This is a genomic window from Amycolatopsis sp. NPDC104587, from assembly GCF_055583645.1.
Genome location: NZ_JBVJNO010000025.1, coordinates 1 through 56,168 on the forward strand (window position 1 = coordinate 1; position 56,168 = coordinate 56,168).

Genomic DNA, 56,168 nt, shown 5'->3' on the forward strand with positions numbered 1-56,168 from the left:
TCCCCGCTCCCCCCCCCCCCCCCCCCCCCCCCTCCCCCCCCCCCCCCCCCCCCCCCCCCCCCCCCCCCCCCCCCCCGCGGCGGCAGTGGGTCAGTCCCGCGGCTCGTCCTCGATCGTGCCGACCTGGTCCGGGTCCTCCGGCGCGGGCATGTGGCGGATGCTGTCGCTGCCCTTGTGGTCGTGGGCGCGGGAGTACCGGGAATCCAGCAGCCGCCCCAGTTTCTGCGCCGCGCCGGCGTACGCGTCGTCCACAGTGGTCGCGTGGTGGGTGACCGCGACCGGCTGCTTGCCGCCCGGTCGCGCCTCGATCACGCACTTCTTGTCGTCCGGCTTGCCGCCGCCGTCCTCGCTGAGGTGCACCTCCACCCGGGTCAACCAGCCACCGAACCGGGACAGACTGCCTTCCAGGTCGGTCGTCACGTAGGTGGCCAGCCGTTCGCCACCGTGGATGTTGTGGTCGGTGTTGACCTGGATCTGCACGAGCACCCTCCGAAGCTGGACAACGGTGAACTCCGTCAGTACCCACGAGGGCGCCCGGCTCAAACCCGGTGCGCACTTGACTTCGAGTCCGGTTGAACTTTTAGCCTTCGGACATGCGTGCGGTCATGGCCGGCCGGTTCGGCGGCCCCGAGGTTCTCGAGCTCGTCCACCTGCCTGCCCCGGCGCCGGGGCGCGGTGAGGTGGTCGTCGACGTCGCGGCGATCGGGGTGGGGTGGCTCGACGCCCGGATCCGGTCCGGCCACGGCCCCGCGGTGTTCGACGTCCGGCCGCCGTACGTGCCGGGCGGAGCGGTCGCGGGCACGGTCACCGCGGTCGGCGCCGAAGTGGACGACACGTGGCTCGGCACGCGGGTCGTCACCCGGTCCACCGCGAGCTACGGCGGCGGGTACGCCGACACGGTGCTCGCCCACGCCGACGCCGCCTTCCCGCTGCCCGACGGCGTCGATCCGCGCACCGCGGCGGCGCTGCTCGACGACGGGGCGACCGCACTCGCGCTGCTGGAGAAGACCCCTGTCGGGACCAGGGACCGGGTCCTCGTCGCACCGGGGCTGGGCGGCCTGGGCAGTCTCGCGATCCAGCTCGCCCGTGCGGCCGGCGCGCGGGCCATCGCCGGCGTGCGGGGCGAAGAAAAGCTTGCCCTCGCGGCAAAAATGGCCGACGACGTGGTCGACTACTCCACAAAGGACTGGCCGGAGCAGGTGCGCGCGATCACCGGCGGGCACGGGCTCGACGTGGTGTTCGACGGGATCGGCGGTCCGGTCGGCACGGCCGCCGCGGCGCTGCTCGCGCCCGGCGGCCGGTTCTCCGGGTACGGCATGTCCAGCGGCTCGGAGGCGGTGGTCGACCACGCGGAGCAGCTGACGGTGGTGGACATGGCCCAGCTCCCGGAGTTCTGGCCGGACAACGCGCGCCGGGTGGTCCACGTGCTGAACGAGGCCGCCGCGGGCCGGCTGACGCCGGTCATCGGCCGGACCTACCCGCTGGCCGACGCCGCGGCGGCGCACGCCGACATCGAGGCACGCCGGTTCACCGGCAAGCTCCTGCTGCTTCCCTGACCGGGCACGCGCGTCAGCCGATGCCGAGGGAACGGGCGAGGCAGGTGGACCACCAGCGCAGCTGGGGGTCCGGCGTGCCGGCCGCCCGGCCCGCGATCCCGGCACTGCGGCGGAAAGCCGGGCCGTACAAGGGTTCGGTGACCAGCGCCTGGTGAAGCGCCGCGACGGCGAGCCGGGTGTCCTCGACCGAGGCGGTGGCGGCGTCGGGGCGCAACGCGTGCAGCGTGTCGACGACCGGATCGAGCATCCCCGAGCCGTCGTCCCGCCACCCGGCCGCGTGGAGAGCCACGGCCAGCGCGCCGTAACCCTGGCGGTAGAAGGCGGCCATCGTCTCGACCAGCCGGCCGAGATCGGGGCCGCGGTCGAGCCAGGAGCGCAGCACGTCGTCCATCCCGGCCCGGATCTTCCGGCCGCCGTGGCGCAGCAGGGCTGCCAAGAGGCGGTCACGGGTGCCGAAGTGGTGGCTGACCCCGGCGTCGGTCATGCCGACACGGGCGGCGACGGCCCGGATCTGGACGGCGGCCACCCCTCCCTCGGTCAGCAGCCGTTCGGCGGCCTCCAGGATCAGGCGCCGGGCCTCGTCGGGCGGACGGCGCACGCGCTGAGGTGTCACGGCGGCGATCGTACCTTGACGCTTCAAGGTACGAGTCGTTACCTTGAAGCACCAAGGTAGGGGGTCGTCATGGTCGTCTTGCGGCACCGGAGCATCACTCGCCCTGACGCGGTTCTGCGCGGAGAGGAAGCCGGCGACGGGCCGACCGCGCTACTGCTCCACGCCGGTGGAGAGCGTCGCTCGGTCTGGACGCCGGTCGTCGACCTCCTCGTCGACGCCGGGTTCCGGTGCGTGGCTTACGACCAGCGCGGCCACGGCGACAGCGACGGCTCGCCGCGCACCCTCACGTCCTGCGGCGAGGACGTCGCCGCCATGGTGCACGCCGAGCCGCCGGGATGCGTCGTCGTCGGCGCCTCGCTGGGCGGGCTCGCTGCCGTCGCCGCCCTGGATGATCCGGCGGTGCGGACGAGGGTGGCGGGCCTGGTGCTGGTGGACGTCGTCCCCGGGCTCGAGCCGCGGCGGGCCCGCCGCTTCCTCGCCACCCTCCCCTTGCCCGGCGCGCACACCGAACTCGTCGAGGACATCTTCGCCCGCGTTCCCCGGCTGCGGGAGATCACCGCGGGGCTCGACCGGCCCGTCCTGCTCGTCCGCGGCAGCCACCACTCCCCCGTCACCGACGACGACGTCGACGGATTGCGGCACCTCGCTCCGCAGACGACGGTGGTCCGCATCCCCGGCGCCGGGCACCTCGTCGCCCGGGACCAGCCGCGAGCGCTGGCCGAGACGATCGCCGCCGGCACCGCCGACTGGCCGGCGCTGGCGCTCCTGCGCGAGCTCGGCGCGGCCGGAACCGACCACCCCGGCGGCGACCTCCTCACCCACCTGCGGCGGGTAGCGGACCTCGTGCAAAGCTGGGGCGGGAGCCCGCGCGTGCGTCTTGCCGCGCTCTGCCACGCCGTGTACGGCACCGACGGCTTCCCGCACCCGCTGCTGCCACCGGACCGGCGAGCCCGCCTGCGGGCGGCCATCGGCGACGAGGCCGAAGCCCTCGTTTACCTCTACGGAGCCTGCGACCGGAGCCGGACCTACGCCCGCATCGGCACGACACCGCTCCCGCTGACCGACCGCTTCACCGGCGAGACCATCCCCCTCGCGGGCGCCGACCTCACCGACTTCGCGGTGCTCACCATCGCCAACGAACTCGACGTCGCCCGCACCGCTCGCCTCGACGACTCGGCCCGCCGGGACATCAGGGAGCTCGTCGCGGCTTTGGCGGTCTACGTTCCCGACGTCTCCGCCCGAGCCCTCGGCGACCACCGGGGCCCGAAATAACCCCGTGTCCATTTCGGACGGCTTTCAAGATCATTTTGACGAGGAATTGTCACCTGTCCGATACCTGGCGCACCACACCCGGTGCCACTACCTTGATCGGCAGTCATCACCCCCGAAGATCATTTCCGGGAAGGAACAAGTCGATCATGGCCAACCGGGCCAGTGTGCTCGTCGTGGGCGCGGGGCCGGCCGGACTGGTGTTGGGAAATCTGCTGCGGGCCCGGGGAATCGACGTGCTCATCCTCGAGCGCGGCAGCCGTGAGCACGTCCAGACCCGCGCCCGAGCCGGATTCCTCAACGCGCACAGCGCCAGGGTGCTGACCGAGCACGGCCTCGCGGCCGGCATGCTCCGCGATGGCCGCGAGCACGGCACCTGCGCGTTCCGCTACGCCGAAAGCCAGTTCGAGCTGGACTACGCGACGCTCGGCCGAGGCGAGACGCACACGGTTTACCCGCAGCAGAACCTCGTCACCGACCTGGTCGGCGAATTCCTCGGCCGCGGCGGTGAACTGCGGTTCGGCTGCACCGTCACGAGCGTCGACCCCGAGACCGCCACCGTCGCCTTCCGCGACGAAAACGGCGCCGGCGAGGCGAGCGGGCGTTTTGTGGTCGGCTGCGACGGCAGCAACGGCGTGGCCCGGGCGGCCATGCCCGCGGCCCGGACCGCGCGGCACACCCGCGACCACGGCATCACCTGGCTGGCGCTGCTCGCCCAGGCCCCGCAGAGCATGCCGGCGGTCACGTATGCCATGCACGACAACGGGTTCGCCGGCCACATGGCCCGCAGCCCGCGGACGACCCGCTACTACCTCCAGGTTTCGCGCGAGGACACCCCCGAAGCGTGGCCCGACGACCGCGTCTGGGCCGAGCTGAACCTGCGGATGCGGGCCGACCGCTTCGGCCCGCTGCGCCAAGGGCCCATCGTCGAACGCCGTCCGGTGCGGCTGCGCTCGGACGTCGTCCACCCGATGCAGCACGCCCGGCTGTTCCTCGCGGGTGACGCCGCAAGCTTGATCAGCCCGTCGGCCGCCAAGGGCGCCAACCTGGCCATCCTGCAGGCGGAGGTCCTCGCCACCGCGCTTTCCGACGCGCTCGCGCGGGACGACGAAGCCGCTCTCGCCGCGTATTCGCGGACCTGCCTGCCCCGGATCTGGCGCGCGCAGGAGTTTTCGCACTGGATGATCGGCCTGCTCCACGCGCCGTCCGGCACCGATCCGGACGCCGGCTTCCAGCGGGTGCTGCGCGACACCCGGTTGGACCTCCTGCGCGACTCGCGGGCCCAGCAGGACCTCTTCGCCGAGAACTACGTCGGCATCTGACCACCTGGAGTTTGCCATGACCGCGACGATCGCCCCTGCGCTCGCGCCCGAAGACCTCACCCGCCTGACCGCCGCGACGGAGTTCGTTCGCGCCCACACCACCGATTCGGTCCTCGCCACGGCCATGCCGTCGCTGGACGAGACCGACCGGGTGGCGCTGGCCCGGCACGCGTCCCTCGCCCACGCCGCGGTGCTGTTGTTCCCGAGCACGCTCGACGGACTGGCCGCGGAGCTGGCCCGCCACGGCGTCACGACGGGCCCGATGACCCCGAGCACCGTGGTGCGCGACCGGCTGAGCCGCCGGTACGGGCTTCCCATCGGGGAGCTGGAGCTCGGCATCCTGCGCGCACCGGTGCGTGACCGGGAGGGCCGGCTGTGCGAGGTCGAGATCTTCGCACTCGCCACCCCGCCGGAGCTCGCCTTCATCGCGGCCGACGAACGCCGGCACGGCCGGGAGTGCCACGTCGCGCTGAGCGTTCCGGACGGCGACCCGTTCAGCCTCGCCGGGCTGAGGTCCGCGATCGCCGCCCGGATGAGCCCGGACGGCGGTGGGTACAACGACTACGAGAACACCACCGTCCTGTACTTCCGCAACGGCGACCACCCGGTTCCCGACGTCCGCCGCCTGGAGCTCAACTGCGCGGGGCGTTACGACCGGCTGCTCACCACCCACCGGCACGAGTCCGCGGCCGGCACGCGGCTACTGCGCCTGATGACCGGGGCGTGGGCCACTCAGGCGATCACCGCGGCCGCCGAACTGCGGATCGCGGACCACCTCGCCGCCGGCCTCGCCGACCTGCCCGGTCTGGCCGCCGCCACCGGCGCCGACCCGGACAGCCTGGGCCGGCTCCTCCGCTACCTGGCGACCCTCGGCCTCGTCCGCGTCTCGCCCGCCGGTTACGCGCTCACCGAGTCCGGATCCCTGCTGCAGTCGGACATCAGCGGGTCCCTCCGGCCGCTGGCGCTGATGTACGGCGGCCCGTTCTACCGGTCGTTCGCCGCGCTGACCGACGCCGTCCGCACCGGCGAGGAGTCCTACGCGAAGGTCTTCGGCGCTCACCACTTCGACCACATGGCCGCCGATCCCGCGCTGGCCGGGCTGTTCCACCAGTCCATGGCCGCGAGCAACGCGGTGTTCGCCGAACTGGTCCTGGTGGTCGACTTCTCCGCCGTGGGCACCGTCGTCGACATCGCCGGCGGCAACGGCGAGCTGCTCGCCCGGGTCCTGACGGCCAACCCGCAGCTGCACGGTGTCCTCGTGGAACGCCCGCACGCCTTGGCGTCGGCGGAATCCACGCTCGCGCCCCTCGCCGGCCGCTGCACCCTGGTCCCCGGCGACTTCACCGAGTCCGTGCCCGCCACGGGCGACGTCTACCTCCTGTCGCGGGTCCTGCACGACTGGAGTGACGACCGCTGCCGGACCATCCTCGCGACGTGTGCCGCGGCGATGCCCGACCACGCCGAGCTCCTGGTCATCGAGCGGCTGCTGCCTGAAGGCGGCGAAGTCGACTCCTTGGCGGTGCCATGGGACGTCCACATGCTCTGCAACGTCGGCGGCCGCGAACGCACGGAGTCCCACTACCGCGCCTTGTTCGCCGACGCCGGGTTTCAGCTCACCGCGTCCATCCAGCTTCCGCTGGACACGTACGTCTTGCGTGCCCGCAAGATCCCGAGCGTCACGAGCTAGGCCGGGCGAGGGCGCGTTCGACGTGCCGGGCGAGGAAGGTGTACACCCGCCGGACCAGGTCGGGGTCGCCGTCCATGAGGTCGTAACCGTGGTCCACGCCGCGGAGGTCGTAGTGCTCCACCAGGGCACCGGCCTCGGCGAGCTTGCCCGCGTAGGCGACCGCCTCGGCGCGTAGCCGGTCGTGCTCGCAGGTGATCACGAGTGCGGGGGCGATTCCGGTCAAGTCGTCGGCGTTGGCGCCCCACGCCGGGGACGCCAACGGGTCGGCGCGGCGGGCGAGGTCGGGGAGGTAGGCGGTGTTGAAGACTTCGCCCATCCACGGCCGGATCACCACCCGGTTGTCCCGCGCGGGTTTGTCCGCGGCCGGGGTGACCAGGTCCAGGGGCGGGTAGTGCAGCACCTGCAACCTGATCTCGGGGCCGCCGTCGCGCCAGGCGAGCCGGGAGGCCGCGGCCGCGAGCGAGCCGCCCGCGCTCTGGCCGCCGACGCACAGCCGGGCGCCCGCCCATTCGCGTTCGGGTGCGGCCGCCCACGTCAGCGCGTCGTGGATCTGCTCGCAGGGAGCGGGAAACCGCTGGTGTGGAGCGAGGACGTAGTCGACGTTGACCACGAACACCCCGGCGTGCTCGGCGAGGTAGCGGCACAGCGGATCGTCGGCGATCGGGCCGCCCAGCACAAAACCGCCGCCGTGAGCATTGACGTAGACGCCGGTTGCCTTGCCCGGTGGGCGGTAGAGCGTCGCGGGCATCGGCCCGTGGCGCGTGGGGATCGTGATTGTGGTGGTGCGGCCGGGAATCTCGGGGAACAGCGGACGCGCCCTCATCACGCGAGCGGCGGCGGCCGCCATCAGGCGAGCCACTCTGTCGGCGACGAACGGCTTCGACAGGATCGACACGGGTGACCTCACTCCCCGCCGGTGGTGATGGACGAGTGTCGGGCAAAGGCAAGTGTCCGGGCAACCCCGCACCCGGGTTGTCCGTCCGGAAAGCACCGATCGAGGAGGAACTCCCATGCGGAGGCTGTCGGCGCTACGGCTGCCAGTTCGTCGAAGGACTCGGTTCCCGCCGGTTCACCGCGAAGCCCCTCTAGGATGCTCTGGCCGCGGCCGGTCGCCGGGGGAAGAAGAACGCGACCCGCCGCTGGTAGTCGCGGTAGCCCGGGCGCTCCTGCATGCGCCGTTCGGTGCGCTTGGCGCCGGTCGCGAACATCAGCAGGTAGCTCATCACCGCCGGCGCCGGCAGCGTCCAGGCCGCGGCGGGTGAGGCGGCCGCGGCGAGCCACGCGCCGTCCCACACCAGGGAGTCGCCGAAGTAGTTCGGGTGCCGGGACCAGCCCCACAGGCCGGTGTCGAGCACGTCCGGACGCTCGTCCCGGTCCCGTTTCGCATACTCCGACTTCTGGTGGTCGGCCAGCGCCTCGAGCACCGCTCCACCGATCATCACGGCCAGCCCGGCGGGCGCGAGCAGGCGGCGGGCGCCGCGAGGCACGGCGCTCGCGGCGGCGAGCTGCACCGGGGCGGACACCAGCAGCTGGCTCAGCCCCTGCGTGACGAAGACCTTGCCCACCACCGCCGCGGTCGAGTCGCCGTCGAGGAACTCGGTGTAGCGCGGGTCCTCGCGGTCACTGCCGCGCAAGCGAGCCAGCATCTGCCGTTCCAGCCGCGCCGCCCACACGGTGGTGACCGCCGCGAGCGCCCAGCGACGGCGGGCGTCACCGCGCCCGGCCAGTGCGCTGCTCACGGCGACGGCCGCCAAGCCGGGCCCCCAGACGGCGTCGGCGTAGTCACGACGGCCCTTGCGCACGGCGACGACCGCGGTCGCGGCCTGCACCGCCGTCACGACCACGGCCGACAGCCCGGCCACCCGGCGCAGGTTGGCGATGTCCACCACCGGTCAGCGGCCCAAGCCGTTGAGGACCTCGGTGAGCTGCCGCTCGGTGTCGTTCCCGAGCTTCTCGAACACCACCTTGCCCAGCGGCGCCGCGAGCTTCGCGGCCCCCTTGAACTCCAGGTCGTTGGTGTAGGTGATGGCCGAACCGGTCCCGTGGATGGTGATCTCGATGGTCTCGGTGGACGTCGCGGTCTTGTTGCGCCCGACGAACACGATGCGGTCCCCGGTGAGCTCCTCCAGCGTGTAGGTCAGCTCGGTGCCGATCCCCGCGATCTTGGACGTGTTGTGCCACGACGAGCCGACCTGGACCGGTCCGGTGTCGTTCCGGGTGCAGCTTTCGGTGCCGGGGTCCCACTGCTCGGCGTGGCCGAAGTCGGCCAGGTAGGGAACGACGACCGCCGGCGCGGGGTCGACGGTGAAGGTGCGCGAAACGGTGGTCACCGGTGGGTCCTCTCCTCGGGTGCGCGATCTCCGACCGGTTACCCGGAATCGGCCGATCCACGCCCGGCCCGGCGGCGGCCGCCGAAAGATGCCCCGCGGGGGTGAACGGCCACGGCTCCTGTGGATCGGCTTAAGAAAGCGGCAGCGGCCTCGCGCCCCACCCGGCGCGCGCCGCACGATCGAGGGCATGGTGGTGCTCTCCGAACGAGCGGCCGTCCGGCGGCTGCACGACCGCGTCGGCTTCGGGCCGCGGCCCGGTGACCTGGACCGCGGGTTCGCCGAAACCCGCGACCGGTTGCTGGGTGGCGGGCCCGACGCCGGGGCGGCCGCGACCCCGATGCCCGATCCCGGACCGCCCCCGGACAAGCCGGCCAAGGACGCCGACAAGGCCGCGAAGCAGCAGGCCCGCCGGCAGGCGCAGGCCCAGGCCGCGCAGGCGGTGGGGTGGTGGCTGGACCGGATGGCCGCCGCCGACGTCGCCTCCGTCGAACGGCTCACCTGGTTCTGGCACGGCCACTTCGCCACCAGCGAGCAGAAGGTGCGCAGCCCGCGGCTCATGCTCGCGCAGAACCGGACCCAGCGTGAGCACGCCCTCGGCAGCTTCACCGACCTCGCCCGGGCGATGGTCGTCGACCCGGCGATGCTGCTGTGGCTGGACGGCAACAGCAACAAGGCCGGGAAGCCGAACGAAAACCTCTCCCGCGAGTTCATGGAGCTGTTCACCCTCGGGGTCGGCCACTACGGCGAGGACGACGTCCGCGAGGCGGCTCGGGCGCTGACCGGCTGGACCGCCAAGCGGGAGGCCACCGGCGCGCAGCTGGTCGCCAAGCGGCACGACAACGGGGTGAAGCGCATCCTCGGCGCCAGCGGCAACTTCGACGCACAGTCCTTTGTGGACCTCGTGCTGGGGCGCCCCGAGTCGGCGCCGTTCGTCGCCGGGCGGGTCTGGGCGCGGCTCGTGTCCGCGACCCCGCCGCCGCCCGACACGCTCAACCGGCTCGTCGCCGCCTACGGAAGCCGCCGCGACATCCGGGCGCTCCTGCTGGCCATCACGGCCGAACCGGCTTTCCGCGACCCCGCGACATCGCTGGTGAAGCAACCGGTCGAATGGCTCGCCGGCCTGCTGCGCGCGCTCGGCGTCCGCCCGGGAAAGCTCGACGAGAAGCCCCGGACGCAGCTGCTGGCGGCGTTGCGCGGGATGGGCCAGGTGCCGTTCCAGCCGCCCAGCGTCGGCGGCTGGGCGGCCGGCGGAGCCTGGCTGACGACTTCGGCGGGCCTGGCCCGGCTGCACGCGGCGCAGCAGGTCGTCGCGCACGCCGACCTCGGCGCCGTGGCGAAGGCGCGGGACAAGGTCGCCGCGGTCGGCGACCTGCTCGGGGTCGACGCCTGGTCCGACCGCACCCGCGCCGCGCTCGCCGCGGTCGCCGGTGACGCGCGTCAGCTGTCCACAGTGGCCGCTTGTGCCCCCGAATACGTAGTGAGCGGGTGACGATCGTGCAGCAGGTGAACCGTCGCAGGTTCCTCACCGCGACCGGGGTGACGGCCGCCGCGGCCCTCGCCGCCGGCGCCACCCAGGTCGACTGGAACCGGCTGATGTCGGCCGCGGAGCAGGACCCCCTCGACCCGGACGCGGGTGTGCTCGTCGTCGTCACCCTCTACGGCGGCAACGACGGGCTCAACACCGTCGTCCCCGCGGGCGACCCGGCCTACCAGGACGCCCGGTCCGAGCTGGCCTACCGCCCGGAGGAAGTGCTCGACCTCGGCGAAGGGCTGGGGCTGAACCCGGGCATGAAGGGGTTCAAGGGCCTGTGGGACACCCGGCAGCTGGCCGTCCTGCGCGGGGTCGGGTACCCGAAGCCCGACCACAGCCACTTCCGGTCGATGGCGATCTGGCAGACGGCCTCCCCCGAGACGTCGGTGCCGACCGGCTGGCTCGGCCGCTGGCTGGACGCCTCCGGCGACGACCCGCTGCGCGCGGTGTCGGTCGACCCGGTGCTCCCGCCGCTGCTGGCCGGAGAGCGCACCGCCGCCGCGACCCTGCCGGTCGGCGGGCTGAAGCTGCCGCAGGGCGCGCTGGGCACGGCGTTCCAGGGCCTCGGCGCCACGCAGGCCGGTGAAGGGTTCTGGCAGGCGCGCGCGGCGCGGTCGGTGACCGACCTGCACCGCGCCGCCCAGACCCTGGGCGCGGCCACGAAGGACGGCGAGAAGGCCGAGGGGGAACTGGCAGCCCAGCTCGACGTGGTCGCCGGCCTGGTCGAGGCGGGGGTGCCGACGCGGGCGTACTCGGTGTCGCTCGGCGGGTTCGACACGCACGCCGACGAGCGCGGCACCCAGCAGCGGCTGCTGACCGAGCTCGACGGCGCGCTGACCCCGTTCGTCCAGCGGCTGGCGAAGTCCGACCGCGGCAAGCAGGTCACGGTGCTCGTGTACTCGGAGTTCGGCAGGCGGGTGGCGGCGAACGCGAGCCAGGGCACCGACCACGGCACGGCGGGCCCGGTGTTCGTCCTCGGCCCCCGCGTCCGGGGCGGCTTCCACGGCGCCGAGCCGAGCCTGACCGACCTCGACGACGGCGACCTCAAGCTCAGCACCGACTTCCGCGATGTCTACGCGACGCTGGTGGAGGACGTGCTCGGCGCCGACGCCGGCCAGGTGCTGCCGGGGCACGCCGGCCGGGTCACCGGCTTGTTCGCCTGAGCCGGACCGGCTCGGGCCGGCTCACCCGGCGGACCCGGGCAGCCCGGCCAGCCGGAACCGGGCTCCCCCGCCCGGAGCGGCCTCGCACCACAGGTCACCGCCGTGTGCCCGGGCGAACCCGCGGGCGATCGGCAGGCCCAGCCCGGACCCGCCCTGGCCGCGGGCCGCGTCGAGCCGCACGAGCCGGTCGAAGATCCGCTCCCGCTCCGGCCCCGGGACCCCCGGCCCGGTGTCGGTCACCGTGACGCCGTCGCCGGTGACCTCCAGGGTCAGCGTCCCCCGGCCGTCCATCGCTCGGACCGCGTTGCCGCTCAGGTTGGCCACGATCTGCGTCAGCCGGTCCCGGTCGCCGAGCACGACCACGTCCGGGCCGGTGACCTCGACCCTGATCTCCGGCGCGGTCAGCCGGACCTGCTCGGCCTGCGCCGAAACCAGCTCCCGCAGCGGCACCGGCGCCCGGTCGAGCTCGGCGCCGGCGTCCAGCCGAGCCAGGTCCAGCAAGTCGGCGACGAGCTTCCCCGCCCGCTGCGACTCGCGGACCACCAGTAGCTGCAGCTGCTCCCGCTGCTCCCGCGGCGCGTCCGCCGGCTGCTGCACCAGCGCCTCGGCCGCCGCCCGCACCCCGGCGAGCGGGGTCCGCAGCTCGTGGGCCGCGTCGGCGACGAACCGCCGGGTCCGCTCCTCGGACGCCCGTGCCGCCCGCTCGGCGCCTTCGAGCGCGTCCAGGGCGGCGTCGAACGCGGCCGCGGCGCGGCCCAGCTCGGTCCCGGTCCGCTCCGGGGCGAGCCGCCCACCACGCCCGCCGGAGACGATCGACCGGGCCAGCCGGGTCATCGCGTCCAGGGGCGCGAGCGCGAACCGGACGGCCAGCAGCAACGCGACCGCGGCGACGACGAGCGCGGCCACCCCGGTGCCGGCCAGCACCCACCGCAGGCTCTGCTCGGCGGCCGCGACCAGGGACTCGTCCGCGGTGAGGGTCAGCTTCGCGCCGTTGATCCGCGGCGGCCCGGACAGCGTCGCCCGCACCTGGCGGATCCGCGCGTCCGCCGGCAGGTCGTTCACGCCGAGAAAGGCGCCGTCCGGCAGGGAAAGCGAGGCCTGCACGCCGCGGGTCTCCAGCCGCCGCAGCAGGTTCTGCGGCGCGACGTTCTGTTTCGCCAGCTGCTGGGCCAGCTGGACGCGGGCGGTGAGCACGGCGTTGACGTCCCGCTCGGCCTGCGCGCGGAAGACCGTGTCCACCACGAGCCCGACGGCGACCAGCACCACGGCCAGCACCACCAGCACGGTGACGGTGACCCGGCGGCGCAGCGAAGCCGTGCGCAGCCCCGTCACGGCTCGCCGCGCAGGACGTACCCCTGCCCACGCACCGTGTGCAGCAGCCGCGGCCCGTGCGCCTCGAGCTTGCGGCGCAACGTGCTGACGTTCACCTCGACCAGGTTCGGCGCGTAATCGCCGTACCCCCAGACGGCCGTCAGGACCTGCGTCTTGGAGACCACCCGGTCCCGGTGCCGGGCGAAGTAGACCAGCACCTTCCACTCGGTGGAGGTCAGCTCGACGTCGGCGTCGCCGTAGCGGACCCGGCCCCCTTCGACGTCGACGACCAGGTCGCCGACCTCCACCGCCGGCGGCGTGCGCCCGGTCCGCCGCAGCACCGCGGTCACCCGCGCGACCAGCTCGTCGAGCACGAACGGCTTCACGACGTAGTCGTCGGCGCCCGCGCCGAGCCCCCGCAGCCGGTCCTCGACGCCGTCCCGCGCGGTCAGCATCACGACGCCGGCCGCCGACACCCGGCGGATCACCCGCAACAGCTCGAACCCGTCCCGCCCCGGCAGCATGACGTCCAGCACGACCAGGTCGGGCCGGGCGCGGGCGAGCTCGGTCTCCAGGTCCCCGCCGTCGGGACGGGCCCGGACCGAGAACCCCGCGGCGGCGAGCGCGGCCTCGACCGGGACCCGGATCGCTTCGGCGTCCTCGATCACCAGGATGCGCGGGACGCCGGGCGCGGCCGGCCGCCGTGCTGCGGTCACGTCGTCCATCGGCCCCAGCGTAAGGGAGCCGTCCCGGTTTCAGCCGGTGCCGGCCTGCCAGTAGTTCACCGCGCCCTGCAGCACCGTGCGGAACAGGTGGAAGTTCACCGGCTTGTAGACGTAGCTGTCCGCGCCGAGGGCGTAGCAGCGCTCGATGTCGGCCGACGTCGTCGATGAGGTGAAGACGATGATCTTCAGCGTCGCCAGGTCCGGGTTCGCCCGCAGTGCGGCCAGGACCTGGTAGCCGTCCCGGCCCGGGAGGTTGAGGTCCAGCAGCAGGAGCGCGGGGCGCTCGAGGCCGGCGTCGGCGAGGCGGGCGATCGCCGCGTCGCCGTCCGTGGCGAACTCCAGCTCCAGCTCCGGGTGGGAGCGGGCCAGCGCGCGCCGGATGGCCTCGCGGTCTTCGGCGCTGTCCTCGACCACCAGGACGAGCCGTTCACAGACGCTCACGCGGCGGCTCCCGTGTGGCGAATGGCCAGGACCGCGGCGTCGTCGCCGACCCGGTACCGCCCGCCGCCGGTGACGAGGGCTTCGAGCAGGTCGGGCAGCGGCAGGCCGGGCAGCCGGGCCAGGGTCGGCGCGAGGTCGGTTTCGAAGAACCGGCCCGCTTGGTCGCGGGCCTCGGTGAGCCCGTCGGTGTACAGCACCAGCGTGTCCCCCGGCCCGAGCCGTTCGGTCGCCGCACGCAGCCGCAGCTCCGGCAGGACGCCGACCAGCCGGCCCGAGCACGGTGGCTCCCGCACGGTCCCGTCGCGCCGCAGGACCAGGGGAGGTGGGTGCCCGGCCGTGAGCAGGGTCAGCCCGACCCCGGCCGGGCCGGCGGGTTCGAAGGTCGCCGTCGCGAGGGTGAGGAACCGGGAGACGTCGTTGCGCAGCAGCTTCGCATTGAGCCCCACCATGGCGTGCTCGGCCGAGCTGCCCTCCTCCAGCGCCGTCTCCAGGGTGTGCCGGGCCAGGCCGGTCAGCGCGGCCGCCGGCGCCCCGCGGCCGCAGACGTCCCCGATCAGCGCCGTGACGTGGCCGTCGGGCTGCGGGACCAGGCCGTAGAAGTCACCGCCCACCTCCAGGCTGTGGTCGGCGACGGTGTAGGTGGCGGCGGTCTCCAGGCCGGGCACGTCCGGCAGCACCGCGGGCAGCAGGTGCTGCTGCAGGGAAAGGACGTCCCGGCGCCGCCGCTCGTAGAGCGTCGCGTTGTCGATCGCCAGTGCCGCCCGCCCGGCCAGGTTGCGCAGGAACGACCGGTCCGGGCGGCGCTGCGAACCCGCGCGGTGGAAGAAGGTCAGCAGCCCGACGTCGCGGCCTCGGGCCCGCAGCACGCTGATCGTCATCTGCGGCAGCCGGGCCTCCTCGGGCAGCCCGGACGGCCGCGGGAGCTCGTCCCAGGCCGCCGGGTCGGCGCCGCGGACGACCTGCTCGCCGGCCCAGTGCCCGGCCCGCAGGGCCGCGGTCAGCGTGCGCTCGCGGTGGGCGTCGACGTGGGCGACCGCGATCGGCACCATCCGGCCGTCCCGGCGCACGTGGATCGCGGCGCCGTCGGCCAGGCCGGGCACCGCCATCCGGACGACGGCGCGCAGCGTGTCGTCGATGTCGAGCGAGGCGCCCATCTGCAGCGACGCCTCGGCGAGGATCGCGTCCTGGGCCTGCCGCTCGTCCAGTTCGCGCAGCTGGCTGGCGTGCTGGTCGGTGGCCACGATCACCTCGGCGACCTGGTGCAGCGCGGTGACCACGGACGGCGCGGCGGGCAGCCCGGCCGCGGTGCCCAGCACCAGCAGGGCCCGCTCCCCCTCCGCGACCGCGAACTCCAGGACCAGGAGCTCGCTCGCCCCGGCCGCGGTCAGCCGGGCGGCCAGCCCGGGCGCCACGGCCGCCACCTCGACCAGCGGTAGCTCCCCGACCTCCCCCGCCGGCCGCTCGGCCGTCCAGGCTTCGACGTCGGCCGCCAGCCCGGCCGGCTGCGTGCGCAGCCCGTCGTGGTCGGCCCACCGCGTCACCGACGCGGTGCCGTCGGCGGTCAGCCGGGCCCCGAGCACCACGCGCGCGGCCGGGAGGCAGAGCAGGCCCGAGTAGAGCTCGTCCGACAGGCCCTTGGTGTTCACCGCGTCGAACGCCGCCCGCCACAGCGCGTGCAGCCGCGCCGTCCAGGGGTCTTGGGAGGGGATGGCCACAACGCTCCGCTCGTCCGGGATGCCGCGTTCGCGGCGACGACCACTGTAAGGTTCGCCTTCCGTCGCGGCCGGACGGCACGACCGGGCAGAACGAGGAGTGGCATGAGCGACACCGGCGCCGGGGCGGCGTTCGAGCCGGGGGAACGCGACCGCACGGCGGAAGCCGTGGCCGGTCCGGCGTTCGACTTCTCGGTCTGCGTGACCGAGCCGATCCACCGGCTCGGCGGCATCCAGTCGTACGGCGCCCTGGTGGCGGTGGCCGACAACGGGCGCGTCGAAGTCGCCAGCTCGACCACCGAGCGGCTGCTCGGCCGCACTCCCGAGGAGCTGATCGGCACCCCGGTGGAGACCCTGCTCGGCGCCGACGGGGTAGCCGCGGTCCGGCAGACCCTCGAAGCGCCGACGGGCGACCGCGGCCTGCTCGCCCTGCGAGTGCCCGCGGACGGGCCGGAGTTCGACGTCACCGTCTACCACGCCGACGGCCGGCTCGTCTTGGAGCTGGAGCCCGCGACCGCGCAGCGCCCGTTCCGCTTCTCGCAGTTCTACCCCTCGGTGCGCGCCGCGCTGACCCGGCTGCAGCACGGGCGCACGGTCGTCGACGTGTGCGCGGCCGCGGTGGCCGAGATCCGGGCGCTCACCGGCTACGACCGGGTCGTCGCCTACCGCTTCGAAGGCCGCTCCGGCCCGGGCGAGGTGATCGCCGAGGCACTCGCGGACGGCCTGGAGCCGTGGGTGGGGCTGTGGTTCCCGGCCACCGACATCCCGCCCCAGGCACGCCGGCTCTACGAGCGCAACTGGATCCGCGTGATCAACGACGTCGACGACGCCACGTCGGCCCTGCACCCGGCGGCGCTGCCCGGCGGCACCGAGCCGCTGGACCTGTCCGACTCGACCCTGCGCACGGTCTCGTCGTTCCACCTGGAGTACCTGCGCAACATCGGCGTGGCGTCGTCGATGTCGGTGTCGCTGCTGCACGACGGCGCGCTGTGGGGCCTGATCGCCTGTCACGGACTGGCTCCCCGCCGGCTCGACCCGGAAGTCCGCGCGGCGTGCGAGTTCTTCGGCGTCACGCTCTCCCTGCAGCTGGCCGCGCTCCAGGAGGCCGAGACGGCCCGGGCCCGCCAGGAGGCCCGGACCGCGCTGTCCCGGCTCGTCGCGACCCTCGAGACGGAACCCGCGCGGTCGTTGCCGGACAACGGGGAGCTGCTCGCCGGGCTCGTCCGCTCCGACGCCGTCGTCCTCCGCCTCGGCGGCACGGTTTCCCCCGCCTACGGCGACACCGACGTGGCGCCGCTGTGGCCGGTGGTGCCCGACCTCGCCGCGGGTGAGGTCTGGGCGAGCGACTGCCTGACCGAGCACGCTCCCGGGCTCGCCTCGCACGCCGACGCGCTGAGCGGGGCGCTGGTGCTCGGGCTCGGCGACGGCGATCTGGTCGCCTGGACCCGGCGGGAACGCCGCGCCGACCGGACCTGGGCCGCCGACCCGGCCCAGCCGGTCCGGCTCGGCCCGCACGGCGAACGGCTCACGCCGCGCGGCTCGTCGGCCGTCTACCAGGCCGTGGTGCGTGGGCACAGCCTGCCGTGGACGGCCGCCGACGAAGCGGTCGCGGCGGACCTCGGCCGGGCCGTGTCCGCGATCTCGCTGCGCCAGGCGGCCCACCTGGCCGGGCTCAACACCGAGCTGCGCCGGGCGAACCAGGACCTGGACACCTTCGCCCACGCGGCCGCGCACGAGATGAAGGAGCCGTTGCGCGGCATCGCCACCACCGTCGCCTTCATCGGCGAGGACGCCGGCGAGACGCTCGACGCGACCACGCTGCGCCGGCTGGAGACCGTGGAAGGGCTCGCCAACCGCATGGACGAGCTCGTCAACTCCCTGCTGCACTTCGCCCAGCTCGGCCAGTCCGACCTGCGCCGGGAAGCGGTCGGCCTGCGGGCCGCGGCCGGCCGCGCGCTGGACATCGCCGGTCCCCGGCTGACCGAGAACGACGTCCGGGCCACGCTGCCCGGTGAGGACGTCACGGTTTCGGCCGATCCCGCCCGGCTGGAGGAGGTGCTCGTCAACCTCCTGGTGAACGCGGCGAAGTACGCGCGAACCGAGCGGCCGCGCACGGTCGAGGTCGGGCTGCGCCCGGCCGGGCCGGACCGGGCGGCCGCGGTGTTCGTGCGGGACAACGGGATCGGCATTCCCGAAGTGCACCAGCAAGACGTCCTCCGGCTGTTCCGCCGGCTGCACGCCCGCGACGCGTACGGCGGCGGGCACGGCGCGGGGCTCGCGATCGTGGACCGGATCGTCCAGCGCCACGGCGGCCACCTGTGGCTCGAGTCGGCCCCCGAGACCGGGACCACGGCGTGGTTCACCCTGGAGCCCGATCCCGAGCCGTGACCGCCACGCCGGGCGGTCAGGGCCAGGCGGGGCGAGGGGGATTTCCGCGGGTTTCCCGTAACAGAACCACGGTGGCCCCGACTTCGACTCCGTGGCAACCGCCACCGCACGGGCCGGCGGCGGGCTTTCCCCGAGACCGCCGCCGGCCCCCGACCTCTTCGTCACCCCTCAGGCTGCACCGAACCAGCGGGCCAGCGCCGGTTCCAGCGCACCCGGGTCACCGGCCCAGCAGACGTAGCCGTCCGGGCGGACGAGCATCGGCTCGGCGGTCGTTTCGCCCACCGCGCGGTCCACCCGGGCCGACCACGGGTCGGCGACCTTGCCGAACGCGTCGTCGGGGTCGAGCAGGACACCGCGACCGGACCGCAGCAGCTCGTGCAGCCGGGTGTCGGCCACCCGCGGGTCCGGGGCGGGACGGCCGGTCAGCGGGTGGTCGCCGGCGTCGGGCGTCGGGTAGCGGATCGCCATCCCGGACAGCAGGTCACCGAGGTGGCGCTGGACCTCCGGCAGCTGCGCCAGCGCGGCGAAGACCTCCCGGGTCGCCGCGACGTCCGGGTCACGCGTGCCCGCCCAGTCCATCAGCAGGCTTTGCGCCTGGACGTTGCGCAGCACCGCGGCGCCGACCGGGTGCCGCTCGGCGTGGTAGGAGTCCAGCAGGTCCGCCGGCGCCCAGCCGTGGACCGCGGCGCCGAGCTTCCAGCCGAGGTTCAGCGCGTCCTGCATGCCGGTGTTCATGCCCTGCGCGCCGAGCGGCAGGTGGACGTGCGCGGCGTCGCCGGCCAGGAAGACCCGGCCGTGGCGGTAGCGCTCGGCCTGCCGGGCCGCGTTGGTGATGCGGCGGGCGTACCGGAGCTCGAGCAGCCCGACGCCGTCGCCGAAGACGAGCCGCAGGCCTTCGCGGAGCTCGTCCTCGGTGACCGGGACGTCCCGCGGCCGTGAGCGGCCCGGACCGCCCAGGACGAGCCGGCGCATCGGCCGCCCCTGCCCGTCCGTGCCGAGCGGGTACAGCGCCGCCCAATGGCCGTCGTCGCTCCGCGCGTGCGTCATCGCGTCCCCGGCGCCGCTCAGCCGGACGTCGGCGGCGACGACCGTCGAGGTGCCCGGGCGTCCCGGGAACCCGGCCCCCAGCAGGGACCGCATCGTGCTGTGGGCGCCGTCGGCGGCCACCGCGTACCCGGCGCGGACGACCGCGCCGTGGGCGAACGTCGCGGTCACGCCGCCGCCGTCCTGGTCGAGGCCGGTCAGCTCGTGGTCACGCCGGACGTGGACGCCGTGCTCGGCGAGGTGCTTTTCGAAGAACCCTTCGAGCACGACCTGCGGCACGGACCGCCACGGCAGCCGGTGCGCGGTGCTTTCCGGCGCGAACTCGATCCCCGCGAAATGGCCCGCGCTGACCGGGTGGTTCCCGGTCGCCAGCAACGGTTCCAGCAGCCCGCGCTGGTCGAGCGCCGTCAAGGTGCGCGACTGCACACCACCCGCTCGCGAGAGTTCGCTGGGCCGCGGCAGCTTGTCGACGAGCAGGAACGGCACCTCCGCCAGCCGCAGCTCGTTGGCCAGTGTCAGGCCGGTCGGGCCCGCGCCGACGATGAGCACTCCGGTGTCCATGAGCTCTCCCCTGGTTGTGTCTGCAAGGACAAGAGCCACGGTGCGTCGCCCGGGGCGGACAAGCCAGAAACGCCGGTGATCGAGACCGAATCCGTCACCGGTTAGAGTCAGCGCGGTGGAATCCGACTACGACGAGCTGGACCGCCGGCTCGCGCACGCGCTGCAGGTCGACGGCCGGGCCCCGTTCAGCGCCATCGCCGAGGTGCTCGGCGTGTCGGATCGCACCATCGCCCGCCGGTACGCCCGGTTGCGGGCGACGGGAGCCGTGCGGGTGGTCGGCGGGGTCGACCCGACCGCGCTGGGCGCCGTGCTGTGGTTCCTGCGGGTGCGGTGCGCGCCGACCGCGTCGGTCCCGGTCGCCGAGGCGCTGGCCAAGCGGGCCGACACGTCGTGGGTGAGCCTCACCTCCGGCGGCACCGAGATCACCTGCACGGTGCGCACGGAGACCGCGGCCGACAGCGAAACCCTGCTGCTGGCGAAACTCCCTCGCACGCCGAGGGTCGAAGGGGTCACCGCGCATTCGGTGCTGCACACCTTCTACGGCGGCCCGGACAGCCTGATCGCGAAGCTCGGCTGGCTGGACGAAGACACGACCGCCCGGCTGCGCCCGCCGCCGGTGTCACGGCGGCCGGGCGCGGTGCGTCTCGACGACGGCGACCGGCGGCTGCTCGCCGCGCTGGCCGTCGACGGCCGGACCGGGATCACCCGGCTGGCCGCGCTCACCGGCTGGTCGCCGACCACGGTCCGGCGCCGGATGACCGACCTGCGCGAGCACGGCGTGCTGTACCTGGACATCGACGTCGACAGCCGGCTTTTCGGCACCGGTCCCCGGACTCTGCTTTGGCTTTCGGTTGTCCCCGCCCGGCTGGAAGAGGCGGGCGAAGAGCTGGCCACGCACCCGGAGATCGCCTTCGCCGCGGCCACGACCGGGCCGAGCAACCTGTTCGCCAGCGTCGTGTGCCCGGACCAGCGCGCGTTGTATCGGTACCTGACCACGCGGGTGGCGGCCCTGCCGGCGATCACGCACATCGAGACGGCGCCGGTGATCCGGACGGTCAAGCAGGCGGCCAACCGGGCGTAGGGCCCGCGGTTCTGGCGCCGCACGAGGAGTACGGCCCCAGAACCTTCGCGGGCTGCCGGCCACGACGAGGGGGATCACGGCCGGCAGCCGGGAATCGGTCCCCCGCTCCCTGAGAATTCCCCTGGGCCCGCGGAACCAAACTCAGGCAGGCGGGAAAGCCCGTGGCGGTGGTCCGCCACGGGCTCCCCTCCGCACCCGGTCGTCAGTAGACCAGCCAGCTGACGGTGAGCCTGCCCGACGAGCCGGCGCCGTCGGTCGCGGTGACCGGCGAACCGTAGTTGCCGGTCCTCGTCACCGTGCCGGTGATCAGGCCCGTGCGGGCGTCGAGCGTCAGCCCCGGCGGCAAGCCGGTCGCCGACCAGGTGTACGTCCCCGTCCCGCCGGTGGCCCGGAGCTGGAGGCGCACCGCCTGGCCGTGGACGAACTGGTAGCCGGGATCGGTCACCTTGACCGGCCCGGAGCTGCCCGGCTGCACCGTGAGGGTGAAGGTCGCGGTGCGGGTCTGCTGCGCGTTCTTGCCGGTGACGGTGACCGGGTACGTCCCGGCCGGCGTGGACACGCTCGTGGTGATCGTCAGCGCCGACGAGCCGCCGGTGTCGATCGACGCCGGGTCGAACGCCGCGGTGGCCCCGGCGGGCAGGCCCGAAGCGCTCAGCGCGATCCCGCCCGACGGCGGTGGCGTCGTCCCGCCGAGGTGCGCCTTGATCTCGTCGGCGTACGTCGTCACCCGGGCGTAGACGCCGTAGGTGTTGCAGGCGTTGGACATCCACGAGAAGAACCCGACGATCTGGTTGCCCTCCAGGAACGGGCTGCCGCTGTCACCGACACAAACGCCCTTGTGGCCGTCCGCGTACCCGGTGCAGAGCATCGACCCGTCGGATCGGTAGTACTGCGAGGTGTCGACGTGCTGGGCGCAGTCGGAGTCCTTCGCCACGGGGAACTCCGCGGTGCGCAAGACGTCCGAGTAGGTGTTCTGGCCGGTCTTGCCCCAGCCGATGCCGCGGCCCATCGTGCCCGGCGCGTTCACCGAGGTGTCGGTCGCGATGGTCGGGTACGTGATCCCCGCGGGCACCGGGACGTCCTTGTCGAGGGTGATGACGGCGACGTCGTGCCCGGTCTGCCAGCTGCGGTAGTCCGGGTCGGTCCAGGACTCCTTGATGTCGGCGCGGAACCCGGTGTCGTTCAGGTTCGTGGCGCCGTAGACGAACCACTTGGTGCCCGGGTTCTCGAGCAGGCAGTGCGCCGCGCCGACGACCGTGTGCGGGCCGGCCAGGGCCATGCTGCACGACTGCTTGCCCGGGAACGCGCTGCCTTCCCGGCGCATCGAGATCATGAACGGGTACTGCTCGACGGTGGTCGCCTCACCGCCGACGACGCTCGAGTGCGCACCCGCGGCGGTCGCGCTCACCGTCGTCCTGGCGGACTGCCCGGGAGCCACGGTCGCCGAAGACGGTGAGACGGCGAGTGAGAAGTCGCCGGTGCCCGAACCGTTCACGGTCAGCGAGACGTCCGCGGTGTGGCTCACGGCGCCGCCCTTGCCGGTGACGGTCACCGTCTTGGTGCCCGGCGTCGCCGACGACGTCGCGGTGAGCGTGAGGGTCGAGGACTGGCCGGCGGTCACCGTGGCCGGCGCGAAGGACGCCGTCACCCCCGCGGGCAGGCCGTCCGCCGACAGCGCCACGTCCTGCGCGCTGCCCTTGGTGACGCTCGTGCCGATCGACGTCGTCACGGACTTGCCCGGGTCGACGCTCACCGACGCCGGGGACGCCGTCATCGAGAAGTCGTTGTCGGGCGCCGGGGCCGAGCCGGTGATGAGCGGGTCGGCGAGGTTGTCACCCTGCGGCGAACCCCAGCCGGTGCACAGGTCGTAGCCCGTGCCGGCGTTGTAGGTGCCGTTGTTGCCGCTGGTGACGTCGTGGAAGGTCGAGGAGTACTGGGCGGAGCCGGCGACCGCGTAGATCGTCGGGTTCATCGCGCCGACGCCGTTCTTGCCCTGCCCCTTGGCTTTCTGGTCGACCATCGCGACGTACCCCGCCCACAGCGGGGACGACAGGCTGGTCCCGCCGACGTCCTGCCAGCCGCCGTTCATGTACACCGAGAGCGCGCCGGCGCCGTAGTCCGCGTCGAGCGCGACGTCGGGCACCGACCGGAACTGGTTGCCGCCCGGCTGCCACGACGGCCGCGCGTAGATCTGCGAGTAGCCGCCACCCGAGCGCGTGTTGCCGGAGCCGCCCTGGTTCCAGCACGACTCCGACTGGTAGGTGCCCGCGCTGTCGGCGGTGCGCAGCTGCGTGCCCCCGACACCGGTGAACAGCGGGTCGCTCGCCGGGAAGTCGGCCTGGACCGTGCTGTTGTCGCCGTTGTACCCGCAGCCGGTGGCGCCCCAGTCGCCCGACGCCGAGAGCATCGTGATGCCCTGCGCGGCCATCTGCGTGTAGGAGTCGTGCGACGCCTTGATCGGCGCGGACTCGCACTTCTCGCCGTTGAGCCAGGAGCCGGACAGGATGGTGATGCTGTTGTCACTCGCGATCTTCGCCATCTGGTCGACCCACGCGTTGTCGCTGTTGGGTGCTTCGTAGACGGTCTGGGCCGCGCCGGGCGCCGTCGCGGCGACGGCTTCGACGTCGAGCGTGACTTCGAGCTGGTTGCTGCCCGGGCTGGACACCCCGCCGTCGACCGGGACGACCTTCGGCGTCACCGACGGCTGACCGAAGTACTTCGTCCAGGCGTCGATGTCGGACTGCTTGAAGGCGTCGAACTCGATGAGCCCGACGTTCTGGCCGGCGCCGGTGTAGGAGCCGGCCAGCTTGGTCATGCTGTAGGCGGTGCGGAACTGGGCGGGCGTGTACCCACCGGCCGGTCCGCCCGGGCCGGCCGGTCCGGGCTTGACCTGCGAGGCCTTCGTGTTCGCGCGGTGCGCGACCGGCCGGTCGGACAGGCCCAGCACGCTGCGCACCACGCCCCCGAGCGAAGCGGGGACGGTGGGCGCGGAATCGTTGGTGCGGAAGTGTTTCCCGTCGGCGCCGGTGTAGTCGCCGAGCGTGGTGCCGAAGGCCGACCGCACGGCGTCGGCCGAGCCGGTCGCGTCGACGACCTGGCGGTTGCCCGACACCGCGGTGACGCGGAACCCTTGTGCGCGCAGGAAGTCCGTGACCCGGCCGACGTCCGACGCGGTCGGCGCGAAGCGGGCGTTGTACTGCTCGCTCGTGAGGTAGTGCCGGTAGCCGGGCGAGCGCGGGTCACCGGCCGCGGCGACGAACCGGTCCAGCGCCGTTTCGTCGTGCGGCTTGAGCGCGACGGCGATGGTGATAGCACGGTCTCCGGCGACCTCGGCGTTGCGGTGCGTGCCCGGCGGCGGGGAGGCGGAGTCGGCGAGAGCCACCCGGGTGTCCGGTGGCTGAGCGGTGGCCGGCACCCCGCCGAGTGCGGCGGTGGTGGCGAGGAGGGTGGCCGCCGCGGCGGCCACCCTCCTCGCACTGGGGAAAAGCGACATGTGCGTCCTCCGGGGCGAGAGCGGTTTCCCGGGACGCTAACTACGCCGGCGGCGTCCCGAAAAGACGCCGGTGAACGTTCAGTTCCGTTCACAGAGTGGCCGGTTCCGCGCTCTTCCTCCGCAGCTCGGAGACCCGATCCGTAGCCAGTTGTCCACACCACGAGGAGTCCGTTCACCGGACGAGCCCGGATCAGATCTTTCGGCCCTGGCACGGTGTGCGCGCGAGCGCCTACCGTCCGCGAGACCGTGGCACACGAGCAGGGAGGTCGCATGGCTCCGAGCGCGCAGACGGCCGTCCCGCTGGATCGTGAGCTGCGGCGGCTGCTGCGGCACGGCACGTTCGCGGCCGCACTCGACCGGGCTCTCACCGCGCGTGGCCTGAGCCTGGAGCAGGTCCAACGGCACCTGGCCGCACGAGGTGTGCGGGTGAGCCGGGCCGCGCTCAGCTACTGGCGGCGCGGCCGGAGCCGTCCGGAGCGCGAAGAGTCGTTGCGCGCGGTGCGGGCGCTGGAAGACCTGACCGGGCTGCCCGGGGAATCGCTGGTGGCGCTGCTCGGGCCGCGGCGTCCCCGCGGACGCGGCGCCGACCCGGGCACCGTGGACCGGCGGCGGCTCTGGCCGTCGTGCGAGCCGGTGCTGCGGGCCATCGGGGCCCCGCCGGAAGGGCAGGTGCGCTACGTGGACGTGCACGAGCACGTCCTGGTCGACGCCGACCGCAGGCTGCGCGAAGTCCGGACGCGGCTGGTGCTGGAGGCGACGGTGGACCGGACCGACCGCTGCGTCGTCTACGAATGGGCCGAAGAGTCTTCCCGGCCGGTGCTGGCCGGCCTGCGGTACTGCCGCCAGGGCCGGACCAGGCCCCAGGAGGAAAGCCCGGCGACGGTCTGCGAGCTCCTGCTGGAACAGCCGCTGTCCGCGGGGGACCGCACGGTGGTCGAGTACACCTGGCGGTACCCGGCCGGCTCGGTCCTGACGTCGTACCACCGGCGGTTCACCCGGACCACGGGCCACTACCTGCTGCAGGTCGGGTTCACCGGCGACGTGCCGGCCCGGTGCCTGCCCTACCACCAGCCGACCCTGAACGGTCCGCGCCGGACGGGGAAGCCGCTGTGGATCGGGGGCTCCGGCACGGCCCACCTGGCCGTCTCGGACGCCGGCCCGGGCCTGCTCGGGCTCGAGTGGGAGTGGAACTGACCGCTCGCGCCCCTACCGGCCACCGAAGCGCGGGAACAGCCGCGCGCAGTTGCGGGTGGTCAGCTCGCGCCGGGTCTTCGCCGGGAAGAAGAGCCTGTACGCGGGGGCCCGCCGCCCCCGCCACCGGGCGGAGTCTTCGTGCGGTGCCGCACGGGTGAGCTGATCGGCAACCAGCGCTCACGAGCCGGTCGAGCGTGCCCCGACCACGTCCGCGAGCGCCGACGCCACCAGCGCGACCGCCCGATCCTCGTCGCCGGCCAGCTGCCGGAGCGGTCCGTGCGCGATCGTTCCCGGCAGCTCGGCCAGCGCCTGGGCCAGCCGGATCCGCACCGCCGAGTCCGCCGCAGGGGTGCCGAGCTCGGCGACCAGCGCGCCCACGATCCCTTCCGCGAACCCGGGTTCGAGCGACAGCGTGCCCAGGACCTCGCCCGCGTCGACGTCGTTCACGCCCTCGACCACCATGGCCACGAGCGTCGGCACCGCCGCGTCCAGGCCTCGTGCGCCCAGGGCCAGCGCGGCCTGCCTGCGCACCGCCGCGTCCGCGTCCGCCAGCGCTTCGGCGAGCAGTGCCTCCGCCTCGGCGCCGGGCATCCCGGCGACCGCCCGGACCGCGCGGCGCCGGACGTCGACGTCCGGCGACCGCACCCCGGACGCCACACTGGCCACCCCGTCACCACCGGCCCGTGCGAGCGCCCATCGCAGCGCGCCGGCGACGTTCGGGTCGGCCTCCGCGAGGACCGCGCCGGCCAGCAGCTCCGCGGGCACCGGCACCTCCTCGGCCGGGGCCAGCACGGCCTGCTGCCGGCGCGCCGGGCTGGGCGAGTCGAGCCCGTGCAGCAGCTCGACGATCCGCAGCACGCCCTCCCAGCCCGACGGCGCCGAAGCGTCCACCCGGCGGAGCCGCTCGAGCAGCTCCTGCTCCCGCTTCAGCCGCTCCTCGGTCCGCCGGATGAGATCACCGACCAGCGTGGCCGGCGCGAAGCCGGGATCCTCCAGTGCCCGGCCGATCTCCCGCAGCGACAACCCCAGGGACCGCAGGCTCTCGACGTGGAAGATCCGGCGGATGTCCTCGGCGGAGTACTCGCGGTAGCCGCCCACGGTCCGGCCGGTCGGCCGCACCAGCCCGAGGGAGTCGTAGTGCCGCAGCATCCGGGTGCTCACCCCGGACCGCCGGGCCACCTCGCCGATCAGCACCCCGCTCCCCCGGCCCGCTCCGGGCCGAGCGCGACGACGCGTTTCGCCTCGTCGACGGCCAGGTCGAACCCCGCGTCCGGGTCGCGCAGAAGCCGTTCGGTGGCGCGGGCGTGCGCGCGGACCGCCGGGTCCGCACTCGCCGACGCCGACCGCAGGACCGGCACCGCCGTCTCCCCGAGCGCGACGAGCGCCCGGCTGAGGCTCAGCTGCACCGTCCGGTCGCCGCGACCGAGCTGGGCGGCCAGGTCCACGGCCAGGCCCCGGTGCTCCCGCGTCGGCGCCAGGATCACCGCGGCCCGCCACGCGCTGCGCGCGACCTCGTCGTCGGGGTCGTGCAGCAGGGTCCGGGTGATGGCGGGCCAGACGTCCCGGTCGCCGATCTTGGACAGCGTGTGCAGCGCCTGGCTGCGGGCCTGCGGACGCTCGGACAGGAGCTCCGCGCGCAGCCGGGGCACCGTGAGCTCCGCCGGGTGGCGGGTCAACGCCCAGGTGAGCATGTCGCGCACGAAGAAGTCCGGTTCGATCGCGCACCGCGCCACGAGCGCGTCGACGAAGCCGGGACCGGGGTTCGTGCCGACCGCCAGCGCCGCCTGCAGCCGCGTGGACGAGCTCGCCGCGGCCAGCGCGTCGAGCAGGCGCGTGTCCTGCGTTTTCATGTCGATCACCTCCTGCGCCCAGTGAAGACCTTGACACGGTGTCAAGGTCAAGCGCCGTTCGCGAAACGATCAGCCGCGCAGGACCCGGCGGATCCACCGAAGCTGCCGGAAGACGTCCCCGGCGCCGGCGATCTTCTCCCGGTCGGAGGTGTCGAACACGCCGACGAGGGTGTCGGCCGTCGCGCCGGTGCCCATGACCGGGCCGCCGGAGTCGCCGCCCGCGGGAACGCCGGTGACACCGGCCATGCAGAAGTCGGTCCCGCCCGGCTCGGCGAACCCCTCGCACCGTCGGTCGCCGACGGGCAGGACACGCAGGTCGGCCTGCTTGAGCACGTCCGACTGGCACGCGTTCTCGTCACCCCGGCAAGTGGCGCCCCAGCCGTACTGGCGCACGAGACGGCCGGCGCGCACCGGCCCCGAGCCGGGCAGCTTCGCCGGCGTGACGGCCATCGGCGGCACCTTGATCAGCATCATGTCCGCTTCCGTGGCGCCCTGCCTGCTCCCGGGCACGGGGTGGACGCGGGTGCCGGTGCGCTGGTCGAGGCTGCCGACGCGGAACTCGATGCGCGCGTCCGCGATGGGCTCGGCCTGCTCGAAGAAACAGTGCGACGCGCTGATGACCCACTCCCGGGTGATCGCGGTGCCGGTGCACTCCCCCTTGCCGTCGACCAGCATCCGCACCGCCCACGGCGCGGTCGTGCTGACCGAGCCGCCGATCACGGCGGACGCGCCGGGCGCGAAGACGACGACGGCCGGCGCGACCAGCGCCAGCAGGACAGCGAGACGGCGAAACCTCACGCGGATTCCTTTCGGGACGGCGACTGCCGCAAATCCTTCCAGGACTGCCCGGAGTTCGCCGGGGTCACCGGTGCGGCGCGCGTTCGTGGCGGTGCAATGCCCTTGATCTTGGTGTGGAGCCTGTGACCTACTGTCGCTTTCCGCTGAACGGAGGTTGCCATGCACAAGCTGCTGGTCCTGTATCCCGAACCCGCCGATCCGGGTCACTTCCGCGACTACTACGTGAACAACCACCTCCCGCTGGTCACGCGCATGCCCGGCCTGCTCGCGTGGCGCTACAGCTTCGAGGTGGCCGCGACGCCGGGACAGACGCCTTACTTCGCGGTTTTCGAGGCCGAGTTCGCCGACGCCGCGGCGATGACCGCGGCGAGGTCGTCGCCGGAGGGCCTGCAGGTGGCGGCCGATGTCGCCAACTACGCCACCGGCGGTGCGGTCGTCATCCACTATCCGGTGCAGGACGGCGCCCGCTGAGCCGCCGGCACGTCAGCCGGCCGCTGCGACCGGGGCGGCGGCCAGGCGCCGCGACCGCACCGCGAGGACGATCATGACCGCCGGGATCAGCAGGTCGGTGACGAGGACGCCGCCGGTGTTGCCCGGGGCGTGGTCGCCGTTGGCGAACCACTGGTAGAGGTGGCCGATGATGGCTCCCCACAGGAACATGCCGCCGCCGAGCCCGATGGTGATGCGCTCGCGGGCCGACGCCGAAGCGGCGCGGAAGCCCATGATGGCCAGCCCGAGGTTGGCGAAGGCGATCTCGAACAGGAACGGCGTCCGGGGAAAGCCGATCGCGGTGGCCATCACGTCCGGGAAGGCGAGGAACGCCACCGTCATCCACAGGCTGCCGATGCCGAAGGCGCCGATGGCCCACCAGCGCTGCCAGATCTCCAGCCGCTCCCGGGCCGAGGTGGCGTGGCGGGCGCGCAGGGAGGCGCCGATGGCCGGGACCACGATCCAGACCAGGGGGAAGGCTGACTGGCCGAGGTAACCGAAGTTGTCCATGCCCTGAGTCTTGCATGGTTAACATTAACGCGTCAACACTCTGCTAGGCTGATCCCGTGGACGAAGGACTCGCAGACTTGCTGCACCGCGTGGTCATGCTGCTGGGCGACGCGGCCCGGCGGCGCACCGACGGCCAGGACGGCCTGACCTACAGCCAGATCCGGCTGCTCGGCACGCTGGAGGACATCGAACCGGCGACGCAGCACCGGCTGGCGCAGGCGTTGTCGGTGTCGGACCCGGCGATCAGCCGAGCGCTACGCCCCCTCGAAGCGGACGGCCTGGTCCAGATCATCATCGACCCCACCCACGCGCGGCGGCGGCTGGTCACGCTCACCGAGACCGGCCGGAAAGCCTTCCACGTCAACGGAAAACCGCTCTACGACGAGTTCCGCGCCGGGTTGGTCGCCGCCGGGTTCCCGTACGAGCGCTACCTCGAAGACACCCTCCGGCTGGCGGAGCTCCTCGAATCCGACTGACCACACCGCCGGCCGCACGGGCCGGTCAGCCCGCCACTTCCCGCGTGTACTCCAGCTCGAACCGCGCGCCGATGCGCTCCCAGAGCTCCAAGGACCGCTCGAAAGCGGCGGCGTCGCCGAACCTGCCGCGCGCCCGGGCGACACACGCGGCCGCCCAGTCGTTCTCCTCGGCCGTCGACTCTGCCTGCTCCAGCCGTTTCCCCGCGTCAGGCAGCTGAGCGACGACGGCCAGTTCCGCACCCGCCGCGTTCGCGTACGACCGGTACCACAGTTGCGGAAACTCCTGGAACGCGTTGCACACCAGGCGATCCGCGTCGGCCAAGTGTCCGTTGTGGACGGCCAGCCGAGCCTCCACGAAGGCCGTGGTTGCGGCGAGGCGGCCCGAGCGGGACTCGGGGTGACCGGCGAACTCCAGCGTGCGAGCCCGCCACAGCCCGTGGTCGCCACGCAGACCGGACGCCAGCTCCAGCACCTGCACCGACGGCGCCAGCCACGCCAGGAGCGGCGCCCCCGCCGCGCGCCACTCGGCCAACGCCCGCTCGCCGAGCTCGACGGCCTCGTCGAACCGGCCGGACAGCGTGAGCGGCGCCAGGTACTTGAGGCGCGACACGAACGGGTATTCGCCGTTGACCGGGTCTTGTTCCGTGGCCCGGGCGGCGATGGCCAGCGCGCCCGGCAGGTCACCCACCGCCAGCGCGCACACCGAGACCGAGTGGAACAGGTCGAACATCTCGATGCCGTCGGCCGGCCGGTGCCGGCTGAGCTGGGGCAGCAGGTCCAGCCGCTCGCGGGCGATGCGGTAGGCCTCGCGCAGCCGGCCCTGGCGCGCGGCGGCCGAGTTGGCGCTGTCCAGGGCACCCTGCAGCAGCGTCGGATCACCCGCGTCGTGCGCGGCTTCGACGGCGGCGGCCGGGTCGGCCTCGCCGTGCCAGGCCCGGGCGGTGGCGAGCACTGCCGCGTGCTCACGGTCCTCGGCCGGGATCCGCTCGGCCCGCGCCAGCAGGTCCGCGCGGCGGGCCGCGGGCACCGCGTGGCGGAAGTCCCCGACAAAGCGGGTCGCGAGGGTCACGGCCAACGCCAGCAGCACGGCCCGGTCCCGCTCGTCACCCGCGCGGTCGGCGCCGGTGAGGAGCAGCGCGAACGCGTCGTCGCCGTCGGCCAGCGACTGCGCGGCCTCCGACGCGCTGCGCAGGTCCCGGACGGCGTCGGCGGGCGCGGTGGCCCGGTCGGCCGCGGCGCGGTAGTGCGCGCGGGACTCGACGAACGAACCCCGGGCGAACGTCAGGTGGGCCAGCGCCCGGCCCAGCCGGTGCGCCACGGGATCCGGCTCCGCGCCGGTCCGGGCGAACGCCGCTCGCAGGTCGTCGACCACCTCGTCGCAGCGCGCCGCGCGGTCGTCGTCGAGCCCGGCTTCCAGCTCCCCCGCGACCCGGCTCGCCCACTCCAGGTGCGCCCGCAGGACGTCGTCGCGGTCTTCGTCGGCGGCGAAGTGTTCGAGCGCGAACGCCCGGACCGTCTCCAGCAGCCGGTACCGCGTGCGGTCACCGCCGCGCCGCACCACCAGGCTCTTCTCCACGAGCCGGCCGAGCAGGTGCGCGACCGTGCTCGGGCGCTCGCGGGGTGAGACGGCCGTCGCGGCGTCGAGGTCGAAGCCCGCCGCGAACACCGAGAGCCGCCGGAACACCGCGCGTTCCGCGGGCTCCAGCAGGTCGTAGCTCCACCCGAGCACGTCGCCCAGCGAGTGGTGCCGCGCCTCGCCGCCGCGGCCGCCGGCCACCGCCCGCAACCGGTCTTCGAGGGCGGTGAGAAGCCCGTCGACGCCGAGCGCGGCGGCCCGCGCGGCCGCCAGCTCGATGGCCAGCGGCAGCCCGTCGAGCCGGGCGCACGCCTCGGTGACCAGCGCGGGAGCGGCGGCGAACGTGCGGTCGGCGCCGCGGGCGCGGTCGAGGAACAGGGTCTCGGCGGCCGAGCCGAGCGGCAGCGGCGGCACCGCGTGCGCCTCCTCGCCGGTGACGCCGAGCCGTTCCCGGCTGGTGGCGAGGACCCGCAGCTGTCCGCCCGCGCGCAGCAGGGTCTCGACGAGCTCGCCGACGTCGTCGAGCACGTGCTCGCAGTTGTCCAGCACCAGCAGCATCACGCGGCCGCGGACCCGGTCGGCGACGCTGTCGAGCAACGGCCGCGGCGGGCGTTCGGTGACACCGAGCGCGGCGGCCGCGGCGGCCACCACCTGCCCGGGCGGGACCGGGACGAGGTCGAGGTACACGACGCTGGCCGGGAACCGCGAGGCCGCGGCCGCCGTGACGGCGAGCCGGGTCTTGCCGACCCCGCCCGGCCCGGTGAGGGTCACCAGCCGGGTCGTGTCGATCGCCGTCCGCACGGCCTGGAGCTCCTCTTCGCGGCCGACGAAGCTGGTCCGGGCCTCCGGCAGCACGGCGTCATCGGCCCGCGCCCCGAGCTCGGCCGCCTCGGCGGCGAGCGCGGCCAGCTCGCGACGGCCGGTCGCGCCGCTCTTGCGCAGCAGCGCCGACACGTGGCTTTCCACCGTGCGGGCGGAGATGTGCAGCCGGCCGGCGATCTGCGCGTTCGTCAGGTGCTCGCCGACGGCCGCGAGCACCTCGGCCTCCCTGGCCGAGATCTCTCCCCACGGCAGCGCACCCACCCCGGACATGATTCCGTACCCGATCCGTGGTGAGCACGGATGCCCGGACGGGCCGCGCGGCGCAGGCTCTCCCCATCGGAGGAACCGGCCACGGGAGGCACCGCATGCGACGCATCATCAACTCGACGTACATCTCGCTCGACGGCGTGATCGAGACCCCGCACCACTGGCCCTCGAGCGGCCCCGACGGCGGCCGGGGTGAGGCCGCGCAGACCGAGCTGCTGCTCTCGTCCGACGCGCTCATCATGGGCAGACGCACCTACGAGGGCTTCGCGCCCGTGTGGCCGACCCGGTCGGGAGATCCGGCGAGCGACCACATCAACAGCATGGCCAAGTACGTGGTCTCCCGGACCCTCACCGATCCCGAGTGGACCAACACGACGGTCCTCACCGGTGACCCGGTGGCCGCGATCGAGAAGCTGAAGGGCGAGCCGGGGGCCAACATCATCCAGTACGGCTTCGGGCAGCTGACGCACGCCCTGCTGGAAAATGGCCTGCTCGACGAGCTGCGCCTGTGGTTCCACCCGCTGCTCGTGCGCCAGGGCGGCCCGCAGGACCTGCTGTTCCGCGAGGGCTCCCTGACCCAGCTCGAACTGGACACGGTGACCAAGCTCGACTCGGGCATCGTGATCCTCGGCTACCAGGTCCGCTGATGGACTACCAGGGGTTCGTCAAGAGACTGGCCACACCGGAGGGCGTCACGGTCCCGGCGGAGCTGACCCACGGCGACGTGGTCGCCCGGGCGATCACCCGCGCCGACCTGGCCGACGACGTCGCGGGCATCAACGCCGGCCTCGACCTCATCCGGCAGACCCGCGGCGGCGGCTGGCCGACCGAAGCGGTCACCGAGGAGCACAACTACGTCGACCTGGTGTGGCACGAGTGCGAGTTCCGCGACGGCGGCTCGTACACCTACGTCCTGCGCGACCCGGCGGGCGGCTACCTGGGCTGCTGCTACCTGTACCCGATGGGCGGCCGCACAAAGCTCACGGAGGATCTGCTCGACCACGACGTCGACGTCAGCTGGTGGGTGACCCCGGACGCGTACGACCGCGAGTACTACTCGAAGGTCCACGAGGCGCTGAAACACTGGCTGGCCCACGACCTGCCGTTCCGGAAGCCTTACTTCTCGAACCGGCGGATCCCCGGATGACCTGAAGGAGCAGCACCGTCATCCCGATCACGACGACCCCGAGCACCGGCGACAGAACCTCGTGCCCGGCCGTTACTCCGCTCGCGACCGCGAAGAGCGAATGCCCGGCCAGCGCGCCGCCGATGAGGAGGATCCGGTGGTGGTCGGTGAACCCCTCGGTCGCCGACCACCGGGCGACCAGCCTGCCCACCACGACGGCGAGCGCGAGCGCGAGCACCATCGGGATCGCCACCCAGCCGCCGTGGCCGAGCGGGAACAGCAGCAGGAGGAACACGATCGGTGTGAGCCCGGCGACGGTGCCCAGGACGAGCGCGGCAGCCGGGAGGCCGGGGCCGGACGCGGGATCTTCAGCCGTGGCAGCACCACGAGCGCCACCACCCCGAGCAGAACGATGGCGGTCAGGGCCGGCGGCCGTGTCGCCGGAAGATCAGCGTGGTGAGGGCGGCCTGGCTTTCCAGTAGGTGACGTTGATCCCGAACACGCGTCCCCAGCCGGCCACGCCGTACAGGTGCGGGCTGGTCAGGGCTTGGAGCCCGGTCCGGCAGACAAGCTCGCGGGCCAGCAGGACACCGGCCCCGTACAGCGGCACCAGCAGCGGGAACGCGAGCCAGATCTCCGACAGGGAGATCCCGGTGAACCCGGCTTCGACGCAGAGCGAGGCCAGTGCGAGAAGGGCGTGGATCCGATAGCCGTGACAAAGGCACAACCGACCAGACGGCGACTGTCGCCGGAGGACCGCAGGCGGGAGATCATCGCCGCGACGATCGACACCGTCGCCGCGCTCGGCTACCGCGCCGCGACCTTTGCGAAGATCGCCGAACGCAGCGGGCTGAGCAGCACCCGGCTGATCTCCTACCACTTCGCCGGCCGCGACGAGCTGATGCACGCGACGGTGACCCACGTGTACCAGCAGCTGCAGAACCACCTGGACGCCCGGCTCGCGGCGGCGACCGGCCCCCGCGACCGGCTCGCGGCGCACCTCCGCGCGGTGGTGGAGTTCGTCGCCGGGCACCGGATCGCGATGCAGGCGCTGGCCTCGATCTTCGTGAGCTTCCGCGACGAGGCGGGCGCCAGCCCCACCTACGACGCCGACGCCGACCAGGGCGCGATCGGCGCCGTCGAGCGGATCCTGCGCGAGGGCCGGGAAGACGGCACGTTCCGGGCGTTCGACCCGTTCGTCATGGGATCACTCGTGCAGCGCTCGGTGGACGGCCTGGCGTTCCTCTTGGAAACCTGCCCCGACCTTGATCTCGACGCCTACGCGGAAGAGCTCGTCGAGACCTTCGACATCGCCACCCGGTCCACTTCGGACTAAAGGTCGACGACCACCTTGCCGTGCACGTGCCGGCCGGCCTGGAGCTCGGCCGCGTCGCGGATCCGCTCGACCGGGAAGCTCGCCGCGATCGGCACCCGCAGACGGCCTTCCGCGACCAGGCGGGCGAGCTCTTCCAGGGCGCCGGGAGCGGCGTTCGCGCCGTTGGCCGCCGCCACGCCGTCGACCTGTGCGGCGATGGTGCAGATGCGGCCGTCCGGCACGCCGAGCTCCCTCGCGGTGTGCACCGTCTCCGTCCCGTGCAGGTCGATGGCCGCGGTGACGCCGCCGGGTGCGAGGGCCCGGACCCGGTCGGCCAGGCCCTCGCCGTAAGCGACCGGTTCGGCGCCGAGCTCGCGCAGGAAGCCGGCCGAGGTCGCCGATCCCGTCCCGAGCACCCGCGCTCCCGCGATCCGGGCCAGCTGCACGGCGAACACCCCGACCCCGCCCGCCGCGCCGCCGATCAGCACCGTGTCCTCCGGGCTCAGGTCGACCACGGCGAGGGCGGCGGACGCCGTGCGGCCGGCGATCGCGAGGGTGGCGGCGGTGCGGTCGTCGACGCCGTCGGGCGTGTGGTGGGCCTCGTTCGCCGCCGCCCCCTCGGCCAGGTCGACCACGACGAAGTCGGCGACCGCGCGGGACAGGGCGCCGCCGAACACCCGGTCGCCGGGCGCGAAGCCGGTCACCCCGGCGCCGACCTGGTCGACGACGCCCGCGTAGTCGGTCCCGAAGCCGACCGGGAGGCTCAGGCCGAACCGGGCGGCGGTGTCCGCGTCGGCGGTGATGATCCAGTCCATCGGGTTCAGCCCGGCCGCGGTGACCCGCACCCGGAGCTGTCCCCGCTCGGCCTGCGGCGCGGGCACCTCCTGGACCTCCAGGACCTCGGGGCCGCCGAACGCGGCGAGCCGGACGGCCCTGCTCTGGTCTTGTGGCATGGAAACCTGTCTCCTCGGCCCGGGGAGCGCGTCGAAACGGACTATGCTCCGGTTACCTGACCGACCCTAGCACAACCGGAGCGTGTTCCACTTTGTCCGAGGCAGAGACGCGTCCGCCACGGGCCGACGCCGCCCGCAACCGCGACCAGCTGCTCGCGGTGGCGACCCGCGTGTTCGTGGCCGGCGACGAGCCGTCGATGCGGGCCATCGCCCGCGAAGCCGGGGTCGGCATCGCGACGCTCTACCGGCACTTCCCCACCCGCGAATCGCTGGTCGACGCGGTCTACCGAGACCAGGTCGTGCGGCTGACCACCGGCGCCCGCGAGCTGCTCGCCCGGCTGGCCCCGGCCGCGGCGATGCGGCGCTGGATGGACCTGTTCGGCGACTGGATCGCGACCAAGAACGGCATGCTCGACACCCTGGTCGCGATGATCGACGCCGGCGAGATCGCCCACGCGCAGACCAGGACCGAGCTGCTGACGGCCATCTCGACGATCCTCGACGCCGGCCGCGCGGCGGGCGACCTTCGCGCCGACGTCACCGCCGAGGACGTCGCCGCGTCCCTCATCGGCATCTTCACCGTGGCGCCGCGGCCCGGGCACGAAGCCCAGGCCGGGCGCCTGCTGAACCTCCTGATGGACGGCCTCCGCCCGGGCCGGGCCCAGGTCAGCGAAGCTTGAGCTCGGCCCAGGCCAGCAGCTCGCCGACCACCTCGGCGCGGTTCGTCTCGTTGAGGATCTCGTGCCGCGCGCCCGGGTACACCCGCGCCGTCACGTCCGCGATGCCCGCGTCCCGGTAGCGCTGCACCAGGACGTCGAACAACGCCAGGTTGCCGTTCACCGGGTCCTGGTCCCCCACCGCGAGGTACAACGGCAGGTCCGGCCGCATCCGGGCCACCTCGGCCGGGTCTGCCAGCCGGCGCGCGCCGACGAACATCGCCTTGGTGTTCGCCGGGTCGATCCCGAAGCCGCACAACGGGTCCGCGACGTAAGCGTCCACTTCGGACTCGTCGCGGCTGAGCCAGTCGTAGTCCGTGCGCGGCGGCTGGAACGGCGCGTTGAACATCGCCAGGTCGAGCGGCTGGTCCAGGTCCAGCGCCGGCTCGAGGACGTCGAGGGCCGCCGTCCCGGTCAGGATCACCGCCGAGACGTCCGCCGAGTGGTCCAGCAGGTACTGCTGCGCCGCGAACGACCCCATGCTGTGCGCCAGCAGCACGACCGGCAGCCCGGGGAGCTCCGCACGCGCGTGGGCGGTCAGCACCCCGATGTCGGCCACCAGCGCCGCCCAGCCGTCCGGGCCGAGGTCTCCCGGCTCCGCGGTGATCGACGCGCCGTGGCCGCGGTGGTCCTGCCCGAACACGGCGAACCCACGCTCGGCGAACGCACGCGCGACCCGCTCGTAGCGCCGGACGTGCTCCCCCATGCCGTGCGTCAGCTGAAGGATCCCGGCCGGCTTCCCCACCGGGTTCCACCGGTACGCGGTCACGGCTCCGGGCAGGGTGAACGTCGCATCGGGCATCGTCGCCTCCTCAGTCGGTCCATTGTGCGCCGTCGCGGACGAACCTCGCCGGGACGTCGACGACCCGGCTGCGCCGGAAGCCACGCGCGAGACGTTCCGCGGCGGCTGGTTCCACTCGGGCGACCCGGCGGTGGTCGACGGCGACGGCCTGCGCGTCTCGAGCAGGCGGGTGGCGGCGTCCGCGTCGGAAGACCAGCTGATCGCCGGCCCGACCAGGCGGTTGCGGCTCAGGAAGGCGCCGTCCCCGTCTCGGCGAACTCCAGCCGTTTCGCCACCGAGACGGCCTGGTCGGCGAACCGCTCGTAGAACCGCGCCAGCAACGCCAACCCCGTCGCCGACTGGACGCCGTGCCGCCAGTCGTCGCCGGTGATCCGCCTGAGCACCTCGGCGTGCAGCGCGTCGACCGCGTGGTCGGTGTCGTCCAGCTCGGCGAACCCGCCCGTCGCGTCCCCGGCGATCAGCTCCCCGAGCCGGTCGGCCATCCCCGCCCCGGTCGCGGCCATCTCCTCGAACACCGCCTCGAGCTCAGCCGGAACCGCGGGCTCGGGATGGTTGAAGCGGGCGGTGTCGGCGATGTGCGCCGCCAGGTCGCCCATCCGCTCGATCTTCTCCGCGGAGTACACCGCCGCGAGGATCGCCCGCAGGTTCCCCGCCACCGGCGCCTGCAACGCCAGCAGCGCCTGAGCCCGCTCTTCGCACTCCCCGCACGCCCGGTCGAGAACGGCGTCGGCGCCGAGCACGCGCTCGGCGAGCCGCAGATCAGCGGTCAGCAGCGCCTGGCTGGCCAGCCGCATCGACTCCCCCGCCAAGCCGCACATGTACGCCAGCCGCTCGCCCAGCTCGGTCAACTCGCCGTGAAACCTTTCCCGCATCGAAGCATGCTAGCGCCCTCCACCCCGCGAAACCGGGTGCGCGCTCCCGAAGTCCGCGGACATTCACGACGATTATCGTGGTAACACTCGTTCTCCGGCACGGATTCCGCTAGGGTCCCGTCTCGCGGGTCCGGCCGCTCCCTCCCCCTCGACGGCCGGGCCCGCCTCACGGCCGGCCCGCGTCCCCGGCCGCGCCGCGCTGCCCGGGTCACCTTCATCCACAGTGGACTCCCCGGGTTAACGGGCTTTAACCTCCGTCGAACCGGCCGCTGACCACGGCGGTCCTAACGTCGGCGCGGTGTCGTCCACGCCCGCCGTCCTCAGCACCCGGAAACCCCTCGCCGCCGCTGTGGTCGCGCTGGTGGTGTTCCTGGCGCTGCTCGCCTCGGCCGGTGACCTGCTGCCCTGGGCGGGCGGCTTCGACCTCGCCGTCCACCAGTGGATCGTGACGGACCGCGGCGCGGGCCTGACGTCGTTCGCCGCGGTGCTCACGACAACCGCGTCCTCGGCGTTCACCGCTCCGCTGGTCTTCGTGGTCGCCGCCGTTTCGACTCCGGGGCCGGTGCGGGCCCGGCTCAACCGAGCCGTGCTCGTCGTCGTGCTGATGCTGTTCGCCGTGCTCACCCGCTACGCGATCTCCGAGCTGATCGCCCGGCCCCGGCCACCGGCGGCGGACTGGGCCGTCGACGCCGGTGGGCTGGCCTTCCCGTCGGGACACACCTCCGACGCGACACTCGCCGCGGGCCTGATCGCCTGGCTGGTCGTCCGCCGCTTCGCCCGTGCCCCGCGGTGGCTGGTCTGGCTCGTCGCGGTGGCGTACGCCCTCACGATCGCCTGGACCCGCGTCTACCTCGGCGTGCACTGGCCCACCGACGTGCTCGGCAGCCTCGCCTTCGCCACCGCTTGGCTGTCGGGTGCCCTGGTCCTGCAGCGCATCGACGAACGCGAAGCTCGTCGGATGACGGCCGGTCCGGCCCGCTGACTTCCGGCCACAATCGACACCGTGAACAACGCCGCGATCACCTTCGGCCCGGCCCTCGTGGTGGTGCTGGTCCTGCTCGCCGTCGCGGGCGCCGCCGTCGTGCGCTGGGGAGAGCTCGGTCAGGGGCGGGCCGTGCTGGTCGCGGCCGTCCGGGCGGTCGCGCAGCTGGCCCTCGTGTCGCTGGTGATCACCGCCGTGCTGCGCTCGGTCCCGCTCACCGGCCTCTTCGTGCTGCTCATGTTCACGATCGCGGCGGTGACGTCCGCGCGCCGTGTCGGCGGCTGGGCGAACCTGCCGTGGACGGCGGCGGCCCTCGCGGCCGGCGTCACCCCGGTGCTGGCGCTCGTCATCGGGGCCGGCGTGGTCCCGCCGAAGCCGATCGCGCTGGTCCCGATCGCCGGCATCATCATCGGCGGCGCGATGACGGCGACGTCGCAGGCCGCCCGCCGCGCCCTCGACGAGCTGAAGTCCCGCCACGGCGAGTACGAGGCGGCCCTCGCGCTGGGGTTCACCCCTCGCCCGGCCGCGCTCGAGATCTGCCGCCCCTCGGCCGGCCACGCGCTGATCCCGGCCCTGGACCAGACCCGCACGGTGGGCCTGGTGACCCTCCCGGGCGCGTACGTCGGTGTACTGCTCGGCGGCGCCGGACCGCTTCAGGCCGGAATGACGCAGGTGCTGGTGCTCATCGGGCTGCTGGCCGCGGAAGCGGTGTCGATCTTGGTGACGGTCCAGCTCGTCGCGGCGGGCAAGCTCAGCCGGGCACGGTGATCCCGCGAAGGTGAAATATCCGGCGGACTTCCGACGACTCTCCTGCTGGCGCTGACCGGCAGCACTCTTTTCTTCTTGCACCGCTCCGCCCAGGCCACACTGGACCGAGCCCGCACGGAGCGGATGGGCGGTCGTCCGGTGGCCACGTCGCTCGGCGACAAGGCGGCGACGGCGCAAGCGGCCGCCACCAACGCCACTCGTGTCGCCGCCCAGCGCAATGACCAGCTCACCGTTGCCGTCAACGCTCGCACCTCGGCGGAGGAAAGCCTGCGCGGAATGTCCTGGAGCAACCAGACCATGCTGCAGGAGTACCACGGCATCGTGCTGCGTTCCGCTCGGTCGGCACGCGGCCTCACCATCGCCGTCTTGGTCTTGGGCCTTCTCCTCATCACCGTGCTCGGCATCGCCGCGGTCTTCACCGTCGACGGGGTGCCGCGCGCTCGTCGCGCCGGCATTCGGCGAGAAGGAATGACGGGGCCGGGCAAGCTCAGCCGCCGTGACCGTGCTCGAGAGCGCCCACCTCGTGGCCCTCGAAGCCTTCTGCGCCGAAGCCGTGCACCGCGCCCGCGATGATCGCCGCCGCGATCAGGAGTCCGATGAGGACGGTCACGATGATCAGCAGCCGGCGGCGGCCGGGGGTGGGCTCCGCGGCCCGGCCGCGCAGGACCGCGACGTCGGCGGCCAGTGCGGCGCCCGCGGCGGACAAGATCTGCCGCCACCGCTTCGGCGCATCCGGCGACGTCGCGGGCAGATCCGCGGTCAGCGTGGCCAGTTCGTGCCGGAAGCGGACCGACTCGAGCTGCCCGAGGCGTTCCTCGACCTCGTCCATCGTCAACCGGCCTTCGCCGGCCGCCGCGTAAAGGGCGGTTCGGACCTGTTCACGTTCCGCATCCGAACAGCGAATCCCCTCGGGCATCGTCGTGCCAGGTGCGTTCTCGCTCATCGTTTCCTCTTTCGTTCCGGGAAAGCACTTCTCCCGAGGCTAACCGCGGAAAACCCGGCGAACGTTAATCTTCGATGAGAGTTCGCCCCGGTCGCGCCGAACTCAACTACAGTCACCCTGTGTCATCAACATCGAGTGAAGGGACTCCGGAGTGCACTTGGTGATCGTCGACGACGAGACGGCGGTGCAGGACTCCCTCTCGCGCACGCTGCGGTTCGAGGGTTACCGCGTCTCCATCGCCGGTGACGGGGCGGCGGGACTGACGATGATCCGCGACGAGAGTCCCGACGGCGTGCTGCTCGACGTCACGATGCCGGTGCTCGGCGGCATCGAGGTCTGCCGGGTGCTGCGCGCCGAGGGCAACACCGTGCCGGTCCTGATGCTGACCGCCCGGACCGGGGTGACCGACCGGGTCGCCGGCCTCGACGCGGGCGCCGACGACTACCTCGTCAAACCCTTCGCGCTGCAGGAGCTGCTGGCACGGGTGCGGGCCCTGCTGCGCCGCACCGAGTACAACGCCCCGGCCACGCCGCCCGCCCCCGCGGCGCTGCGGTTCGGCGACGTCACCCTCGACCCGGCGACGCGGGAGGTCTTCCGCGGCGACCGCGGCCTGCACCTGACCCGGACCGAGTTCGCCATGCTCGAGACGTTCCTGCGGCACCCCCGGATCGTGCTCACCCGCACCGTGATGTTCGAGCACGTCTGGGGTTACGACTTCGGCAGCGCCTCCAACGGCCTCGACGTCTACGTCAGCTACCTGCGCCGCAAGCTGGAAGCCGAGGGCGAGCCGCGACTGTTGCACACCGTGCGCGGCGTCGGGTACGTCCTGCGCGAGGAACCGCTGTGAAACGCCTGCGCTGGAAGAAACTCTCCCTGCGGGCCCGGCTCGGCGTACTCGTCGCCGGAGCCGTCGCGGTCGCCGTGGTCACCGTGTCGGCGCTGTCCTGGAGCATCACCCGGGCCGACCTCTACGACCAGTTCGACGCCCGGTTGCAGTCCTACGCCCAGCTCGCGGCGAAGACCGCCTCGCCCGAGGAGGCGCTGGCGACCCTGCAGTCGGCCGAGGACCGGCCCCGGTTCGGCCACAACGGCGGCTTGACCGTGCAGTTCCTCTCGGCGACCGGCGCCGTCACCGGCACCGCGGGAGCGAAGCCGGAAATCCCGCCGTCGCCGGTGGACGCGCCGGTCGCCGCGGGCACCACCGGACGCGCCTCCGACGTCCGCCGCATCGACGGCGACCGGTTCCGCGTGTGGACGGCTCAGCGCTCCGACGGCGGCGCGGTCCAGGTCGCCCAGGACTCCGAAGACGTCGAAAACACTTTGACGCGGCTGGGTTTCTGGCTCCTCGTGGTGTCCGTCGCCGGTGTCCTCGGCGCCACGCTGGTCGGCCGCGCGATCGCGCGTTCGGCGTTGCGCCCGGTCGACGACCTCACGTCGGCGGCGGAGAACGTCGCCCGCACGCAGGAGCTGTCCGCGGCGATCGAGGTCACCGCCTCCGGTGAGATCGGCCGGCTGGCCACCTCGTTCAACGCGATGCTGACCGCGCTGAGCCGCTCCCGCGACGAGCAGCGCCGGCTGGTCGAGGACGCCGGGCACGAGCTGCGGACCCCGTTGACGAGCCTGCGCACCAACATCGAGCTGCTCATCCACGCCGACGCCAACCCCCAGCGGCAGCTGTCGGCCGAAGACCGCTCCCGGCTGCTGGCCGACCTCGACACGCAGGCCGTCGAGCTGACCGCGCTGATCGGCGAGCTGGTCGACCTCTCCACCGGCGAACGCCCGAGCGAGGAGACCGAACGCCTGGACCTCGCCGACGTCGTCGGCTCGGCGGTCGAGCGCACCCGGTCGCGGTGGCCGGCCGTCACGTTCGAGGCCGAGCTGGCCCAGGCCGACGTCGTCGCGCGGCCCGCCGCGGTGGAACGCGCGGTGCTGAACGTCCTCGACAACGCCGCGAAGTGGTCCACGCCCGGCGGGACCGTGCGGGTCGCCATGAGCGTGGCGGACGGCTCGGTGCGCGTGCGCGTCGACGACGAAGGGCCGGGGATCCCCGAGGCCGACCTGCCGCACGTGTTCGAGCGGTTCTACCGGGCCGACGCCGCCCGCGCCCTGCCCGGCTCCGGGCTCGGCCTGGCCATCGTCGAGCAGGTGCTCACCCAGCACGGCGGGCACGCTTCGGCGGCCCGGGCCGGCGAAGGGGGCGCGCGGTTCGACCTCGTGCTCCCGCTGGCCGCTTCTTAAGGAAACCGCGCGCGATCTTCATCGAACTCTCATGGACGCGCACCACCGTCTGAGGGGTGACCCCACGGACCGCGCTTTCGCCCACGCCGCTGGCGACGCTGACGCTGGTCACGGCCGCCGTCGCGCAGGTGATCATCGCCGGGCTGACCCTCGGGTTCGCCGGGAACGTCAGCCCCTGGCGTGACCCGGTCAGCGACTACGCCTGGCACCGCGGCGGCCGCCTGCTGTTCGAAGCGGCGGTCGTGCTCCTGCTGGTCGCCGCGGCGATGCTCGCCGTCGCGGCCCGGCTCGCCGCGCTGCCGTGCAGCCCGCTGGCGAGCACCCTCTTCCTGCTCTGGACGGCCGGGCTCGTGGTGGTCCTGGTCTTCCGCAGCAACCTCAGCGCCGCGGACCCCACGGTGTCCGGGGAGATCCACCGCGCCGGCGGGGCGGTGCTGTTCGCCAGCCTGCCGCTCGCGGCCTGGGCGCTGAGCGCCCGGCTGCGCGCCGAACCCCGCTGGCTCGGCGTCGCCCCGGCGTTGCGGCGCGGCGCGGTCGCCGGGGTCGTGACCGCGGCGGCGTTCGGCACCGCCCAGGTGGTCGGCTGGCTGCCGGTGGGCCTGCTCGAACGGGTCGCGCTGCTGGCCGAGTTCCTGATCGTCGCGACGGTGGCGACGGCCCTGCGCCGGGTGCCGGAGGCCGTCCGATGACCGCGCTCGCGATCCTGTGCGCCCTGCTCGCCGCCGCGCTGTTCGCGCTGGCCGCGACCCGGCAGCACGCCGAGGTGACCGGGCTGGGCACCCGGGGCACGCCGGGGCTGCGCACCCTGTCCCGGCTGCTGCGCTCACCCGGCTGGTGGGCGGGCACCAGCCTGGCCGTCGGCGGCAGCCTGCTGCACGTCGTCGCGTTGTCGCTGGCCCCGCTCCCGGTCGTGCAGCCGCTCGGTGTGGTCAGCCTGGTCTTGACCGTCCTGTTCGGACGCCGGGTCCGCACCCGCCGGACGCTCACGGCCGTCGTGCTCGTCGTCGCGGGGGTCGCCGGGTTCGTGGCCTTCGCGGCCTCGGGAACCTCGACCGCGGTGATCAGCGCGGGCACGGCCGAGACCGTGGCCGTCGTCGGGCTCGTGATCGCGGCGCTCGCCTGGTTCGCCCGGGCGGGCTGTGCCGCGCGGGCGGCCGCGGCGGCGGTCCTCTTCGGACTCGGCTCGTCGGTGGTGCACGCGGCCGCGTCGCAGCCGCTCGGCACGGCGCTCCTGCTCGGCGGGCAGGCGCTGCTGCTGCTCGGCGCGGGCGGCGTGCTCCTGCACCGCGCCTACGCCGCCGGCTCGACCGCGGTCGTCGTCGGCACCACGACCGTGCTGGACCCCCTGACCGCCGTCGCCGTGGCCGCGCTGGCCTACGGCGAGGCCCCGAAGCCCGCGGCCGCCATCGCCGCGGTCGTCGCTCTCGCCGGCGTGCGTGTGCTCGCCGGCGCCGTTCCGACCACCGAGGAGAACCCCGTGCCCGAGCACCCGACCGGTCTTCGCGTCCTGATCGGCGCCGACACGTTCCCGCCCAACATCAACGGCGCCGCGTTCTTCACCGAACGGCTCGCCCGCGGGCTGGCCGGCCGCGGCCACGACGTCCACGTCGTCTGCCCGTCCGACGACGGCCCGGCCCGCACCGAAGAGCGTGACGGGTACACGATCCACCGCGTCCGGTCCCGCGCGATCCCGTTCCACGGGGACTACCGGTTCTGCACCCCCGGCGGCGCCCGCACGGAGGTCGGACCGCTCCTGGACCGGCTCCGCCCCGACGTCGTCCACGTCCAGGCCCACTTCGGCGTCGGCCGCGCGCTGCTCGAAGCGGCGGCCGAGCGGGACGTCCCCGGGATGGCCACCAACCACTTCATGCCGGACAACCTGCTCGGCTACACGCCGTTCCCGCGCCGGGTGAAGGCGGCGATCGCCCGCTGGGCGTGGCAGGACCTGGTCCACGTCTACCGCGACGCGCGCATCGTCACGACCCCGACCCCGCGGGCGGCCGAGGTCCTGGCCGGGATCGGGCTGGACCGGCCGGCCCAGGTCGTGTCCTGCGGCATCGACCTCGCGCACTACGCCGCACCGGCCGCGCGTCCGGCCGAAGGGCCGATGTCGGTCCTGTTCGTGGGGCGGCTGGACGCGGAGAAGAACATCGACCAGCTGCTGCGCGCCCTGGCCCCGCTGCCGCACGTGCGCGTGGACCTCGTCGGCGACGGCACCCGCCGCCACGAGCTCGAAGCGCTCGCGGGCGAACTGCAGGTCAGCGACCGCGTGACGTTCCACGGTTTTGTGCCGGACGCCGAGCTCGTGCACCGCTACGCCCGGGCCGACGTCTTCTGCATGCCCGGCACGGCAGAGCTGCAGAGCCTCGCCACGATGGAGGCGATGGCGGCGGGCCTCCCGGTCATCGCGGCCGACGCACTGGCCCTGCCCCACCTGGTCCACCACGGCGACAACGGTTTCCTCTTCGAACCGGGTGCGATCACGACGATCTCCCGGTGGATCGCCGAGCTGGCGGCCGATCCGGACTTGCGGGCCCGGATGGGCGAGGCGTCCCGGTCTCTGGTCGCCCGGCACGACATCAACGGCGCGCTCGCGACTTTCGAGAGCCAGTACCGGATTCTCGCGGGGGTTTCGACGCCGCCGATGGCCGGGCAAGCCGCGTGACGAGACGGGTAAGCGCTCGGCGAACCGCGTTGGCCGGGCGCTTACCCGTCAAGAACATTCACGGCGTTTCGAGCCGATAACCGTATCCGCGCACCGTGGTGATCGTCGGCGCTTCACTCGCCGCCTCGGCGAGTTTCCGGCGCAACGTCACGATGTGCACGTCCAAGGTCTTGGTCGACCCGCGCCAGTGCGTATCCCACACGTCCGCCATCAACGTGTCCCGGCTGATCGCCGACCCCGGCTCCTGGGCCAGGCGGTGCAGCAGGTCGAACTCCTTGGGCCGCAACACGATCTCGTCGCCCGACAGGGTCACGCGGCGGGCGGCCACCTGAACCACCAGCTCCCCCACGCGCAGCGGCAGCACGTTCGACGACGTCCCGCGACGCAGGTGCGCGTGCAGCCGCGCCAGGAGTTCGCGCAACCGCAGGGGTTTTGTCAGGTAGTCGTCCGCGCCGACCTCCAGGCCGACCACCACGTCCATCTCCTGCGTCCGCGCCGTGATCATGATGATCAGGGCGCTGGGGGTGATGCCGCGCGCCCGACGGCAGACCTCGATGCCGTCCAGGTCCGGCAGCCCGAGGTCGAGGAGGACGACGTCGTACTCGTCGAGCTGCATCCGGCGGAGCGCGTCGCCGCCCGTGCGCGACCACATCACGTCGTAGTCGTGCATGCGGAGCGCCGATTCGAGCAGGCTCCCGATGGTTTCGTCGTCTTCGACGAGGAGAACTGCGGCCATGACGAATTCTATCCGGTTTCCGATCACGGAAAGCGGATTTAGCCGAACGCTAACCTTCACCACCGGGAAATCGCCGTCCGCCGGGCAGACTGAAGTCATGCGCAGACGCATCATCCTGCTCGCCGTCGCCGCGGCCCTGCTGGCGACGACGCTCTTCGGGGTGCCCCTCGCGATCGGCGTCGCCGGTTATTTCGCGCAGGACGAGCGCACCGAGCTCGAACGCACCGCCGACGCGGCCGCCCTGTCGATCGCCGACGACGTCCTCACCCACGTCAGCCTGCCGCGGTTCCCGGGGTCCGAAGAGGACACAACCGGGTTGTACACCCCGAGCGGGACGCTGCTGACCGGCCAGGGACCGACCGCCGGCGACCCGGTCGTGCAGCGGGCCCGGGCCGGCGAGGTCGCGACCGGCGACGTCGGCTCGGACCTCGTCGTCGCCGTGCCGATCCTGCACGACTCGCAGCTGCAGGGCATCGTCCGCGCGTCGACGCCGCACACCGAGTGGTACCAGAAGGTCGCGGTCTCCTGGCTGGCGATGGCCGGGCTCGGCGTCGCCGCGCTCGCGCTGACCTGGCTGCTGGCCGCCCGGCTCGCCGCGCGGGTCGCGGGGCCTCTCGAACAGCTGTCCGGCGCGGCCGCGCGGCTCGGGGGCGGCGACTTCACCGTCCGGGCCCCCGTCAGCGGCATCGGCGAGATCGACCAGCTCGCCGAAGCGCTCGACCAGGCCGCGGTCCGGATCGGCGACGCCCTCGACCGTCAGCGCGCCCTGGCCGCGGACGCCTCGCACCAGCTGCGGACGCCGTTGGCCGGTCTGCGCCTGCAGCTCGAATCCGCCCTCGATCCACCTGGTCAGGACCTGGCCGCCGCGGTCGAGGCCGCCCTCGGCACGGCGGACCGGATGGAGACCACGATCAACGACCTGGTCATGCTCGCCGCCCGGCCGCCGGAGGACCGCGGCGTGATCGAACCGGACGGCCTGCTGCGGGACGTCGTCGCCGGCTGGCGCGGGCTGCTCGCCACCCGGGGCCGCCGGCTGCGGATCGACCCTCAGGCGACGGGCCGGCCGCGCGCGGCCGAGGCCGCCGTGCGGCAGATCCTCGGTGTCCTGCTGGACAACGCCGTCATCCACGGCCGGGGCACGGTGACCATCACGACCCGCGACGCCGGAGACGCCTTCGTCCTCGACGTCGCGGACGAAGGCCGGGACGCCGCGGACGTGGCGAACATGTTCACCCGCGGCCACAGCGGCGCCGGCGGCTCGGGCATCGGCCTCGCCCTCGCCCGGGACCTGGCCGAGGCCGAAGGGGGCCGGCTGCGGCTCGGCAGCCCGGCCCCCACGACGTTCACCTTGCTGCTGCCGTCGGCCCGTGCAGCGCACCCGCCCGCACCGTGACCGCGAAGAAGTCACGCTGGTCCGGCGCCAGGTAGCGGTCCGGCGCGGTCGGCATGTCCCGGGTCAGCGTGACCGGCGACGAGCCGGGGAAGTCCGGCCGGAAGAGGTTGGCGCTGACCATCCCGCCGTGGATGTCGAGCTCCATGCCCCGGACCGCGCCGGCGCTCGACAGCGCGTCCGCCAGCGCGGAGAGGGTGAGCTGGTTCCCGGCGACGTAGACCAGCCTGCCCTGCCCGTCCACGCCGACGCCGGACCGCCAGGTGAACTGGAACTGGTTCTTTGCGCTCCCCCACTGTCCCGCCGGGTTGCCGGACAGCCCGGGCACCGGCTGCCCGCCGTCGACGACCAGCTCGAGGTTCTGGCGCACCGCCGCGACGTCCGGGGTCAGGCGGACGTCGCGACCCCACACGCCGACGGTCGCCACCCCGGACTTGTCGACGACCAGGGAAGCCATCCCGTTCTTGAGCGGGATCCCGGACCGCCCGTCGGCGTAGAAGCCGCCCGGGGTGTCGCGGAACTTGAACCCGGAGTTGAACGTCGCCAGCAGCGACGAGCGCAGTGCGTCGGGCACCTGCGCGCCCTCGGGCCACTGGCCGCCGGGCTCCTTCGTCCCGGCGATCAGGTGCAGGCCGGTCCACTTCTGGTCGAACGCCACCAGAGCGGCGACCACGCTGGCGTGGCCGGGGTCGGGGCGGACGAACGTCGTGTAGTCCGCCGGCCGGCCCCCGGCCATCCGGGCGCCCGGCACCCACTGCCCTTCACCCGGCAGGGCGCCGGGCAGGGTGGGCAGCGCGGCGGGCGCGTTCGCCGTGTTGTCCGACGACACCGGCGCCGACACCGGCGCCGGCAGCGCGTTCGCGTCGGGACTGCCGCCGCCCGGCGGATGCCGGGTGTAGTACCAGTTCTCGAGGGCGTTCACGACCGGACCGGCGCCCATCTGCCGGGCCCAGTCCGCCGTCCGCGCGGCGAAGGTCGCCGCGCCCGGCGCGGTGAGCGCCTGCACGTACGTGACGGCCGGGTAGATGATCAGCAGCAGAAAGACGGCCAGTGCTCGCCGGAAACGCTTTCGACGGCGTTTCACCGGCGGCCGGGGAACGGGCGGGAATTCGGTTTTACCGGCTACGTCGACCATATTTCACGGTAACGATCCCGCGGTTCGAGCCAGTCCATCGAATTGCTAGCGAACAGTTAAGCGCGGTCGCGGGTTTCGGTGTTTCGCTTGCTGCCGCGCAGGATTTCCAGGGCGAGCGGGACGAGCGAGACGACGACCACGAGCGCGACGATCGGCAGCAGGTACTGGTCGATCCCGGGAATGCTGGAGCCGAGCACGTACCCGGCGAGCGTGACGCCGACCGCCCACAGGAGCCCGCCCAGAACCTGCCAGATCGTGAAGGTCCGCGCGGGCACCGCGAGGACTCCGGCGAGCGGGTTCAGCACCGTCCGCACGACCGGGACGAACCGCGCGAGGACGATGGCTTTGGCGTGCCCGTACCGGCCGAAGAGCTCCTCCGCGCGAGCCATGCCGCGATGCAGGTGGGCGTTCCGCGACCGGGCGAGCAGCGGACGTCCGCCGCGCCGGCCGAGGAGGAACCCGGTCTGCGCCCCCAGCAGGGCCCCGGCGACCGACGCGACCAGCACGGCCGGGAGCGAAAGGTGCACCGTGGCGGTGGCGCTGGTGGTGCAGAACAGGCCGGCGGTGAACAGCAGGGAGTCCCCGGGCAGGAAAAACCCGATCAGCAAGCCGGTTTCGGCGAACAGCACGAGGAAGACCCCGGCCGTGCCGAGGCTGGACAACCACGACGTCGCGCTCAACGGGTTCATCGGCCACCTTTCTTCGACAGCTACGTAGTATTTCTACACCTATGTCGTTTTTGACCGCCACCCGCCTCGCGCGCACTCCCGGTCCCACGACCGCGCCCGGCGCCGGTCCAGTCCCCGGCGCAGCACCAGGTAGACCCCGCCGAGCACCACGAGCAAGACGCTCTCCCAGACGAGACCGCCGAGGATCGCCGTCGTGAACGCCTCGGCGCCACTGAGCGGCGGCACCACCTGCCCGCCGGACTGGTCGATCCACACCGGGACGTGCTGCGGCAGCGCCGGTCCGGCGCCGACGTCGACCACGCCTTGCCGGAGCCGGCCGCCCGGCGCGAGCCAGGTGGCGGTGACCGGGACGAGCTCACCACCGGCCGACGCCGAGCCGGCCGGCACCGGGATGTCCGGGCGCACGGTCGCGACCACCAGGTGGCGCGTACGGCCCTCGACCACAGCCGAGGCCGCCAGCCGGTCGTAGTCGGCCATGACCTGACGGCAGATCACCGCGACCGACCCGACGACGAGCAGGCTCACCACGAGCAGGAGCACCGCCTCGAGCCGGTCGGTGCCCCGCGCGGACCGCAGGAAGATCGGTTTGAGCAGCCGGAGACGCCGCGCGACGGCGCCCACCCTCCAGAAAGTGCCCATGACTCCAGCGTGCGCCGCCGCGTCCGCCCGCCGCAGCGCCGTTAACCCGGCCTTTGCCCGGCACTGGAAGATGCTTGCCGGCCGAGCCGCTCCGAGCAGCACAATCGGCACCGCTGACCGTTTTGTCCGTTCCTAAAGTTCGGCTAACTTACCGTCGGTTCCTGGATTCGGAGGTGAGCCTTACCTAATGCTTGCGCGGTCCCCCTCGTCACCGGATCGCCAAGGAGCCGCGCGTTGTTGTTCTCCAGCCTGCTGATCGGCCTGCGGGAGGGACTCGAGGCCGCGCTCGTCGTGAGCATCCTCGTGGCCTTCCTCGTCAAGACCGACCGGCGACCGGCGCTGCGCTGGGTGTGGCCCGGAGTGGCCGCCGCCGTGCTGCTTTCGGTCGCCGTGGGCGCGATCCTCACCTACACCACCGCCCACCTGACCTTCGCGCACCAGGAGCTGGTCGGCGGCACGCTGTCCATCGTGGCCGTCGCGTTCGTCACCGCGATGATCTTCTGGATGCGCACGGCCGCCCGGCACATCTCCGCCGAGCTGCGCGGGAAGATGGAGAACGCGCTGAAGCTCGGCCCGCTGGCGATCGTGCTCGTGTCGTTCCTGTCCGTCGGCCGCGAAGGCCTGGAGACGTCCGTCTTCTTCTACGCCTCCGTCCAGACCGCCCAGGGTGACACCGCACTCCCGTTGCTCGGCTTCGCCATCGGGATCCTCATCGCCGTCGCGCTGACCTGGCTGCTCTACCGCGGCGCGCTGCGGTTCGACCTCGGGAAGTTCTTCCGGATCACCGGCGTGCTGCTCGTGTTCGTCGCCGCCGGCGTGCTGGGTTACGGCCTGCACGACCTCCAGGAGGGCGGCTTCCTCCCCGGTCTGTCCACTTTGGCCTTCGACGCTTCCGGTGTCCTGCCGGAGACTTCGTGGTACGGCACCCTGCTCAAGGGGATCTTCAACTACTCCCAGCAGACCACGCTCCTGCAGGCGATCGCCTGGGCGGCCTACGTCGGGATCGTGCTCCCGCTCTTCCTGCGCCCGGCGCGAGCCAAAGCCACCACCACCGCCGAACCGAAGGAGTGACCATGGCGACCGCACTGCGGACCGGAGCCGCGCTCACCGCGCTCGCCCTGCTGACGGCGTGTGACGCCCGGCCCCCGGCCGCCGCCCCGGGCGGGCCGATCTCGGTCACCGCGACCGACACGGGCTGCCAGGTTTCGGCGAGCACGGCCCCCGCGGGGACCATCACGTTCCAGATCTCCAACCAAGGCAGCAAAGTCACCGAGTTCTACCTCTACGGCGAGGGCGACCGGATCATGGGTGAGGTGGAGAACATCGCGCCCGGGATTTCCCGCCGGCTGATCGTGGAGGTCGCCGGCGGCGGCGCGTACCAGACCGCGTGCAAGCCCGGCATGGCCGGCGTCGGCATCCGCGGCGCGTTCACCGTCACCGGAGGCGCGGCGAAGGGCACCGACGTGAACGCCGAACTGGCCGACGCCGCGCGCGGCTACGCGCGGTACGTCACCAGCCAGACCGGCGCGTTCGCCGACGAATCGAAGAAGTTCGCCGCGACGGTCAAGGCCGGCGACGTCGCCGGCGCCCGGGCCCAGTACGCCCGGACCCGCGTCTACTACGAGCGGATCGAACCGGTCGCGGCCAAGTTCGGCGACCTCGACCCGGCACTCGACGTCCGCGAAGCCGACCTCGAGCCCGGGCAGAAGTTCACCGGCTTCCACCGGCTGGAGAAGGACTTGTGGGTCAGCGGACTGCAGCCGGACTCGGCCGCGGTCGCCGAGCAGCTCGTCACCGACGTCACCACGCTGGGCCGGAAGGCCGGCGCGCTGCAGCTGAGCGCGCTCGACCTGGCCAACGGCGCCAAGAGCCTGCTCGACGAGGTCGCCACCGGGAAGATCACCGGCGAGGAGGAAGCCTTCTCCCACACGGATCTCTCCGACTTCCAGGCCAATGTGGACGGCTCCAAGGCGGCCATCCAGGCGCTGCGCCCGGTCCTGTCCCAGCGCGACCCCGCGCTGGTGGCCACGATCGACGGCCGGTTCGCCGATGTCCAGAAGCTCCTCGACGCCCAGCGCACCGGGGACACCTTCAAGCTCTACACCGACCTGACGAAGGACCAGATCAAGGCGTTCGCGTCGGCCGTGGACGCGCTGTCGGAACCCCTGAGCAAGGTCGCGGAGGTCGTAGCGAAGTAGGGCGGCTTCTACAGTCAGGTAGTATTTCTACATAAGCGTAGTAATACACCCCGGGAAGGCACCGTGCTGGACTACTTCGAAGCGATCGTCGTCGGCGCCTTCCAGGGCGTGACCGAGCTGTTCCCGGTCTCCAGCCTCGGGCACTCCGTCCTGATCCCCGCGGTGGTCGGCGGGAAGTGGGCGCAGGACCTGAGCGTGTCGACGCCGGAGTCGCCGTACCTGGCGTTCATCGTCGGCCTGCACGTGGCGACCGCCGCCGCGCTGCTGGTGTTCTTCCGGCGGGACTGGGTCCGGATCATCGGCGGGTTCTTCAGCTCGATCCGGCACCGCCGGGTGCGGACCTCCGGCGAACGGCTGGCGTGGCTGATCATCCTCGCGACCATCCCGGTCGGGGTGAGCGGGCTGCTGCTGGAGCACCTCTTCCGCACCACGCTGGGCAAGCCGGTCCCGGCCGCGGCGTTCCTGATCGCCAACGGCGTCGTGCTCTACGGCGGCGAGCTCCTGCGCCGCAGGGCGAACGCGACCGCGGTGCCCGCCGACGCTCCCGGAGCGGCCGTCGACACCGACGTCGCGGCGGACGAACGCCTTTCGCGGATGTCCTTCGGCCGGGGTGTCCTCATCGGCAGCGCCCAGGTGCTGGCCCTGCTGCCCGGGATCAGCCGCTCCGGCGTCACGATGGTCGCCGGGCTGCTGCGCGGCCTCTCCCACGAAGACGCCGCCCGGTTCTCGTTCCTCCTGGCCACTCCAGTGATCCTCGCCGCGGGCGTGCTCAAGATCCCGGACCTCTTCGGCCCGCTCGGCGCCGGCATCCACGGCCAGGTCCTGGTCGGCAGCGTCGCCTCGTTCGTCAGCGCCTACCTCGCCGTGCGGTTCCTCACCCGCCACTTCCACACCCGGACGCTGACGCCGTTCGCGCTCTACTGCGTGCTCGCCGGGGCCGGTGCGCTGGCCGTGCTGACCCTCCGCTGATACGACAGCCGTGTAGATTCGAAGCATGCGGAAGGAACCGGCGCGGCGCGCCCCGGGAACGCTCGAAGCCGAGGTGCTGAGCCTGCTGTGGAGCGCCGGGGAACCCCTCTCCCCCACCGACGTCCAGGCCCGGATCGAGGACGACCTCGCGTACACGACGGTCGTGACGATCCTCACCCGCCTGCACGACAAGGGCATGGCGACACGGGAGAAGCACGGGCGCGCGTTCCACTACTCCGCCGTCGACGACGAAGCCGGGCTGGCGGCGCGGAAGATGACGAAGGTCCTCGACAGCGAGCCCGACCGCGGCAGTGTGCTGGCGCGCTTCGTCACCCAGCTGTCGGATTCGGACGAAGCGGTGCTGCGAGATCTCCTGCGCGGCTCGCCGTGACCACCGACCTGTTGATCCCGCTGCTGCTGCCCCTGCTCGCGTGGCCGGCCGCGCGCCTGGTCGCGCCGCGGCTGCCCCCGCGGCCGGCGAGCTGGCTGCTCACCGGCGCCTGCCTCGTCCTCGCGGCCGGAAGCACCGCGGCGCTGGCTCTGCTGGCGTTCTCCGGGCTGTCGCTGGTCCCGGTCGTCGCCGACCTCGGGCACTGGTCACCGCGGGAGCTGCGGACGCTGAGCGGCGTGGACGTCCCGACGTCGATTGCCGCCGGCGTCGTGCTGGGTGTGCTGCTGCTTCTCCTGGCGCGCACCGCCGTCCGGTACGCACGATGGGCTCGGCGGCTGTCGCGCGAGCTCGACGAACACGGGCGGGACGGGATCCTCGTCCTGCCGGGCGAGGAGGCCGTGGCGTTCGCCGCGCCCGGGCGCGGGGGCCGGATCGCGGTCTCCCGCGGCATGCTGGCGGCGCTGAGCCCGCGCGAACGGACCGCGTTGCTGGCCCACGAGCGGGCGCACCTGGCCTCGCGCCACCACCTGTTCCTGATCGTGCTGACGGTGTCCTCGACGCTGAATCCGTTGCTGCGCCCGCTTTGTTCGGCGACGCGGTTCGCGCTCGAACGGTGGGCCGACGAAACCGCGGCCCACCGGGTCGGCGACCGGACGGTGGTCGCGCACGCCGTGGCCAAGGCCGCGCTCGCCGGGCGGGCACACGCGGGTTTCGCCCTCGCCGCCACCGGTGGCCCGGTCCCGCAGCGGGTGTCGGCGCTGCTGGCGCCCGCACCGCGGGTCCGCGGCCGCGTCCCGGTGGTGGTGCTGAGCGCGGTGATCCTCGGCATCGCGGGCCTGTCGGCCGAAACCGCCCTGGACAGCGCCGCCGACCTGCACGACGGCATCGAAGTCGCCCAGATCGGGAACGCAGACCGATACTGTGCCGATCGTTACTAATCCGACCACAGGCACGGCCGAATGGCCTTTGCAGCAACGGTTCCGTGCCGCGTCAGGGTCGTCCTGCTTTTGGCCGGATTAATAACCCCGTCTTAATCTACGCTCGTGTAGAACTTCTACTAAGTTGTCGTAGAAGGGAGCGGGCATGGCGCGCATCGTGATCGTCTCGGCCCGCGTGGGCGCCGGGCACGACGGAGCGGCTCACGCTCTGGCGGACCGGTTGACCGGCCACGCCGTCGAAGTCCACGACTACCTGGACCTCCTGCCCGGCTCGCTCGGGCACCGCTTGTGCGCCTGCTACCACCGCCAGCTCGAGATGGCGCCCCGCAGCTGGGACTGGACCCTGAGCGTGCTCGGGACAGCCTGGGGCGCCGGGCTGGCGGCGCGGGCCGCCACCCTCGCCCGGCCGGGGCTGACCGCGCTGGTCCGCGGCGCGGACCTGGTCACCTCGACCTACCCCCTGGCCACGCAGGCGCTGGGCGTCCTGCGGACCGCGGAGACCCCTCCCCTGGCGGCCTACCTGACCGATCCCGCCGTGCACCGGCTGGCCGTGCACCCCGGCGCCGACCTGCACATCGCCCCGAACCACCGGGCGGCGGAGCAGGCCCAGTCCCTGGGCGCCGCCGAGGTCGCCGTCGCGGCGCCCCTGGTCCGGCCGGCCTTCCGCCGGGCGGGGCCGAGCGAACGCCACGGCGCCCGGCACGCCTTCGGCCTTCCCGAGCGCGGGCGCCTGGCGCTCGTGGTGGCCGGGTCCTGGGGTGTGGGGCAGGTCCGCGAGACCGTCGACGACGTCACGGCGTCCGGCACGGCGGTCCCGGTCGTCGTGTGCGGCCGCAACACGGCCCTGCGCGACCAGCTCCTCGCCGCCGGGCACCGGCACGTGTTCGGCTGGGTCGACGACATGCCGCGGCTGCTGCGCGCGGCCGACGTCGTGGTCCAGAACGCCGGGGGCCTGACGACGTCCGAGGCGCTCGCGGCCGGGCTGCCGGTGCTCACCTACCGCTGCCTGCCCGGCCACGGCCGCGCCAACGCCGCCGTGCTCGACCGGATCGGGGCGGTCCCGTGGATCCGCCGCCGCCGCGACCTCGGACCGGCGCTCGCCGCCGCCCGCCCGCACGATCGGCTCGACGAAGCCCAGGATGCCGTGCCACTGCTGGAAAAGCTGATGGAGCTCGCGTGAAGACCGCCGTCGCGCTCGCCACGATCACCCTCGCCGCCCACGCCGCCCCGGCGGCGGCGTTCCTGCCCGGCCCCCGGCGTGCCCTGCTGCCCCGCCTGGCCGGCACGACAGCGCCCGGGCAGGTAGCCCTGACCTTCGACGACGGCCCGTCCCCCGTCTCGACACCGCAGTTCCTGCGGGTCCTGGCCGAGCACGACGTCCGGGCCACGTTCTTCCTCCTCGGCGCCCAGGCCCGGCAAGCCCCGGACGTCGTGCGCGCCATCGCCGCGGCGGGACACGAGGTCGGCGTGCACGGCTGGGACCACCGCTGCCTG

General features: G+C 73.4%; 54 protein-coding genes (1 of these 54 running past the window's edge). 29 read left to right on the forward strand and 25 right to left on the reverse strand.

Annotated elements, in window-relative coordinates; genetic code table 11:
- Window positions 1-90: 90 nt before the first annotated feature.
- Window positions 91-486, reverse strand: coding sequence for an HPF/RaiA family ribosome-associated protein (locus ACZ61C_RS45980; protein WP_465314305.1), 396 nt, complete (start codon window positions 484-486; stop codon window positions 91-93).
- A gap of 107 nt (window positions 487-593) precedes the next feature.
- On the opposite strand from ACZ61C_RS45980, the gene ACZ61C_RS45985 reads away from it, so the two are divergent.
- On the forward strand, window positions 594-1,556 hold the full coding sequence (locus tag ACZ61C_RS45985; RefSeq protein WP_465314306.1) for a zinc-binding dehydrogenase: 963 nt from the start codon (window positions 594-596) through the stop codon (window positions 1,554-1,556).
- Window positions 1,557-1,569: 13 nt separating this feature from the next.
- Here ACZ61C_RS45985 and ACZ61C_RS45990 read toward each other — a convergent pair whose 3' ends face one another.
- Window positions 1,570-2,169 carry a TetR/AcrR family transcriptional regulator gene (locus tag ACZ61C_RS45990; RefSeq protein ID WP_465314307.1) on the reverse strand — a complete coding sequence of 200 codons (600 nt, stop codon included), beginning with the start codon at window positions 2,167-2,169 and terminating at the stop codon, window positions 1,570-1,572.
- A gap of 69 nt (window positions 2,170-2,238) precedes the next feature.
- Between ACZ61C_RS45990 and ACZ61C_RS45995 the strand changes: the two genes are divergently transcribed.
- From ACZ61C_RS45995 to ACZ61C_RS46005, 3 genes are all read left to right on the forward strand, one after another.
- Window positions 2,239-3,441, forward strand: coding sequence for an alpha/beta fold hydrolase (locus ACZ61C_RS45995; RefSeq protein WP_465314308.1), 1,203 nt, complete (start codon window positions 2,239-2,241; stop codon window positions 3,439-3,441).
- 146 nt (window positions 3,442-3,587) lie between these two features.
- Entirely contained in the window at window positions 3,588-4,760 is a 1,173-nt protein-coding gene (locus ACZ61C_RS46000; protein ID WP_465314309.1) for a 4-hydroxybenzoate 3-monooxygenase, read from the forward strand.
- Window positions 4,761-4,776: 16 nt separating this feature from the next.
- Window positions 4,777-6,447 (forward strand): methyltransferase, encoded by a 1,671-nt coding sequence (locus tag ACZ61C_RS46005; protein WP_465314310.1) that lies wholly within the window; start codon window positions 4,777-4,779, stop codon window positions 6,445-6,447.
- Here the strand turns inward: ACZ61C_RS46005 and ACZ61C_RS46010 are convergent.
- From ACZ61C_RS46010 to ACZ61C_RS46020, 3 genes are all read right to left on the reverse strand, one after another.
- Window positions 6,437-7,342, reverse strand: coding sequence for an alpha/beta hydrolase fold domain-containing protein (locus tag ACZ61C_RS46010; RefSeq protein WP_465314311.1), 906 nt, complete (start codon window positions 7,340-7,342; stop codon window positions 6,437-6,439). The genes ACZ61C_RS46005 and ACZ61C_RS46010 overlap by 11 nt on opposite strands.
- A gap of 190 nt (window positions 7,343-7,532) precedes the next feature.
- Window positions 7,533-8,333, reverse strand: coding sequence for a DUF1295 domain-containing protein (locus tag ACZ61C_RS46015; protein ID WP_465314312.1), 801 nt, complete (start codon window positions 8,331-8,333; stop codon window positions 7,533-7,535).
- Window positions 8,334-8,339: 6 nt separating this feature from the next.
- Window positions 8,340-8,777, reverse strand: coding sequence for an SRPBCC family protein (locus ACZ61C_RS46020; protein WP_465314313.1), 438 nt, complete (start codon window positions 8,775-8,777; stop codon window positions 8,340-8,342).
- A 187-nt stretch (window positions 8,778-8,964) separates the two neighbouring features.
- Between ACZ61C_RS46020 and ACZ61C_RS46025 the strand changes: the two genes are divergently transcribed.
- Both ACZ61C_RS46025 and ACZ61C_RS46030 read left to right on the forward strand, forming a co-directional pair.
- On the forward strand, window positions 8,965-10,266 hold the full coding sequence (locus ACZ61C_RS46025) for a DUF1800 domain-containing protein (RefSeq protein ID WP_465314314.1): 1,302 nt from the start codon (window positions 8,965-8,967) through the stop codon (window positions 10,264-10,266).
- Complete coding sequence (locus ACZ61C_RS46030; RefSeq protein WP_465314315.1) at window positions 10,263-11,471, forward strand: DUF1501 domain-containing protein; 1,209 nt, start codon at window positions 10,263-10,265, stop codon at window positions 11,469-11,471. Before ACZ61C_RS46025 ends, ACZ61C_RS46030 begins: the two co-directional genes overlap by 4 nt.
- Window positions 11,472-11,492: 21 nt before the next feature.
- Here the strand turns inward: ACZ61C_RS46030 and ACZ61C_RS46035 are convergent, their stop codons facing one another.
- Genes ACZ61C_RS46035 through ACZ61C_RS46050 form a run of 4 tightly spaced genes read right to left on the reverse strand, consistent with a single transcriptional unit; the run spans window position 11,493 to window position 15,663 of the window.
- Entirely contained in the window at window positions 11,493-12,803 is a 1,311-nt protein-coding gene (locus tag ACZ61C_RS46035; protein ID WP_465314316.1) for a sensor histidine kinase, read from the reverse strand.
- Window positions 12,800-13,507, reverse strand: coding sequence for a response regulator transcription factor (locus tag ACZ61C_RS46040; protein WP_465314317.1), 708 nt, complete (start codon window positions 13,505-13,507; stop codon window positions 12,800-12,802). The genes ACZ61C_RS46035 and ACZ61C_RS46040 overlap by 4 nt, the downstream gene beginning before the upstream one ends.
- 30 nt (window positions 13,508-13,537) lie before the next feature.
- Entirely contained in the window at window positions 13,538-13,948 is a 411-nt protein-coding gene (locus ACZ61C_RS46045; RefSeq protein ID WP_465314318.1) for a response regulator, read from the reverse strand.
- A complete protein-coding gene (locus ACZ61C_RS46050) occupies window positions 13,945-15,663 on the reverse strand; it encodes a PP2C family protein-serine/threonine phosphatase (RefSeq protein ID WP_465314319.1) in 1,719 nt (572 codons plus the stop codon). The genes ACZ61C_RS46045 and ACZ61C_RS46050 overlap by 4 nt, the downstream gene beginning before the upstream one ends.
- Window positions 15,664-15,765: 102 nt before the next feature.
- On the opposite strand from ACZ61C_RS46050, the gene ACZ61C_RS46055 reads away from it, so the two are divergent.
- A complete protein-coding gene (locus ACZ61C_RS46055) occupies window positions 15,766-18,048 on the forward strand; it encodes an ATP-binding protein (protein WP_465314320.1) in 2,283 nt (760 codons plus the stop codon).
- 168 nt (window positions 18,049-18,216) lie between these two features.
- On the opposite strand, the gene ACZ61C_RS46060 is transcribed toward ACZ61C_RS46055, so the two are convergent.
- Entirely contained in the window at window positions 18,217-19,653 is a 1,437-nt protein-coding gene (locus ACZ61C_RS46060; protein WP_465314321.1) for an FAD-dependent monooxygenase, read from the reverse strand.
- A gap of 115 nt (window positions 19,654-19,768) precedes the next feature.
- Between ACZ61C_RS46060 and ACZ61C_RS46065 the strand changes: the two genes are divergently transcribed.
- Window positions 19,769-20,734 (forward strand): Lrp/AsnC family transcriptional regulator, encoded by a 966-nt coding sequence (locus tag ACZ61C_RS46065; RefSeq protein WP_465314322.1) that lies wholly within the window; start codon window positions 19,769-19,771, stop codon window positions 20,732-20,734.
- Between the two features lie 202 nt (window positions 20,735-20,936).
- Here the strand turns inward: ACZ61C_RS46065 and ACZ61C_RS46070 are convergent, their stop codons facing one another.
- Entirely contained in the window at window positions 20,937-24,227 is a 3,291-nt protein-coding gene (locus ACZ61C_RS46070) for a trypsin-like serine protease (protein WP_465314323.1), read from the reverse strand.
- 270 nt (window positions 24,228-24,497) lie between these two features.
- On the opposite strand from ACZ61C_RS46070, the gene ACZ61C_RS46075 reads away from it, so the two are divergent.
- Window positions 24,498-25,421, forward strand: a complete 924-nt coding sequence (locus ACZ61C_RS46075) for an XRE family transcriptional regulator (protein ID WP_465314324.1) — start codon at window positions 24,498-24,500, stop codon at window positions 25,419-25,421.
- Between the two features lie 177 nt (window positions 25,422-25,598).
- On the opposite strand, the gene ACZ61C_RS46080 is transcribed toward ACZ61C_RS46075, so the two are convergent.
- From ACZ61C_RS46080 to ACZ61C_RS46090, 3 genes are all read right to left on the reverse strand, one after another.
- Window positions 25,599-26,615, reverse strand: a complete 1,017-nt coding sequence (locus ACZ61C_RS46080; protein WP_465314325.1) for a MerR family transcriptional regulator — start codon at window positions 26,613-26,615, stop codon at window positions 25,599-25,601.
- Entirely contained in the window at window positions 26,609-27,271 is a 663-nt protein-coding gene (locus ACZ61C_RS46085; RefSeq protein WP_465314326.1) for a HEAT repeat domain-containing protein, read from the reverse strand. Before ACZ61C_RS46085 ends, ACZ61C_RS46080 begins: the two co-directional genes overlap by 7 nt.
- Window positions 27,272-27,340: 69 nt before the next feature.
- Window positions 27,341-28,069, reverse strand: a complete 729-nt coding sequence (locus tag ACZ61C_RS46090; protein ID WP_465314327.1) for a S1 family peptidase — start codon at window positions 28,067-28,069, stop codon at window positions 27,341-27,343.
- A 159-nt stretch (window positions 28,070-28,228) separates the two neighbouring features.
- On the opposite strand from ACZ61C_RS46090, the gene ACZ61C_RS46095 reads away from it, so the two are divergent.
- On the forward strand, window positions 28,229-28,540 hold the full coding sequence (locus ACZ61C_RS46095; protein WP_465314328.1) for an EthD family reductase: 312 nt from the start codon (window positions 28,229-28,231) through the stop codon (window positions 28,538-28,540).
- A 12-nt stretch (window positions 28,541-28,552) separates the two neighbouring features.
- Here the strand turns inward: ACZ61C_RS46095 and ACZ61C_RS46100 are convergent, their stop codons facing one another.
- Window positions 28,553-29,068 (reverse strand): DUF6790 family protein, encoded by a 516-nt coding sequence (locus ACZ61C_RS46100; protein WP_465314329.1) that lies wholly within the window; start codon window positions 29,066-29,068, stop codon window positions 28,553-28,555.
- Window positions 29,069-29,124: 56 nt separating this feature from the next.
- On the opposite strand from ACZ61C_RS46100, the gene ACZ61C_RS46105 reads away from it, so the two are divergent.
- Window positions 29,125-29,544, forward strand: coding sequence for a MarR family winged helix-turn-helix transcriptional regulator (locus ACZ61C_RS46105; RefSeq protein WP_465314330.1), 420 nt, complete (start codon window positions 29,125-29,127; stop codon window positions 29,542-29,544).
- Between the two features lie 25 nt (window positions 29,545-29,569).
- On the opposite strand, the gene ACZ61C_RS46110 is transcribed toward ACZ61C_RS46105, so the two are convergent.
- A complete protein-coding gene (locus ACZ61C_RS46110; protein ID WP_465314331.1) occupies window positions 29,570-32,212 on the reverse strand; it encodes an ATP-binding protein in 2,643 nt (880 codons plus the stop codon).
- A gap of 95 nt (window positions 32,213-32,307) precedes the next feature.
- Between ACZ61C_RS46110 and ACZ61C_RS46115 the strand changes: the two genes are divergently transcribed.
- Window positions 32,308-32,856: a dihydrofolate reductase family protein gene (locus ACZ61C_RS46115; protein WP_465314332.1), complete on the forward strand. Its 549-nt coding sequence runs from the start codon at window positions 32,308-32,310 to the stop codon at window positions 32,854-32,856.
- Entirely contained in the window at window positions 32,856-33,356 is a 501-nt protein-coding gene (locus ACZ61C_RS46120) for a GNAT family N-acetyltransferase (RefSeq protein WP_465314333.1), read from the forward strand. The genes ACZ61C_RS46115 and ACZ61C_RS46120 overlap by 1 nt, the downstream gene beginning before the upstream one ends.
- 427 nt (window positions 33,357-33,783) lie before the next feature.
- Here the strand turns inward: ACZ61C_RS46120 and ACZ61C_RS46125 are convergent, their stop codons facing one another.
- Window positions 33,784-34,062: a hypothetical protein gene (locus tag ACZ61C_RS46125; RefSeq protein ID WP_465314334.1), complete on the reverse strand. Its 279-nt coding sequence runs from the start codon at window positions 34,060-34,062 to the stop codon at window positions 33,784-33,786.
- Between ACZ61C_RS46125 and ACZ61C_RS46130 the strand changes: the two genes are divergently transcribed.
- A complete protein-coding gene (locus ACZ61C_RS46130) occupies window positions 34,048-34,671 on the forward strand; it encodes a TetR/AcrR family transcriptional regulator (protein ID WP_465314335.1) in 624 nt (207 codons plus the stop codon). The two genes, ACZ61C_RS46125 and ACZ61C_RS46130, sit on opposite strands and share 15 nt — an antisense overlap.
- On the opposite strand, the gene ACZ61C_RS46135 is transcribed toward ACZ61C_RS46130, so the two are convergent.
- Window positions 34,668-35,603, reverse strand: coding sequence for an NADP-dependent oxidoreductase (locus ACZ61C_RS46135; RefSeq protein ID WP_465314336.1), 936 nt, complete (start codon window positions 35,601-35,603; stop codon window positions 34,668-34,670). The genes ACZ61C_RS46130 and ACZ61C_RS46135 overlap by 4 nt on opposite strands.
- Before the next feature lie 92 nt (window positions 35,604-35,695).
- Between ACZ61C_RS46135 and ACZ61C_RS46140 the strand changes: the two genes are divergently transcribed.
- Entirely contained in the window at window positions 35,696-36,283 is a 588-nt protein-coding gene (locus tag ACZ61C_RS46140) for a TetR/AcrR family transcriptional regulator (protein ID WP_465314337.1), read from the forward strand.
- On the opposite strand, the gene ACZ61C_RS46145 is transcribed toward ACZ61C_RS46140, so the two are convergent.
- Both ACZ61C_RS46145 and ACZ61C_RS46150 read right to left on the reverse strand, forming a co-directional pair.
- Window positions 36,270-37,121, reverse strand: coding sequence for an alpha/beta fold hydrolase (locus tag ACZ61C_RS46145; protein WP_465314338.1), 852 nt, complete (start codon window positions 37,119-37,121; stop codon window positions 36,270-36,272). The genes ACZ61C_RS46140 and ACZ61C_RS46145 overlap by 14 nt on opposite strands.
- Window positions 37,122-37,348: 227 nt before the next feature.
- Window positions 37,349-37,993: a phosphate signaling complex PhoU family protein gene (locus ACZ61C_RS46150; RefSeq protein ID WP_465314339.1), complete on the reverse strand. Its 645-nt coding sequence runs from the start codon at window positions 37,991-37,993 to the stop codon at window positions 37,349-37,351.
- A gap of 298 nt (window positions 37,994-38,291) precedes the next feature.
- Between ACZ61C_RS46150 and ACZ61C_RS46155 the strand changes: the two genes are divergently transcribed.
- On the forward strand, window positions 38,292-38,975 hold the full coding sequence (locus tag ACZ61C_RS46155) for a phosphatase PAP2 family protein (protein ID WP_465314340.1): 684 nt from the start codon (window positions 38,292-38,294) through the stop codon (window positions 38,973-38,975).
- A gap of 21 nt (window positions 38,976-38,996) precedes the next feature.
- Window positions 38,997-39,743, forward strand: a complete 747-nt coding sequence (locus ACZ61C_RS46160) for an ABC transporter permease (protein WP_465314341.1) — start codon at window positions 38,997-38,999, stop codon at window positions 39,741-39,743.
- Window positions 39,744-40,230: 487 nt separating this feature from the next.
- Here the strand turns inward: ACZ61C_RS46160 and ACZ61C_RS46165 are convergent, their stop codons facing one another.
- A complete protein-coding gene (locus ACZ61C_RS46165) occupies window positions 40,231-40,686 on the reverse strand; it encodes a DUF1707 SHOCT-like domain-containing protein (protein WP_465314342.1) in 456 nt (151 codons plus the stop codon).
- A 151-nt stretch (window positions 40,687-40,837) separates the two neighbouring features.
- Between ACZ61C_RS46165 and ACZ61C_RS46170 the strand changes: the two genes are divergently transcribed.
- The 4 genes from ACZ61C_RS46170 to ACZ61C_RS46185 are packed head-to-tail and all read left to right on the forward strand — an operon-like array spanning window position 40,838 to window position 45,589.
- Window positions 40,838-41,533 carry a response regulator transcription factor gene (locus ACZ61C_RS46170; protein ID WP_465314343.1) on the forward strand — a complete coding sequence of 232 codons (696 nt, stop codon included), beginning with the start codon at window positions 40,838-40,840 and terminating at the stop codon, window positions 41,531-41,533.
- A complete protein-coding gene (locus ACZ61C_RS46175; protein WP_465314344.1) occupies window positions 41,530-42,924 on the forward strand; it encodes an ATP-binding protein in 1,395 nt (464 codons plus the stop codon). Before ACZ61C_RS46170 ends, ACZ61C_RS46175 begins: the two co-directional genes overlap by 4 nt.
- 56 nt (window positions 42,925-42,980) lie before the next feature.
- Window positions 42,981-43,613: a DUF998 domain-containing protein gene (locus ACZ61C_RS46180; RefSeq protein ID WP_465314345.1), complete on the forward strand. Its 633-nt coding sequence runs from the start codon at window positions 42,981-42,983 to the stop codon at window positions 43,611-43,613.
- Window positions 43,610-45,589, forward strand: a complete 1,980-nt coding sequence (locus ACZ61C_RS46185) for a glycosyltransferase family 4 protein (RefSeq protein ID WP_465314346.1) — start codon at window positions 43,610-43,612, stop codon at window positions 45,587-45,589. Before ACZ61C_RS46180 ends, ACZ61C_RS46185 begins: the two co-directional genes overlap by 4 nt.
- Before the next feature lie 58 nt (window positions 45,590-45,647).
- Here ACZ61C_RS46185 and ACZ61C_RS46190 read toward each other — a convergent pair whose 3' ends face one another.
- Window positions 45,648-46,325, reverse strand: coding sequence for a response regulator transcription factor (locus ACZ61C_RS46190; protein WP_465314347.1), 678 nt, complete (start codon window positions 46,323-46,325; stop codon window positions 45,648-45,650).
- 97 nt (window positions 46,326-46,422) lie between these two features.
- Here ACZ61C_RS46190 and ACZ61C_RS46195 point away from each other — a divergent pair, with 97 nt between their 5' ends.
- Window positions 46,423-47,718 carry a HAMP domain-containing sensor histidine kinase gene (locus ACZ61C_RS46195; protein WP_465314348.1) on the forward strand — a complete coding sequence of 432 codons (1,296 nt, stop codon included), beginning with the start codon at window positions 46,423-46,425 and terminating at the stop codon, window positions 47,716-47,718.
- Here ACZ61C_RS46195 and ACZ61C_RS46200 read toward each other — a convergent pair.
- The 3 genes from ACZ61C_RS46200 to ACZ61C_RS46210 all read right to left on the reverse strand — a co-directional run bounded on the left by ACZ61C_RS46200 (window position 47,669) and on the right by ACZ61C_RS46210 (window position 50,178).
- Window positions 47,669-48,799, reverse strand: a complete 1,131-nt coding sequence (locus ACZ61C_RS46200) for a hypothetical protein (RefSeq protein ID WP_465314349.1) — start codon at window positions 48,797-48,799, stop codon at window positions 47,669-47,671. The genes ACZ61C_RS46195 and ACZ61C_RS46200 overlap by 50 nt on opposite strands.
- 107 nt (window positions 48,800-48,906) lie before the next feature.
- A complete protein-coding gene (locus ACZ61C_RS46205; RefSeq protein ID WP_465314350.1) occupies window positions 48,907-49,539 on the reverse strand; it encodes a DedA family protein in 633 nt (210 codons plus the stop codon).
- 39 nt (window positions 49,540-49,578) lie between these two features.
- Entirely contained in the window at window positions 49,579-50,178 is a 600-nt protein-coding gene (locus ACZ61C_RS46210) for an Rv1733c family protein (RefSeq protein WP_465314351.1), read from the reverse strand.
- Window positions 50,179-50,412: 234 nt separating this feature from the next.
- On the opposite strand from ACZ61C_RS46210, the gene efeU reads away from it, so the two are divergent.
- The 7 genes from efeU to ACZ61C_RS46245 all read left to right on the forward strand — a co-directional run.
- Window positions 50,413-51,249 (forward strand): iron uptake transporter permease EfeU, encoded by an 837-nt coding sequence (gene efeU, locus ACZ61C_RS46215; RefSeq protein ID WP_465314352.1) that lies wholly within the window; start codon window positions 50,413-50,415, stop codon window positions 51,247-51,249.
- A gap of 2 nt (window positions 51,250-51,251) precedes the next feature.
- Window positions 51,252-52,376 carry an iron uptake system protein EfeO gene (gene efeO, locus ACZ61C_RS46220; RefSeq protein ID WP_465314353.1) on the forward strand — a complete coding sequence of 375 codons (1,125 nt, stop codon included), beginning with the start codon at window positions 51,252-51,254 and terminating at the stop codon, window positions 52,374-52,376.
- A 63-nt stretch (window positions 52,377-52,439) separates the two neighbouring features.
- Window positions 52,440-53,345 carry an undecaprenyl-diphosphate phosphatase gene (locus ACZ61C_RS46225; protein WP_465314354.1) on the forward strand — a complete coding sequence of 302 codons (906 nt, stop codon included), beginning with the start codon at window positions 52,440-52,442 and terminating at the stop codon, window positions 53,343-53,345.
- A 25-nt stretch (window positions 53,346-53,370) separates the two neighbouring features.
- A complete protein-coding gene (locus ACZ61C_RS46230; protein ID WP_465314355.1) occupies window positions 53,371-53,736 on the forward strand; it encodes a BlaI/MecI/CopY family transcriptional regulator in 366 nt (121 codons plus the stop codon).
- Window positions 53,733-54,674 (forward strand): M56 family metallopeptidase, encoded by a 942-nt coding sequence (locus ACZ61C_RS46235; RefSeq protein WP_465314356.1) that lies wholly within the window; start codon window positions 53,733-53,735, stop codon window positions 54,672-54,674. The genes ACZ61C_RS46230 and ACZ61C_RS46235 overlap by 4 nt, the downstream gene beginning before the upstream one ends.
- Window positions 54,675-54,819: 145 nt before the next feature.
- Window positions 54,820-55,854, forward strand: a complete 1,035-nt coding sequence (locus tag ACZ61C_RS46240; RefSeq protein WP_465314357.1) for a glycosyltransferase — start codon at window positions 54,820-54,822, stop codon at window positions 55,852-55,854.
- Window positions 55,851-56,168, forward strand: partial view of a polysaccharide deacetylase family protein gene (locus tag ACZ61C_RS46245; protein WP_465314358.1) — the start only. The gene runs 378 nt beyond the window's last position; 318 of the gene's 696 nt are visible here — the first part of the coding sequence; its start codon is at window positions 55,851-55,853; its stop codon lies beyond the right edge, outside the window. Before ACZ61C_RS46240 ends, ACZ61C_RS46245 begins: the two co-directional genes overlap by 4 nt.

Bases quoted from the DNA above. Each gene is read 5' to 3' on its own strand.
- ACZ61C_RS46190 (WP_465314347.1), bottom strand. From the start codon at position 46,325: ATGGCCGCAGTTCTCCTCGTCGAAGACGACGAAACCATCGGGAGCCTG.
- ACZ61C_RS46075 (WP_465314324.1), top strand. From the start codon at position 24,498: ATGGCTCCGAGCGCGCAGACGGCCGTCCCGCTGGATCGTGAGCTGCGG.
- ACZ61C_RS46195 (WP_465314348.1), top strand. From the start codon at position 46,423: ATGCGCAGACGCATCATCCTGCTCGCCGTCGCCGCGGCCCTGCTGGCG.
- ACZ61C_RS46210 (WP_465314351.1), bottom strand. From the start codon at position 50,178: ATGGGCACTTTCTGGAGGGTGGGCGCCGTCGCGCGGCGTCTCCGGCTG.
- ACZ61C_RS46040 (WP_465314317.1), bottom strand. From the start codon at position 13,507: ATGGACGACGTGACCGCAGCACGGCGGCCGGCCGCGCCCGGCGTCCCG.
- ACZ61C_RS46060 (WP_465314321.1), bottom strand. From the start codon at position 19,653: ATGGACACCGGAGTGCTCATCGTCGGCGCGGGCCCGACCGGCCTGACA.
- ACZ61C_RS46150 (WP_465314339.1), bottom strand. From the start codon at position 37,993: ATGCGGGAAAGGTTTCACGGCGAGTTGACCGAGCTGGGCGAGCGGCTG.
- ACZ61C_RS46205 (WP_465314350.1), bottom strand. From the start codon at position 49,539: ATGAACCCGTTGAGCGCGACGTCGTGGTTGTCCAGCCTCGGCACGGCC.
- ACZ61C_RS46115 (WP_465314332.1), top strand. From the start codon at position 32,308: ATGCGACGCATCATCAACTCGACGTACATCTCGCTCGACGGCGTGATC.
- ACZ61C_RS46000 (WP_465314309.1), top strand. From the start codon at position 3,588: ATGGCCAACCGGGCCAGTGTGCTCGTCGTGGGCGCGGGGCCGGCCGGA.
- efeO (WP_465314353.1), top strand. From the start codon at position 51,252: ATGGCGACCGCACTGCGGACCGGAGCCGCGCTCACCGCGCTCGCCCTG.
- ACZ61C_RS46135 (WP_465314336.1), bottom strand. From the start codon at position 35,603: ATGCCACAAGACCAGAGCAGGGCCGTCCGGCTCGCCGCGTTCGGCGGC.
- ACZ61C_RS46230 (WP_465314355.1), top strand. From the start codon at position 53,371: ATGCGGAAGGAACCGGCGCGGCGCGCCCCGGGAACGCTCGAAGCCGAG.
- ACZ61C_RS46095 (WP_465314328.1), top strand. From the start codon at position 28,229: ATGCACAAGCTGCTGGTCCTGTATCCCGAACCCGCCGATCCGGGTCAC.
- ACZ61C_RS46025 (WP_465314314.1), top strand. From the start codon at position 8,965: ATGGTGGTGCTCTCCGAACGAGCGGCCGTCCGGCGGCTGCACGACCGC.
- ACZ61C_RS46110 (WP_465314331.1), bottom strand. From the start codon at position 32,212: ATGTCCGGGGTGGGTGCGCTGCCGTGGGGAGAGATCTCGGCCAGGGAG.
- ACZ61C_RS46165 (WP_465314342.1), bottom strand. From the start codon at position 40,686: ATGAGCGAGAACGCACCTGGCACGACGATGCCCGAGGGGATTCGCTGT.
- ACZ61C_RS45985 (WP_465314306.1), top strand. From the start codon at position 594: ATGCGTGCGGTCATGGCCGGCCGGTTCGGCGGCCCCGAGGTTCTCGAG.
- ACZ61C_RS46185 (WP_465314346.1), top strand. From the start codon at position 43,610: ATGACCGCGCTCGCGATCCTGTGCGCCCTGCTCGCCGCCGCGCTGTTC.
- ACZ61C_RS45995 (WP_465314308.1), top strand. From the start codon at position 2,239: ATGGTCGTCTTGCGGCACCGGAGCATCACTCGCCCTGACGCGGTTCTG.
- ACZ61C_RS46145 (WP_465314338.1), bottom strand. From the start codon at position 37,121: ATGCCCGATGCGACGTTCACCCTGCCCGGAGCCGTGACCGCGTACCGG.
- ACZ61C_RS46055 (WP_465314320.1), top strand. From the start codon at position 15,766: ATGAGCGACACCGGCGCCGGGGCGGCGTTCGAGCCGGGGGAACGCGAC.
- ACZ61C_RS46070 (WP_465314323.1), bottom strand. From the start codon at position 24,227: ATGTCGCTTTTCCCCAGTGCGAGGAGGGTGGCCGCCGCGGCGGCCACC.
- ACZ61C_RS46240 (WP_465314357.1), top strand. From the start codon at position 54,820: ATGGCGCGCATCGTGATCGTCTCGGCCCGCGTGGGCGCCGGGCACGAC.
- ACZ61C_RS46100 (WP_465314329.1), bottom strand. From the start codon at position 29,068: ATGGACAACTTCGGTTACCTCGGCCAGTCAGCCTTCCCCCTGGTCTGG.
- ACZ61C_RS46085 (WP_465314326.1), bottom strand. From the start codon at position 27,271: ATGAAAACGCAGGACACGCGCCTGCTCGACGCGCTGGCCGCGGCGAGC.
- ACZ61C_RS46005 (WP_465314310.1), top strand. From the start codon at position 4,777: ATGACCGCGACGATCGCCCCTGCGCTCGCGCCCGAAGACCTCACCCGC.
- ACZ61C_RS46120 (WP_465314333.1), top strand. From the start codon at position 32,856: ATGGACTACCAGGGGTTCGTCAAGAGACTGGCCACACCGGAGGGCGTC.